The following is a 43,227-nucleotide window of genomic DNA, read 5'->3' on the forward strand; positions in this document are numbered from 1 at the left end:
ACAACTTAAATGACAGAGCATCGTAAATCTTAGTTGGTATGCGAATAGCAACAATCTTTGCGAAAACAGCCTTTTAATAAAGACATTCTAATGGGTCATCTCTAAAAAAATATCACAGAAACCCTGATATACAATAAATCCGCTTACATCCCCTCCAAAAAATGAAAACTCACCCTGTTCCATTGCAATTTCCCCCAATACTTCTTATACTTAATTAGTTAGAAGGAAGAGACGTCCATTCGAGGGACGGACCTATCACTTGATCGGACCCTAAAAAGAAAAGGATGTGAGTGGTTTGACGGCAAAAGCGGATTCTACACCTGTCAAAGTTCACTTGAAAACCAAGATCACAATAGGAGAGGAAAGTGACTCTTTTGAATTGGTATCATTTGGTCGATACTATGAAAAAGGAGATGCCATTTTTCTGAAGTACGATGAGGTGCAAGAGGAAGGGACCACTCATACGATTATCAAAGTCACAGATCGGCAGGCCCTCATCCTCAGGAGCGGGGCAGTGAAAATGAGAATGGCCTTCAACGAGCTCGAGGAACAGAACGGATCCTACGAAAGCCAGCTCGGCACCCTTTTACTTACAACCAAAACGAAGACACTTTCACATACACAGAGTGACTCGAAGCTTGAAGGGAATTTCAACCTTTCATACGAGTTAAAGATGCAGGACAGCCCGGTTGGGGATTATGTTATGTCCATTCACTATAAGGAGGAAGCATAGGGATATGAATATCGTCGAAAAAGTACAAGAAAACCTGAAAGCCGAAATCAAAGCCGCGGTCCTGAAAGCGGGTCTTGCAACAGAGGAGCAGATCCCCGATGTGATCCTTGAAACACCGAAAGAAAAGTCCCACGGTGATTATTCAACGAATATGGCGATGCAGCTTGCCCGTGTCGCGAAAAAAGCACCTCGCATGATCGCCGACGACATCGTCGCCCACTTCGACCAGTCCAAGGCTTCCATTGAAAAAATGGAGATTGCGGGACCTGGATTCATCAACTTCTATATGAACAACGAATACCTCACAGACTTGATCCCGATGATCCTGGATCAAGATCATGAATATGGTCAATCGGACGCTGGAAATGGCGAGAGAGTGAATGTCGAGTTCGTATCTGCCAACCCCACAGGTGACCTTCACCTGGGCCATGCCCGTGGAGCGGCCGTCGGTGATTCCCTATGTAACGTCCTTGAAAAAGCAGGATACAAAGTAACACGTGAATACTACATCAATGATGCCGGAAATCAGATCCATAACCTGGCGATTTCCGTTGAAGCACGTTATTTCCAAGCACTTGGACAAGACAAAGCCATGCCTGAAGACGGCTATCACGGTCAGGACATCATCGAAATCGGGAAGAAGCTGGCGGAAGAATTCGGTTCTGAATATGCGGAAGTAAGCGATGAAGAACGCTACAAGTTTTTCCGTGAGTACGGTCTGAAGATCGAAATGGCGAAGCTTCAAAAAGACCTTGAAATGTTCCGTGTGCCTTTCAACGTGTGGTACTCAGAAACATCCCTTTATGAAAACGGGAAAATCGACGCTGCGTTAAATACATTGAGAGACAACGGGCACGTCTACGAAGAGGATGGTGCGACCTGGTTCCGTTCGACAGAACTTGGAGACGACAAGAACCGTGTTCTCATCAAGAACGACGGCACGTACACTTATCTGACTCCGGATATTTCCTATCACCAGGATAAATTCGAGCGCGGACATGATGTGCTAATCAATATTTGGGGTGCGGACCATCACGGGTACATCCCGCGTATGAAAGCGGCCATCGAAGCTCTCGGCTTTGACCGTGAGAAACTGGAAGTGGAAGTGATTCAACTCGTTCACCTTTATAAAAATGGTGAAAAGATGAAGATGAGTAAGCGTACAGGGAAAGCCGTTACGTTACGTGAGCTGGTGGAAGAGGTTGGCCTCGATGCGGTCCGTTACTTCTTTGCTATGAGAAGTGCTGACACGCATATGGACTTTGACCTGGACTTAGCCGTATCACAGTCCAACGAAAATCCTGTCTACTACGCACAATATGCCCACGCGCGTATTTGCAGCATCCTGCGTCAGGCAGAAGAGCAGGGACTGGCTTCTGAAGACAAGATCGACTTAAAGCTGATCGGTACGGAAAAAGAAGTCGATTTACTGAAGAAACTGGGTGAATTTCCCCAATTGGTCGCCGATGCGGCGGAGAAACGCACCCCTCATCGTGTAGCAAACTACATCAACGATTTGGCATCTGCTTTCCACAGCTTCTACAATGCGAACAAAGTGCTTGATGAAGAAAACCGTGAACTGACAACAGCTCGTCTCGCTTTAGTGAAAGTGGTACGTGTTACATTGCAAAACGCTCTTGCTTTGATCGGTGTAGCAGCTCCGGAAAAAATGTAATTCCATTTTAAAGGTCCGTCCCTCAGAGGGGATGGTCCTTTTTTTCTTATAATCCTCACGGTTTAACGTATAATAGTGGTAGATGAATGTAGGAGGAGAATGGTATGAAAACGGTTGTTTTAGCTGTTGTAACCGGTTTTTTGGTTGGATTTATTTTTGCTCTGTTCAAACTGCCGATCCCGGCACCGCCCGCCCTGGCAGGAATTGCAGGAATCGTAGGCATCTACCTGGGGTTTAAAGCTTTCATGGCGATTCAGCCCTGGATCGAATCTGTATTCAAGTAATGCGTACATACGAGGAGACACAGCCTCCAACAAAAAAGACGGACACCACGTGCCCATCTTCTTTACGTCCACTCAAGCGTCCCCCCGCTGATCCTTTTCACCCCACGAATGGAGGCGAGGTCTTCGGTCAGCTTCAGCATGGCGAGGTCCTTAGCTTTAGCTTCGATCATAAAGTCCACGTCCTTCCCGAGGTCCTTCAGCGTTTTAAAGAATCCTTCCACAAATCCCGGATCGACCAAGTCAGCATGTGAACGGAAAGCCTTTTCCGATTTAGGGGAGGAGATATGTATTTTCGGCACTAAATCTCTTCTGTCCCATGTGGCAAAAATACGTTCCAGTTGATCCTCAAGGGGCTCTTCACCCGGATTCGCCTCATGATGATGAATGTCCAAGACCATGGGGATATCCTCTTTTTCGCATACACTTAACGTTTCGTTGACCGTATACGTTTTGTCGTCGTTTTCCAGGGTCATGATGTCCTTTACCTCAAGGGGGAGACTCTTCAAATTTTCATGGAAACGGACCAGGGTCGCTTCCTTATCCCCGTAGCTTCCACCGATATGGATGTTGATGACGGAATCCTTCTCGATTCCCATATACTCGAGCATCCTGTAATGGTACACCATATCCTTTACGGCATTGTCCGTCACGTGCTGCTTGGGACTTGTGAACAAGGTGAACTGGTTCGGATGGAAGCTTGATCTGATCCCGAATTCCTTGATCAGGTCACCAAGCTCCTTCCATTCCCTTTTAAAAGGGGAGTAGAAATCCCACTCCACTTCCGGATGGGTGGCCAGGGGAACGAGGGAGCTCGATAATCGGTATAGTTTAATTTCATGAGCGGCGCACAGATAGAGGATGCGTTTTGTATGCTCCAGGTTTAACGCCGTCACTTCCTTCAGGCGATCCATGCGTTCACTACTGGGTAACTCTGTATATCGTTTGTAGGTCATGGTTTTGGCCGGGCTTGCATCCCATAGAGAGAGGGAGTTTGCCACGAACCCTAAACGGACTTTCATGAAACATCCCCCTAAAGTAAGATGGAAATGGCTGAACCGATGCGTTCCTTTACGCGGGTGAGCATGGAGACGGAAGAGAGGTCGCTTTCGCTCAACGGATCAGAAGCCTCCATGTCTTTAGCCATTTCCTTTTTCAGCGTTTGAATGAATCCTTTGTCAAAAATCAGATTATTAATTTCAAAATTGATGAAGAAACTCCTTTTATCGAAGTTTGCCGTCCCGATGTCACAGAAATGGTCATCGACGACCAGCACCTTCGCATGATAAAAGCCGTCCATGAATTGATACACATAGGCTCCTTTTGCGAGGAGAGGTCTGAAATAAGGAAAGGCCGCTTCCTTCACCAGCAAATGATCGGCATTATTCGGAATGATGATCTTAACGGTGACACCCCTGTCCAAAGCACCCGATAGAGCATCCATCAATTTAGGGGTGGGGATGAAGTACGGCGTTCCAATGATGATTTCCTCTTGTGCTTCGTTGATGAATTTACCAAAGAAGTCTTCGATATTGACGCCTTCTGTCGGGAAGATCTGGTGCTGGATGCTTCCTTTTTCAGCAGGGGGGAAGTATGTCGCTTCATCCTTCAAATCCTTACGGGTCGCCCGGAACCAGTCAATACAGAATTCTGTCTGAAGATCATGGACACCATCCCCCTCCAGGCGTAGATGATAGTCCCTCCAGGGAGAAAGTTCAGGCTTATCATTTTCATCGATGTATTCCTTCCCGATATTGTAGCCGCCCAAATAACCGATCGTACCATCGATGACGGTGATCTTCCGGTGATTACGCTGTTGGGAGGAAAAGAACAGGTAAGGTAGCTTCACTCTCCGGCAGAAATCCACTTCCACTCCCGCATCCCGAAGTTCCTTCACCTTCGACTTAGGGACATTGTGGCTCCCAATCTGATCCATCAGCAGACGGACTTCGATTCCTTCTTGTGCCTTCCCTTTCAGCAACTCAAGGAACCTCAGGGCAAAATGGTCATCCTGAACAATATAAAATAAAACATGAATAGAAGACCTTGCTTCCCTCATCTCTTTAAACATTTGATCAAAAAGCTCAGGTCCTCTTGAAAATAATCGGATATCACTCATTCGTTTCTCATAATCTCTTCTTGTCCGTGTCCGGATGAAATGACTTCTTCCCAATTTAAAGTCGATCATCAGCCATCCGATCACAGCGGCAAGGATGAACAGCAGAATCAACCACCACATAGAATCACTCTCTCATTTGCATTGTCTTTAGTATGTCCGTAAATTTATGTACGTTGCATTCTTTCTTCTTTTCCCATTCCCTTGCCCTTTTGAAACCTGGGGAGGGCGTTTCTTTTCGTGGAATGAACAGCCACTCATGAAAAGGTTTTCATCTTTCTTGATAAAAACCATTGACTGAATGCTCATTCATAATATAATGGAGATATGAACTATTCAGAATATTAATTTGGTTTGTAAAAGTTTGAACAAAGGGGATGTTCATTTCAGACCAAAGAAGGGGGAGTGTTTGTCTATGAATGGGTTACTCATTCTCAATTGGGTCGCATTTATCCTTGTGACCGTTTATGCACTTAGTCTGTTTGTGTATGTAGTGAAGACGAGAATTGAATATATTAAGCTCGGGAAAAAAGTCGAGTTCGACAAACGGTTCAAAGAACGATTCCAGAAGATCCTGGTCAATGTCTTCGGACAGAAGAAGCTTCTGAAGGATAAAAAAAGTGGAGCCATCCACGTCATGTTCTTCTACGGATTCATCCTTGTCCAATTCGGGGCCATCGACTTCATCTGGAAAGGACTGGCGCCTGGGAGTCATCTGCCTCTAGGACCTTTATATCCCGGGTTCACGTTCTTCCAGGAGATTGTCACACTGACGATCCTTGTCGCGGTTGTCTGGGCTTTCCATCGCCGCTATGTGGAAAAGTTGGTGCGATTAAAAAGAGGTTTCAAGTCAGGACTCGTCCTATTATTCATCGGTGGATTAATGCTTTCCGTCCTGGTCGGGAACGGAATGGGCATCATCTGGCATGGGGAAGAACTGGCCTGGACTGAGCCTATAGCGTCACTGATTGCAGGAGCACTTGGTGCAATCGGAGAAACGGCTTCCATCGCCATTTTCTATGTGGCCTGGTGGATTCACTTATTATTCTTACTGGCATTCCTTGTGTATGTGCCGCAATCCAAGCACGCGCATTTAATCGCGGGACCTGCCAATGTGTATTTCAATCGCTTAGACAACCCTGGTAAGCTTAAGCCCATCGACTTTGAAGATGAGTCAGCCGAAAGCTTCGGGGTAGGAAAAATAGAAGAATTTACACAGCACCAAATGATCGATTTCTACGCATGTGTAGAATGTGGGCGTTGTACGAATATGTGTCCGGCAACGGGAACAGGGAAAATGCTTTCCCCGATGGACCTGATCGTCAAACTTCGTGATAACCTGACCAATCATGGTGCAGTCGTGACACAGAAGAAGCCTTGGGTGCCGACATTCGCATTCAATGGTACAAAAGGGAATCAGCTTGCTATGGCTAGTGCGACTCAAGCGGCTGAAGAAGCGGCAGCAGGAGCTGCGTACAGCCCAAGCCTGATCGGGGATGTCATCACGGAAGAAGAAATCTGGGCATGTACAACGTGCCGTAACTGTGAAGACCAATGTCCGGTCATGAACGAACACGTGGATAAAATCATCGACCTCCGCCGTTACCTCGTTCTGACGGAAGGAAAGATGGATGCAGACGCACAGCGTGCCATGCAAAACATCGAGCGTCAGGGAAACCCTTGGGGTCTGAACCGTAAAGAACGTGAAAACTGGCGCGAAGCAAGAGAAGACGTGACCATTCCTACGGTAAAAGAAATGAAAAAAGCCGGAGAAGACTTCGAATTCCTATTCTGGGTCGGATCCATGGGTTCATTCGACAACCGAAGTCAGAAGATCGCGCTATCCTTTGCCAAGCTCATGAATGAAGCGGGCGTGAAATTCGCGATCCTTGGTAATAAGGAAAAGAACTCCGGTGATACACCGCGCCGCCTTGGAAATGAATTCTTATTCCAGGAGCTTGCCGGTCAGAACATCGCCGAATTTGAAAAGCATGAAATCAAGAAAATTGTCACCATCGATCCGCATGCGTACAACATTTTCAAAAATGAGTATCCGGACTTCGGTCTGGAAGCAGAGGTCTACCACCACACAGAACTTCTGCATCAGCTCGTACAAGAAGGCCGCCTGAAGCCGCAATATGAAGTCAACGAAACAATCACTTTCCATGACTCTTGTTACCTGGGCCGATACAACGAAGTGTACGATCCACCGCGTGAAATCCTGAAATCCATTTCCGGCGTGAAATTGGTTGAGATTGAGCGTAACCGTGAAAAAGGCATGTGCTGTGGAGCAGGTGGGGGACTGATGTGGATGGAGGAAGACGCAGGTCACCGCGTCAACGTCTCCCGTACCGAGCAGGCGCTCGCTGTCAATCCATCGGTCATCAGCTCAGGATGTCCATACTGCTTGACGATGCTGTCAGATGGTACAAAGGCGAAGGAAGTGGAAGAAACCGTTTCTACGCTGGATGTAGCAGAAATCCTTGAAAAAGCCATTTGCGGTAATCAAAACGATCAGCCCGCAGCTTCCTAAAAAGAATATTATCATCACAATAATGAATTAGACACACATTCAGGAGTGAAACAAAATAGTCTCTATTGCGTTTCGCTCCTATTGTTTTTCTACAATAATAAATTTGATGGAAAAATAAAAACTTTCTAAAAAATCAATGCGTTCAGGCTGAATTTGCAGTACAATAAAGGTATATTGGGGACAGAAATTGTCCCTTCTCTTGTGAGGAGTAGTTGAGCGAGCGTTCAGTCGAAAGTCGGTCCTATTTTTTTAAGAAGAATTGAAAGCGTATACAAACAAACGAATACAACCCATATAAAGGAGAGCGATGGAGATGGGAAAAACGGTTATTTTAGATGGAGCAAGAACACCTTTTGGTAAATTCGGGGGAAGTCTCAGCAGTTTCACAGCTTCAGAGCTTGGCGGTTTCGCCGTAAAGGAAGCATTGAAACGATCCGGCATAAGCGGTGAAGAGGTAGAAGAAGTCATCCTGGGATCCGTTTTACAAGGGGGCCAGGGGCAAATCCCTTCCCGTCAAGCCTCACGTCATGCGGGATTACCGTGGAATGTCAAAACAGAAACCATCAATAAGGTATGTGCTTCAGGAATGCGGAGCGTGACTCTTGGTGACCAGATCATACGTGCAGGCGACGGGGAAGTCATTGTGGCAGGCGGGATGGAATCCATGTCGGGTGCCCCTTACATCCTGCCAAAAGGCCGCTGGGGATTCAAGATGGGAGACTCACAGGTGAAAGACCTGATGGTTCACGACGGATTGACGTGCAGCTTCAACAACGTCCACATGGGAACGTACGGAAATGAAACAGCGAAGGAATTCGGACTCTCAAGGGAAGAACAGGATCAGTGGTCACTCAGAAGCCACGAGCGGGCTGTAAAGGCGACGGAAGAAGGCATACTCGGTGAAGAAATCGTTGCCGTTGAAGTACCGCAACGCAAAGGGGATCCGGTTATTGTCGATAAAGATGAAGCACCACGGAAGGAAACGTCCATCGAGGCACTGGCCAAATTAGGCCCGGTCTTCGGTTCTGGGGGGACCATTACGGCAGGAAACGCACCTGGAGTCAACGACGGAGCGGCTGCCATGGTGCTGATGAGCGAAGAAAGGGCGGCGAAAGAGGGCAAGCAGCCGTTAGCGACGATCCTCGGCCACACGGCCATCGCCGTTGAAGCGAAAGACTTCCCGCAAACACCGGGTCTTGTCATCAACGAGCTACTGAAGAAAACAGGAAAATCACTGGAAGAAATCGACCTGTTTGAAATCAACGAAGCATTCGCAGCGGTTGCATTGACAAGCGGGAAAATCGCAGGATTGGACCCTGAAAAAGTCAACGTAAATGGTGGAGCGGTTGCCCTTGGTCATCCGATTGGAGCAAGTGGGGCACGTATCATCCTGACACTGGCATACGAACTGAAACGCCGCGGCGGCGGGGTAGGAATTGCCTCGATTTGCAGCGGAGGCGGTCAAGGGGATGCGATTATGATTGAGGTGGCGAAGCAGTAGGGTGACAGATGGACAGATGTCGGTGATTGTACCTCAGAACACCCGTGAGTATTTTCAGAAGCTGATCAACAAAAGGCCCATCTTTAAAACAAACCAACTAGAATACTAGTTTCATATAACAAAGGGGAGAACAAAATGAACATCAAAAACGTAATGGTCATCGGCGCAGGACAAATGGGCTCAGGAATCGCCCAAGTATGCGCACAGGCCGGATTCCATGTATACCTGAACGATTTAAAAGAAGAATTTGTCCAAAAGGGAATGGGCGTCATCACGAAGAATCTGACCCGCTCCGTTGAAAAAGGGAGAATGTCGGAAGAAGATAAAGCCGCTGCCATCAACCGACTGAAAGTCTCAACGGATATCTACGATGCAAAGGAAGTGGATCTTGTCATCGAAGCGGCAGTTGAAAATATGGACATCAAGACGAAGATCTTCGCTCAGTTGGATGATATCACACCGGAGCATACCATCCTTGCTTCCAACACTTCATCCCTTCCGATCACGGAAATCGCTGCAGCAACAAAGCGTCCGAAACAAGTGATCGGGATGCATTTCATGAATCCCGTCCCAGTGATGAAGCTTGTTGAAATCATTCGTGGACTTGCGACGACGGACGAAGTGTATCAGGCGATTGAAGACATGACGAAATCCCTTAAGAAAGTACCGGTGGAAGTGGAAGATTTCCCCGGATTCGTTTCGAACCGGATTTTAATGCCAATGATCAACGAAGCGATCTACACCCTTTATGAAGGAGTGGCGAGTAAAGAAGCAATCGACGAAGTGATGAAGCTTGGAATGAATCACCCGATGGGACCTCTTACGTTAGCTGACTTCATTGGCCTGGACACATGCCTTTACATCATGGAAACCCTGCACGAAGGATTCGGAGATGATAAATATCGTCCGTGCCCGCTGCTTAGGAAATATGTGAAAGCCGGCTGGCTCGGTAAGAAAACAGGACGCGGCTTCTATTCGTACGAATAACGAACATCAGGGGGAAACAGTCATGGAGTTACGATTCACGGAAGAACAGCAGATGATGAGGAAGATGGTCCGGGATTTTGCCGAAACCGAAATCCAGCCGTTTATCGAGAAAATGGAAGAGGGAGAATTCCCGAGAGAAATCCTGAATAAGATGGCTGAGCTTGGTTTAATGGGAATCACGATTCCCGAGAAATACGGCGGTTCTGAGATGGACTTCACGTCTTATATCATTGCGATCCACGAGCTTTCAAAAGTAAGCGCCACCATCGGGGTCATCTTGTCCGTTCATACGTCTGTAGGGACCAATCCGATCCTTTATTTCGGAAATGAAGAGCAGAAGCAAAAATATCTTCCGAAGCTTGCTTCAGGAGAGTACCTGGGTGCCTTCTGCCTGACGGAACCGAGTGCGGGATCCGATGCGAAGAGCCTCAAATCCCGAGCTGAGAAGCGTGGCGATCACTATGTGGTGAACGGATCGAAAGTCTTCATCACGAATGGTGGAGAAGCGGATACGTATATTGTCTTTGCCACAACAGACTCAACCAAAGGTAGCCGGGGTGTATCGGCGTTCATAGTAGAAAAGGACACACCTGGTCTTGTGATCGGGAAAGATGAACATAAAATGGGTCTTCACGGATCCAGGACCGTCCAGCTGACGTTTGAAGATATGAAAGTACCGGCTGCAAACCTTCTCGGTGAAGAAGGGGAAGGCTTCAAAATCGCCATGGCGAATCTTGATGTCGGCCGGATCGGCATTGCTGCACAGGCCCTTGGCATCGCCGAAGCCGCCTTTGACTATTCAACGGCTTATGCAAAAGAGCGGGTACAATTCGGCAAGCCCATCGCCGCTCAGCAGGGAATCGGCTTTAAGCTTGCCGATATGGCGACGGCCGTTGAAGGCTCGAAGCTACTCGTATACCGGGCTGCTAATCTTCGTACCAACAACATTTCCTGCGGGAAAGAGGCGAGTATGGCTAAGCTGTTTGCTTCAAAGACAGCCGTTGAAGTGTCGACGGAAGCGATTCAAGTGTATGGCGGATACGGCTACACGAAGGAATATCCGGTGGAGCGCCTGTTCCGAGATGCGAAGGTGACGGAGATTTACGAGGGTACGAGTGAGATTCAACGAATGGTGATCGGGAAGAATTTGTTGGTTTAATTGGAGTTGGTTTTTGCTTTTTGAGGGGTGTTACGGGCATAAGTCCTTAGCGTGTAAGGCAACCGATAGATTTTGCAGTATCTCGCGGCGTAAAGAGGTTTGTGGCATCGCTTGTTTCTTGAGGGTGCCAGTCCCGGTATGTAGATGATAAGAGGAGGAACTTGAGATGAATTTTAAATTATCCGAAGAGCATGAAATGATACGTAAGATGGTGCGTGATTTTGCACGTAACGAGGTGGCTCCGACTGCTGCTGAGCGTGATGAGGAAGAGCGTTTTGATATGGACTTATTCAAAAAAATGGCGGAGCTTGGATTGACGGGGATTCCTTGGCCTGAAGAGTATGGCGGGATCGGCAGTGACTATTTGGCGTACTGTATCGCTGTTGAAGAGCTTTCAAGAGTATGTGCGTCTACAGGTGTTACACTTTCTGCCCATACATCCTTGGCTGGATGGCCGGTATACAAATTCGGTACAGAAGAACAGAAGCAGAAGTATCTCCGTCCGATGGCACAGGGTGAGAAGATCGGTGGTTATGGTCTGACTGAGCCGGGTTCAGGATCTGATGCAGGCGGCATGAAGACGACGGCCCGTTTAGAAGGAGATCACTACGTATTGAACGGTTCTAAAATTTTCATCACGAACGGTGGAATCGCCGATACGTATATTGTGTTTGCTTTAACGGATCCTTCACAGCGTCAGCGTGGAACGAGTGCGTTCATCGTGGAGGCAGACTTTGAAGGGTTCTCTGTAGGGAAGAAAGAGAAGAAGCTCGGAATCCGTTCATCGCCAACGACTGAAATCGTATTTGAAGACTGTAAGGTACCAAAAGAGAACATGCTTGGCAGTGAAGGAGACGGATTCAAGATTGCCATGATGACTCTTGATGGCGGCCGTAACGGTATTGCCGCTCAAGCTGTCGGGATTGCACAAGGAGCACTTGATGCGTCTGTCGAGTATGCAAAAGAGCGAGAGCAGTTCGGTAAACCGATTGCTGCGAATCAGGGGATATCATTCAAGATTGCCGATATGGCGACATCCATTGAAGCTTCCCGTCTATTAACCTATCAAGCTGCTTGGCTTGAGTCTGAAGGACTTCCATACGGTAAAGAATCGGCGATGTCGAAGCTGATGGCCGGGGATACAGCGATGAAAGTAACAACAGAAGCGGTACAGATCTTCGGTGGATATGGTTATACGAAAGATTATCCTGTGGAGCGTTATATGCGTGATGCGAAGATCACACAGATTTATGAGGGAACGCAGGAAATTCAGAGATTGGTTATTTCACGGATGGTGACGAAGTAAGAGTTGCCGGGATTTTTCAGCAGGGGATTACCCGGTTCGTCCTGACGCGTGTCAGGCACCAGAGGGGGCCGTCGGATGTTTCGTAGCGTAAAGAGGTTACTGACGTCGATTGCTGCTTTAGGGTGCCAGACCCGGTTGATATAGAGATAGAGTTCTGATTGCTTTGTTGGGGGATGAGGCAATCGGCGGGGGTCAATGGGAGAAATGGATAATAAAGGCGGTCGGTAGTTTTGAATAAGAAGAGGGAAGTTCATGCTTCGGTTAAGGATGAGCGTTTGGTGGAAAAGCGGCGTGATCAGATGATTCGCGGGGCCGTCTCTCTGTTTAAACAAAAGGGGTTTCATCGCACCACGACCAGAGAGATCGCAAAGGCCGCCGGATTCAGTATCGGAACGCTGTATGAATATATACGAACAAAGGAAGATGTATTGTATTTAGTGTGTGACAGCATTTATGAGCAGGTTCGATTGGAGCTTGAGGAGCTGGACGTGGGCAAAGGGACGATTGAGAGCCTGAGGCTCGGCATCGCCCATTATTTCAAGGTGATGGACCGGATGCAGGATGAGGTGCTTGTCATGTATCAGGAAGCGAAGTCCCTGTCAAAGGATGCTTTACCCTATGTCCTTCGCAAGGAACTTGAAATGGTCGGGATGGTGGAAGACCTGATCAAGGGCTGCGTGGATAGCGGAAAGCTTGAGCTTGATGAAAATCAGTGCCATATGCTGGCTCAGAATGTATTCGTCCAGGGACAGATGTGGGGATTCCGTCGCTGGGCCATGCAGAAACGATTCACACTCGAGGAATATATCGATCTTCAAATCGAGCTGCTTTTTGCAGGAATCATCGGATTTGAAAAACAAGGGAGAACAGGGGGAGTAATATGAGCACGGTTGAGATTTATAAACCAAAGCACCATGTACGTTTTGTCACGGCATCGAGCCTGTTTGACGGACATGATGCGTCGATCAACATAATGCGTCGGATTATCCAGGCAAGTGGAGCGGAAGTGATCCACTTGGGACATAACCGTTCTGTAGAAGAAGTCGTCAATGCTGCTATTCAAGAAGATGTTCAGGGGATTGCGATTTCATCCTACCAGGGTGGACACGTGGAATACTTTAAATATATGTACGACCTGTTAAACGAAAGAGGGGCATCCCACATCCGCATTTATGGCGGAGGCGGCGGGGTCATCATCCCTCGTGAAATCAAGGAACTCCATGAATACGGAATTGCCCGCATTTTCTCACCGGAAGACGGGCGTACGCAAGGTCTTCAAGGGATGATCAATAAAATGATCGAGGAGTGTGACTTCCCGACCATCAAAGGAAGCGTCAATCAAGAGGTTGAAAAGCTTTCGAATGGGAATGTGAATACGGTGTCGAAGCTGATCTCACTTGCCGAGTATCAAGTCGGGGCAAATGAAGAAGTGGCGGCGACAGCCCAGACCGTATTCTCTGAAATCAAGAGCTTGGCGAAAAAAGCGCCTGTCCTGGGGATTACCGGAACGGGTGGAGCAGGGAAGAGTTCCCTGACCGATGAGCTGATCCGTCGTTTTATCAATGAACTTCCAGAAAAGAAAATCGCGATTTTATCCATCGATCCTACGAAACAAAAAACGGGAGGAGCGCTTCTTGGGGACCGAATCCGCATGAATGCGATCTTCAATCCCCGTGTGTATATGAGAAGTCTTGCCACACGTGGATCGAAGACGGAACTTTCACTGGCCATCAAGGATGCAATCAACGTGGTAAAAGCGGCTGGATATGATCTGATCGTCGTGGAAACGAGCGGGATCGGGCAGGGGGATGCGGAAATCGCTGAGATCTGTGATATGTCCATGTACGTCATGACCAGTGAGTTCGGCGCACCGTCCCAGCTTGAGAAAATCGATATGATCGATTATGCCGACCTGATCGTCATCAATAAATTCGAGCGCAAAGGCTCGGAGGATGCAAGACGCCAGGTGCAAAAGCAGTACCAGCGCAGTCATATGCTGTTTGATAAAGACCTGGATGAGATGCCTGTGTACGGAACGATCGCCAGTCAGTTCAACGATCCGGGTACGAATGCCCTGTTTGCGGCGATTATCGAAACGGTGAATAAAAAGATGGAGCTCGAGTGGAAAACAAGTTTCTCCAAGGACGTCGATGTTGAAAAGCAGAACGTCATCATTCCTAACAACCGCCGTTACTACCTTCGTGAGATTGCCGATACCGTCCGCAATTATCATAAAAAAGCCGAAGAACAGGTAAGCCTTGCCCGCCGATTATTCCAACTAGAAGGAGCCATCGAAGCGGTCAACGAGAAAGAGACAGATGACAGGGTCATCACCTCCCTTCAAACGCTGAAAGAAGAAGTCGAAAATAAACTGACAGCTGAGTCGAAACAGATTTTACAAAAATGGGATTCTCTAAAAGAAACCTACAGCAAGGATCAATTCGTCACGAAGATCCGTGATAAAGAGATTGTCACGGAATTAAAGACAAAGAGCTTATCCGGACTCGATATCCCGAAAGTGTCCCTTCCGAAATACAAAGACTACGGTCAGATTCTGGATTGGGTATACAAAGAGAATGTGCCGGGCTCATTCCCGTACACAGCAGGGGTGTTTCCGTTTAAACGAAAAGGGGAAGATCCTAAGCGTCAGTTTGCCGGTGAGGGAACGCCTGAACGGACGAACCGCCGTTTCCACTATCTATCCAAAGATGATGATGCGAAACGCCTGAGTACGGCCTTTGACTCAGTAACATTATACGGTGAAGATCCGGATCACCGTCCGGACATTTACGGAAAAGTCGGAGAGAGCGGCGTGAGCATCTGTACGCTTGAGGATATGAAGAAGCTGTATGCCGGCTTCGATCTGTGTGCGCCGTCTACGTCGGTTTCCATGACCATCAACGGTCCGGCACCGATCATCCTTGCCATGTATATGAACACGGCCATCGATCAGCAGATCCGCATGAAGGAAGAAGAGCTTGGCCGCGTCCTTACAGTCGAAGAATATGTGGAAGTGAAGGAACAGACGCTTCAAGTCGTCCGCGGAACGGTTCAGGCAGATATATTAAAAGAAGATCAGGGACAAAACACGTGCATCTTCTCAACGGAATTTGCCCTGCGCATGATGGGAGACATCCAGCAGTACTTCATCGATCACAGAGTACGAAACTATTACTCTGTATCGATTTCAGGCTACCATATCGCCGAAGCGGGAGCGAACCCGATTTCCCAGCTTGCCTTTACGCTGGCGAACGGATTCACATATGTGGAATACTATTTAAGCCGCGGGATGGATATCAACGCCTTTGCACCAAACTTATCATTCTTCTTCTCGAACGGTCTTGATCCCGAATATACGGTGATCGGACGTGTGGCACGACGAATTTGGTCAACGGTTATGAGAGATAAATACGGTGCCAACGAACGCAGTCAGAAGCTGAAGTACCATATTCAAACTTCCGGTCGTTCACTCCATGCACAGGAGATTGATTTCAACGACATCCGTACAACGCTTCAAGCATTGATGGCCCTGCAGGATAACTGTAACTCCCTGCATACAAACGCTTATGATGAAGCCATCACGACACCGACAGAGGAATCCGTCCGCCGTGCCATGGCGATCCAGATGATCATCACAAAAGAACACGGATTATCCAAAAATGAAAATCCGCTTCAAGGTTCATTCATTGCAGAAGAGCTGACAGATCTTGTGGAGGAAATGGTCCTCACAGAATTCGATCGCTTAAACGACCGCGGAGGCGTACTCGGATCCATGGAAACCCAGTATCAACGCGGGAAGATCCAAGAAGAATCCATGTACTACGAAATGAAAAAACATTCCGGCGAACTTCCGATCGTCGGAGTGAACACGTACCTGAATCCAAATCCACCTTCAGAAGAAGACATGGACAGCATGGAACTGGCACGTGCAACCAAAGAAGAAAAAGAAACACAAATTCATAATCTCCGAGACTTCCAATCTCAGCACAAAGATAAAACCGAAGAAGCCTTGACCCGCTTAAAGCAGGCAGCCGTCGGCGGAGGAAACATCTTCGAAGAACTCATGGAAACCGTAAAAGTCGCAAGCCTAGGACAAATTACACGCGCCCTCTACGAAGTAGGCGGACAATATCGACGAAATATGTAACAAAATGATTGAGATTGAGACTACTGTGGGGGTGCAGTGGTCTCTTTTTTCACAGTGAACATTCTATAAAGGGACGATCAGGCATAGTCTAAACGATGGGGCAAATTCTCTTTTACTAGTAGCTAATTGTTGATTAATATACTAAGTTGATTGGAGCGGAAGGTGCTCAACTCACGCCCCGCGGAAAGCGAGCATCCTGGAGCGGAAATCAACAGCGCCTATCTAAAGAATAAATTCACCTGACAAGTTTAAAAACCCGCCAAACCGTCTATCCTTTAAACGGACTCAACCAATTTTTAACATGAACTTAATAGTTATAGGGTAAGATTTCCTATATAATAAAATTGTCAGAATAGTGAACGGGAAAGACGATACATACGTTTGGAAGTGAGACTGTGAAGGCCATTTTACGGTACATATTATTGATCCTCACCCTGTACGCCACCATCTTTTTATACCAGATTCAACTGGGGGCCATCCCTTTTTTCCTGCTGTCTTTCTATTTATTCTACGAAGCGTTCCGGACGATCAGGGGCGGTCGGAGAGAAGAAAAATGGGGGAATGGCAGACCTTCTTGAAACCAGGTGTGAAAAAAATGTGGGAAAAACCAGATATGTATAGCATAAAGTGTTTTATATTGTTTATAATGATGAATATGGTTAAAATTGATAATGGAGAATTTTTGCCCTTTTTTACTCTACTTAGTAGAGTGTGAAATAGAGAAAGGAAGTGCGTAAAGTGAGTCTTAAGCAGTTATCCAAAGAAGAATTGCGTCAAACATCATTCATTGAAATGGCACATGAAATTTTAGTAGAGAAAAAGCAAGCGATGGCATTTGAAGAGATCGTGAAGGAAATCAAAGGTTTGCTTGAAATCTCTGATAAAGAGGTAAAGAGCCGTTTACTTCAATTCTACACCGACTTGAATATTGACGGACGATACCTTGCCATGGGTGATAACCGTTGGGGATTAAGAGAATGGTATCCGGTCGATCAAATCGAAGAAGAAACCGTTCCTACGATGAAATCCAGCAAAAAGAAAAAAGCGAAGAAGAAAGACGAAGATCTGGATCTGGATGATTTCGATGATCTGGACGATGAAGATCTCGATTACGATGATCTTGATGATACAGATGATGACGATGATCTGACAGAGGACGATGACGATATCGATGTAGACGATGCAGACGAAGATCTGGACATCGATGAAGATGAAGAAGAACTTGAAATCGATGAATTCGACGAGGTTGATGACGAAGAAGAAGAAGACGAGGAAGATGAAGTGGAAGAAGAGGAAAAGAAGTAATCCCGCCTAATCCTCAATCCCCAGCCGGGTTCATTGCCTGCTGGGGGCTTTTTTTCGCCGTGGAAATGATTGAAAATTCGGTCCTCATTCTATGCTTGACTTCTCCTCTCCAGGAAGGTAGTATTTTATTTGGGCTCCCTAAAAAGGGACAGATAACGTATATCACGCTCCCCTTACATGATTGTAAGAGGGGCGTTTTTTGTTTTTATAAGAAGAACAAGCTTTTATGTGCGGGCGAATCTATCTTTTAAAGACCCCTTACATTTTTACGCATTTTGATAATAAGAGGCTGTCTTTTAGCTGGTTTATGCAGATGGATTTATTTTAGGAGAATGGGCTTGTCCTTCTTTGAACAAGATAAATTCATGACATAACTACATAAGGGACACCCTCTACTTTTTTTGAAACAAACTTTTATTTTGAAGGGGGACATATACATGACTAAGTATATTTTCGTAACAGGCGGCGTAGTGTCGTCACTAGGGAAAGGGATCACAGCAGCGTCCCTTGGAAGACTATTGAAAAATCGTGGAGTGAGCGTCACGATCCAGAAGTTCGATCCATACATCAACGTGGATCCGGGGACCATGAGCCCTTATCAGCACGGTGAAGTATTCGTAACCGATGACGGTGCGGAAACGGATCTTGACTTAGGTCACTATGAGCGTTTCGTTGACATCAATCTGACGAAATACAGCTCTGTCACAACAGGTAAAATCTACTCAACTGTACTGAAAAAAGAGCGCCGCGGCGATTATCTTGGTGGAACCGTACAGGTCATCCCGCACATCACGAACGAAATCAAAGAACGCGTATACCGTGCAGGCCGCGAAACGAATTCCGATGTCGTCATCACGGAAATCGGTGGAACGGTAGGGGATATCGAATCTCTTCCATTCCTTGAAGCGATCCGCCAAATCAAGAGTGATGTGGGCCGTGACAATGTGATGTATATCCACTGTACCCTCATTCCTTACATCAAGGCAGCGGGTGAAATGAAGACAAAACCAACACAGCACAGCGTAAAAGAGCTTCGCAGCCTTGGGATCCAGCCAAATGTCATCGTCGTCCGTACCGAAATGCCGATGACCCAGGACATGAAAGATAAAATTGCGTTGTTCTGTGATATCGATAAAAATGCGGTCATCGAAGCGATGGATGCAGATACTCTTTACTCTGTACCACTTGCCCTCCAGGACCAAAAGCTGGATGAAATCACATGCCAGCACTTGAAACTGGATTGCCATGAAGCAGACATGACTGAGTGGAACGAACTGGTTGACCGAGTGAAGAATCTTTCCCGCAAAACAACGATTGCCCTTGTAGGAAAATATGTTGAATTGCAGGATGCCTATATTTCTGTCGTGGAAGCCCTTCGTCATGCAGGGTACCAGTTCGACAGCGATATTGAAGTGAGATGGTTGAACTCTGAGCTTGTCGACAACGGAAACGTAGCAGAAAAATTGGCAGACGTAGATGGAATCCTGGTACCGGGTGGATTCGGTGACCGCGGTGTGGAAGGAAAGATTTCCGCCACTCAATATGCCCGTGAAAACAAGATTCCTTTCCTTGGAATCTGCCTTGGAATGCAGCTTGCATCCGTAGAATATGCGCGCAATGTCCTTGGACTTGAAGGAGCACACTCTGCTGAGCTGAATCCTGAAACGCCATATCCTGTCATCGATCTTTTACCGGAACAAAAAGACATCGAAGACCTTGGTGGAACACTTCGTCTGGGACTATATCCTTGTAAGCTGACAAAAGGTTCAAAAGCCTACACGGCCTACGATGGGGAAGTGGTATACGAGCGTCACCGCCACCGCTTCGAATTCAATAATCACTACCGTGAGCAAATGGAAAAAGCCGGCTTCATCTTCTCAGGTACAAGCCCTGATGGCCGCCTCGTGGAAATCATCGAGCTGAGCGACCACCCATGGTTCGTCGCATCTCAATTCCACCCAGAGTTCACATCACGCCCGACACGCCCGCAGCCTCTATTCAGAGACTTCGTGGAAGCGTCACTGGCGTATGGTGGGAAATAAGATATCGTTGGAAGAGCTCTCCCTGTGTGGGAGGGCTTTTTTGTGTGAGGTGGAGAGATCTGGAGGGGGATGGAGAGCGTGGATTGGGTTTGGCGACCCAATTGATCTTTCTGTCTTCTATAAAACATTTGGAGAGTTTCTTATATAAGTACTTTAGATGACCGATCAAAAGAGAATAAGCGGAGATATTCCGGTTACATTCAATATATATCTTGTTCTGGGGGTGAATAAGCGGAGATATTCCGACTACGTACAGAAAAATCCACCATTCTTGTATTTATTGAGAAGATAGGCGGAATCCTTCCGTCTATTTCAGCTTTTTTTACTATTCATTCCGAATTAAGCGGAATTTTTCCGATTAGTTCTCAGCTCCTTTTGCTTAATCTCATCTCCCAACCGATAAATGAGGGCCAATCTTTATAAAAGGGCAATGGCATGTCATAAAAACTTTGAAAAATATATAAGTTGTTTACCCACTCATACGTCACCCGAAAAAAACCCCTCCTCAACCGAGAAAGGGCTCAAATCATCTACTCCTCAAACTCCTCCAGCATTTCACGAATCACAAACCCCACTGCAAAATAGAGGTAAAGAGCCGCCATGCTCGAAGGGAAGCTCACGCGTTCGCCAATTTCATCTCCCGGAAGCATCCCTTTAATCAGCTTGGTATCCAGGTGAATGTCCGCAAGATCCAATACGTTCTCTTCTCCTTCAACGACACCCGACACAGCTACGAATGGAACCCCTTCAGCAGAAAGCTTCTTACCCAGTGCCAAAGCTTCCGCATCTGTTGAATAGCGCGAAACGATCAGTACACGATCAGCTTCAGTCAGATCAACGGAAGCATCATATCGTTTAGCAGAAGGAAGAGGCTCGGCGCCATACAAAGCTTCTGCCGTTACAGCTTCCATTTCCCCGAATGCTTGAATATAAATATTTCCCTGTCCGATGGCAGCTTGTGCCAGCAGGCGTGCCCCGTCTTCAATCTCAAACTCCTGCTTATCGTAAATACGTTTAAACAGCCCCGTTAACTGTGTGGTGAACATTTTAATCATACAATTTGGTCTCCTTCTATATTCATCTTCGACATTTCTCATCATAACGCTTATTATAAAGGGGAAAAAGGTCTCAAGCAAAATCTTGAGATTAAGAAGGGTTTTTACAATAAAAAGAGAATAAGTAATAAATATACAATCATTTACTGAAGGAATACATAACGATCATAATGTGAAGGGGACTGGGACGTATGAATGAGAAGATTCTAATTGTAGACGATCAATTTGGTATACGGATACTATTGAATGAAGTATTGCAAAAGGAAGGGTACCAAACATTTCAGGCAGCGAACGGCATCCAGGCTCTTGAAATCGTAGATAATCACTCCCCTGATTTGGTTTTACTTGATATGAAAATTCCTGGAATGGATGGAATTGAAATCCTGAAGCGAATGAAGCAGAAAGATGCAGATATCCGTGTCATCATCATGACAGCATACGGAGAGCTTGATATGATTCAGGAGGCAAAAGACTTGGGAGCGCTTACCCATTTTGCGAAGCCTTTCGATATTGACGATATTAGAAAAGCCGTCAAGCAATATATTCCAGCGTGATTACGTTGTGTGAATAGTGAAAATAGTAGTACTTTTAACATTTCGCCTCTGCAGTTGGTAAAATCAATTTTGTTTTGGTATGATACAAGTGAAATTGTAAACAATGTCACAAGGTGCTATAAAATAGCACCGCCATTTCTAAAATAATGGTTTACTGACTGAATAAAAGGAGGATATAACCATGCCTTTAGTTTCAATGAAAGACATGCTTATTCAAGCAAAAGAAAAAAGCTATGCAGTAGGTCAATTCAATCTGAATAACCTTGAGTTCACTCAAGCGATCCTGCAAGCGGCAGAAGAAGAAAAATCACCTGTCATCCTTGGTGTATCTGAAGGTGCGGCACGTTACATGAGCGGCTTCAAAACAGTTGTGAAAATGGTTGAAGGTCTTATGGAAGACTTAAACATCACAGTACCTGTTGCGATCCACCTTGACCACGGTTCAAGCTATGACAAATGTAAAGAAGCCATCGATGCAGGTTTCACATCTGTTATGATCGATGCTTCTCACGGTCCTTTCGAAGAGAACATCGAAACTACTTCTAAAGTGGTTGAGTATGCTCACTCTAAAGGTGTTTCTGTTGAAGCTGAACTTGGAACAGTCGGTGGACAGGAAGATGACGTAGTGGCAGACGGCGTTATTTATGCAGATCCTAAAGAGTGTCAGGAAATGGTCGAGCGTACTGGCATCGACACACTTGCACCTGCACTTGGTTCCGTTCACGGTCCTTACAAAGGTGAACCAAACCTTGGATTCAAAGAAATGGAAGAAATCGGAGCAGCTACTGGAGTACCTCTAGTACTTCACGGCGGAACTGGAATCCCTACAAAAGATATCCAAAAAGCGATTTCTTACGGAACAGCTAAAATCAACGTAAACACTGAAAACCAAATTGCTTCTGCTAAAGCGGTACGTGAAGTACTTGCAGCAGACTCAGAAGTATATGATCCACGTAAATACATGGGGCCGGCTCGTGAAGCGATCAAAGCGACAGTTGCTGGTAAAATGCGCGAATTCGGTTCTTCTAACCAAGCGTAACAAAGGTAATGTTTGGAAAAGGGGCCTGATTCAGATTAGACCCTTTCCAATCGTGGTAGAAATAGAATGATGTAGTTGGATGGGACTGGCACCAGGAGAGGGTTGATACCTTTTTGGGTCAGTCCCTTCCGTTCATTAAAGATGATTGAAAATTTTGTCGAAAAGGGGTATTTGGATTATGAAATTTTTCATCGATACAGCAAACATGAGTGAAATCAAAGAAGCATTTGAATGGGGTATTCTATCAGGAGTGACAACGAATCCGTCCCTTGTCGCGAAAGAGAAGGACGTAACATTTGAAGATCGATTAAAAGAAATCACCGAACTTGTCCCTGGTTCTGTAAGCGCTGAAGTCATCGCGACAGATGCTGAAGGCATGATCAAAGAAGGCAGGGAACTCGCGAAAATCGCGCCAAATATCACTGTGAAGCTTCCAATGACACCGGACGGCCTGAAGGCGACATCTACTTTTGCTAAAGAAGGCATCAAGACGAATGTCACGCTGATTTTCAGTGCGAATCAGGCGCTGTTGGCGGCTCGTGCTGGAGCGACGTATGTTTCGCCTTTTTTAGGAAGATTAGATGATATTGGGCATGATGGTCTTGAGCTCGTATCCAAGATTGCTGAAATCTTCGCGATTCACGGCCTGGAAACAGAAATCATCGCGGCTTCGACCCGTCACCCGCAGCATATTACAGAAGCGGCACTAAGAGGGGCCCACATTGCAACCGTTCCTCTTAAAGTACTGAAGCAATTATTCCAGCATCCCCTCACGGATAAAGGAATCGACGCGTTCCTGAGTGATTGGAACAACCGCTGATCTTAGGACAATCGGTCTAAAAGAAAAAAATTCGATTATCCTATACATGTTTTGGCGAATTATGTATACACTAGTAGACAATACTTCTTAGAACGTCTTCAACTGGAAAAATAATCCTTTTTGTTCTTGGCGTTGTCAGGAACAGTGGAAGGGAGTTTAATATGGAAAAGCTAAAAATTGCAGGAGGTTATCCCCTTGAAGGAACCATTAAAGTCAGTGGTGCCAAAAATAGTGCGGTAGCCTTGATCCCGGCAACCATTCTTGCTGATTCTCCAGTCACAATCGAAGGGTTGCCAGACATCTCAGATGTAAGAACGCTGAAAGATCTTTTAGAAGAGATCGGCGGTTCAGTCACATTGGAAGATGGGGATATGAGTGTAGATCCAAGTCAAATGGTGTCCATGCCTTTACCCAGCGGGAAGGTGAAAAAGCTTCGTGCTTCCTATTATTTAATGGGTGCGATGCTCGGACGTTTCAAAAAAGCGGTCATCGGTCTGCCGGGTGGATGTCACCTCGGTCCACGTCCGATCGATCAGCATATCAAAGGCTTCGAGGCCCTGGGAGCAGAAGTCACCAATGAACAAGGTGCCATCTATCTGCGTGCCGACGAACTAAAGGGTGCACGCATCTATCTGGACGTCGTCAGCGTAGGAGCAACGATCAATATCATGCTCGCAGCTGTCCGTGCAAAAGGCAGGACGATCATCGAGAATGCGGCCAAAGAACCTGAAATCATCGATGTCGCCACATTACTGAGTAATATGGGTGCAAAAATCAAAGGGGCAGGTACTGATGTGATCCGGATTGATGGGGTGGACGAGCTACACGGCTGCCGTCATACGATCATTCCTGACCGTATCGAAGCAGGGACCTTCATGATCCTTGCCGCCGCAGTCGGAAAAGGGGTACTCGTCGACAACGTCATCCCATTACATATGGAATCGGTCATTGCCAAACTCCGTGAAATGGGCGTGCCGGTGGAAACGAACGACGACCAGATCTTCATCGGCCGGGCGGACAAGCTTAAATCCGTCGACGTGAAAACACTGGTGTATCCAGGATTCCCGACAGATCTACAACAACCGTTCACGACATTACTTAACCGGGCAGAAGGCTCTGCCGTCGTAACGGACACCATCTACTCAGCCCGCTTCAAGCATATTGACGAGCTGAGAAGAATGAACGCCACGATCAAAGTAGAAGGCCGCTCAGCCATCGTCAACGGCCCTGTCCAACTGCAAGGCGCCAAGGTGAAGGCAAGCGATCTCCGCGCCGGAGCCGCACTCGTCATCGCCGGCCTCATGGCAGAAGGCATCACAGAAGTAACCGGCCTTGAACACATAGACCGAGGCTACAGCGACCTCGTCGCCAAACTCGAAGGCCTGGGCGCCACCATCTGGCGTGAAAAAATGTCTGTCGAGGAAATGGAACAGATGAAGTCGTAGTTTCAGGAAACCTATTAAGAGATTTAAGTACACTTAATTATAATAGACATTAAATACACCAAGTTGATTGAAGCGGAAGGTGCTCGACTCCTGCGGGAAATGTGGGAGAGGTGAGACCCCACAGGGCGCAGCCCGGGGAGGCTCGCCGCCCACCCCGCGGAAAGCGAGCACCTGGAGCGGAAATCAACAGCTGCTCTCTAGTAGAGAACAGCTTTAGGCAACTATAGCCTCTATTACCATAATTTTTAACGCGTTTTCACCATTGTGTCCTACTTTTTTCGAAAAAAAGTCTCTCTAAACCTCTCAATGTGTTACAATAAATCTGTCAATATGTTATACAATTTAGGATTATTGTAAAACAAAAGGGAACACGGGAGGCTATATACATGGAAAGAAGTTTATCAATGGAGCTTGTACGAGTAACAGAGGGGGCTGCCCTGGCATCTGCCCGCTGGATGGGTCGCGGGAAGAAGGATGAGGCGGATGATGCTGCTACTTCTGCCATGCGCGATGTATTCGATACCGTACCGATGAAGGGGACGGTTGTCATCGGCGAAGGGGAAATGGACGAAGCTCCAATGCTTTATATTGGTGAAAAACTAGGGACAGGCTATGGTCCGCGTGTCGATGTAGCCGTCGATCCGCTGGAAGGAACGAACATCGTTGCTTCCGGAGGCTGGAATGCACTGGCGGTCCTCGCCGTGGCGGACCACGGGAACCTACTGAATGCACCGGATATGTATATGGATAAAATCGCAGTTGGACCGGAAGCGGTCGGGGAAATCGATATCAACGCTTCTGTCATCGATAATCTGAAAGCCGTTGCGAAAGCGAAGAACAAGGATATTGAAGATGTTGTAGCGACAGTCTTGAATCGTCCCCGTCATGAGCACATCATCCAACAGCTGAGAGAAGCCGGAGCACGCATCAAGCTGATCAATGATGGTGACGTGGCAGGCGCTATGAACACTGCATTCGATCACACCGGTGTTGATATCCTATTCGGATCAGGCGGTGCTCCTGAGGGAGTCCTTGCTGCCGTTGCCTTGAAATGCCTTGGAGGAGAAATTCAAGGAAAGCTTCTTCCGCAAAACGATGCGGAACTTCAGCGCTGTATCAGCATGGGGCTTGATGTGGACAAGATCCTTCGCATGGAAGACCTTGTCTGTGGAGACGATGCCATCTTTGCAGCAACAGGTGTAACAGACGGGGAACTGTTAAGAGGTGTCCAGCTCAAAGGGACATACGGCCTGACTCATTCAGTCGTTATGCGTGCGAAATCGGGTACCGTCCGATTCATCGACGGACGCCACAGCCTTCAGAAAAAGCCGAACCTGGTCATGAGATAATAGAGAAAAACAAACAGAGAGAGAAACCAACTCTTCTAAATGTAAGAGAAACGGATGGGCCCAAACGACTGCCCATCCCGACTCTTATCACTCACTTTTATTCTTCATAGGTGAAAAAATGCTGCCTATCTACCAAATCTACCTTCCTTTTTCTACCCGGTTATTGATTCTTGCTGAAAAGTATGGTTACAATAGATAAGGTTTTTATCTTCAGTATTTTTTCTTTATCGTTATGCTTCAACATATTTCTTCATTTTTAGAAAAATCTACCCTTTTTGACTCTTTTCTAAAAGAAAGACATTTTTAGTGAAAGAGAATATAATCCAAGTTGATTGGAGCGGAAGGTGCTCGACTCCTGCGGGGAAGGACGAAAAGCGGAGGCGGCTTGGTCAGGCCCGACAAGCATAAGGCGAATCAAACGGAAAGGCGCTCTTTGCCTTTTTGGTTGATTTGACTTATGACCTCGAGGGGCTAGCCGCCGTAGCTGGATCTTGAGACCCCGCAGGGCAACGCCCGAGGAGGCTCAACTCACGCCCCGCGGAAAGCGAGCACCTGGAGCGGAAATCAACAGCTACTCTCTAATGAAAATAACCTAAATTATTTTCTTCAGGTAGGACAAATTAATAAAGCGTGGTGTCATAATGGAAGAACTAACAATCTCCAGCTTAGAAAATATGAAGCTGAAAGAGCTTTACGAGCTGGCCAAACAATACAAAGTTTCTTATTATAGTAAATTAACAAAAAAAGAATTGATTTTCGCAATTCTTAAAGTACGTGCAGAACAAGAAGGCTTCTTCTTCATGGAAGGTGTCCTTGAGATCATCCAATCAGAGGGATTTGGTTTCTTACGTCCAATCAACTATTCTCCAAGTTCTGAGGATATTTATATTTCTGCTTCACAGATCCGCCGCTTTGATCTTCGAAACGGTGACAAAGTGTCCGGTAAAGTACGCCCACCGAAAGAAAACGAACGGTACTTCGGACTGCTTCATGTTGAAATGGTGAACGGGGAAGAACCTGATTCTGCAAAAGAACGTGTGCATTTCCCAGGATTGACTCCTTTATATCCTGACCGTCAAATGATGCTGGAGACAGAACCGAATAAGATTTCCACACGTATAATGGATCTGATCGCACCGGTCGGATTTGGACAGCGTGGTCTGGTCGTAGCACCGCCTAAGGCTGGTAAAACGATGCTGATCAAAGAAATCGCGAACTCGATCACGACGAATCACCCGGAAGCGGAATTGATCATTCTTCTAATCGATGAGCGTCCAGAGGAAGTAACGGACATCGAACGTTCAGTTGAAGCAGAAGTTGTCAGCTCAACCTTTGATGAAGTGCCGGAAAACCATATCAAGGTTGCGGAACTCGTTCTTGAACGTGCTATGCGTTTAGTGGAACACAAGCGTGACGTCATCATCCTGATGGATAGCATCACTCGTCTGGCACGTGCCTACAACCTGGTCATCCCTCCAAGTGGACGGACTCTTTCCGGTGGGATCGACCCTGCAGCATTCCACCGTCCGAAACGATTCTTCGGGGCTGCCCGTAACATTGAAGAGGGCGGAAGCTTGACGGTCCTTGCTACAGCACTCGTTGACACAGGATCCCGTATGGATGATGTCATTTATGAAGAGTTCAAAGGGACGGGTAACCTTGAACTTCATCTTGACCGTTCTCTTGCTGAACGCCGCATCTTCCCGGCCATCGACATTCGTCGTTCCGGAACGCGTCGTGAAGAGCTCCTCATCAAACCGGATCACCTTGAAAAGCTGTGGGCGATCAGAAAAGCCATGTCCGATCAGCCTGATTTCGCCGAGAAGCTCATGCGTAAGCTGAAGCAATCGAAAACGAATGAAGAATTTTTCAATGTGTTGACAGAAGAGTCCAAGAAGCGTTAATCTAGTAATCGAACGATTTTTCAAAAGACAAAGGGTGACTGGAATTTCCAGTTTTGCAGCTTGCAAAAAACTCTTGTCCTTGTTATAATAGTATCAATGTGTTCTTAAAAACTGGATGTGGTAAGGGGCTGGCTATTACTCTCATGCTTATGCTCATATCACATATATCTTCGTAATAAATTACTCTGTCTCAGATGATTCAGGGCGGAAGGAGATGAAAGAAATGAAATCAGGAATTCATCCTAAGTACAACACGATCAAAGTTAGCTGTGCTTGCGGTAACGAATTTGAAACTGGTTCTGTAGCGGAAGAAATGCGCGTTGAGGTATGTTCTGAATGCCATCCATTCTACACAGGCCGTCAGAAATTCGCTGATGCAGGTGGACGTGTTGACCGTTTCAACAAAAAATACGGTCTTAAAAACCAACAACAATAATGAAGAGTCAGAAGGACGCATCGAACGCCTTTGTGCATAGATGCTTCCCTTCTCTTCTATTAGAAAAACAGGCAAGGATCTTCATGCTTGCCTGTTTTTTATTACGTTTAAAGCAAATGGTGAGAGAAATAGAGGCAGTTCCAATTGAGCTGTGCCTCTTTTTTTCTGCCAAATTACTGAATTCAGAGCATGATTCCCGTACATAAAGGAATGCTTTATTATAAGTGATAGTCCATATTTACTAACAGCCAGGCTGTTTTTTTATAGAACAACGTGTAAGGAAGGAGAGGCGCTTTCGTGTATGTCATGAAACAAACGGGTTGGGTAGAAGTCATTTGCGGCAGCATGTTCTCAGGGAAGTCCGAGGAACTGATCCGCCGGGTACGACGCACTCAATTTGCTAAACAAGAAATTGCTGTGTATAAGCCAAAACTAGATAATCGCTATAGCGATGAATCGGTTGTATCTCATAATGGTACCTCTGTTATTGCCAAAGCAGTCGAAGAGTCCAGTGTGATCCTCGATGATCTGAATCCAGAGGTGGACGTCGTTGCCATTGATGAGGTTCAATTTTTTGACGAAGGCATTGTCGACGTCGTCCAAACATTAGCAAACAGCGGATACCGAGTCATCCTCGCAGGTCTTGACCAGGATTTCCGCGGAGAACCATTCGGGCCGATGCCGGATTTGATGTCCATTGCTGAGCAAGTGACGAAGCTTCAAGCCGTTTGTGCCGTCTGCGGCTCTCCGGCAAGCCGGACTCAGCGTCTGATCAACGGTGAACCGGCATGTTACGATGATCCCGTCATCCTAGTCGGGGCATCCGAAGCGTACGAGCCAAGATGCCGCCATCATCATGAAGTGCCGACGGGGATGAGCGTGACTCCGGATATGGTGAAGGAAGGATAGATTTTTTTGAACAAAGTCTCAGGTTTGGGGCTTTGTTTTTTGTATTTTAAGGAAAAATAATTCAAAACGGCTCATAGGCACTGGTTTGAAACATGATTTAGCTCCATTGAGATGGAACATTTAATCTAAAAAGGCGTCCGAGAACCATAATTGCGTCATTTTCGCCGGCGATTGCGTCATTTTACGATTTATTGCGTCGCTTTCACACTTCATTGCGTCATTTTTTCGCTATTTGCGTCTTTTTACAAAAATTCCCTCAATACTCTCCAGCACCCAGACCAGACCAATGCATAACCGCCACCCTGCTGGAAAACCTAACAGCAGGAGGTGTGAAGGCATGAAAAAATTAGTGCTAACTTTATCTTTTACCGTTTTCTTTCATTTGATTACAGCATGCGGTGTGAATCATGAGTCGGAATACGGCGTGCATAATGATAGCGGCGGTACCCGATTCATTGATAATCGCAAGGCAGAGATGGACAAGGGCCAGGATGAAAGCGTGCGGGATATGACGGATCAAAACCCCAACTTCCCTAACCTGACGAATTCACCTGGTACGACTTCCACGACGACAGGGGTCTATGAAGACAAAGCCCGAGAAGTGGTAAGACAGAATACGAAATTCCAGCCGGATGAGGTGTGGATCAATGGGAATCAAATGTGGGTGACCGCTCATACGAAGGAAGAAATGAATATGGCCGAGACGGATAAAGAGGAAGCCATGCTGAAAGATAAGTTGCAAAGAGCGATTCCCCGATACGATATCAATGTTAAAATCACTGAAAGATAATGGAAGGGGCAGCTCGGCGGCTGCCCCTTTTTCACCTGAACTCCCCCTGTCTCCATTCCCGATCTTCCTTGTGTTTACATACACCATATAATATAATTGTACTGTTATGGATTAAAATTGAGGTGAATAGCTGTGTTCGATCGTTTACAAGCAGTGGAAGATCGCTATGATAAGTTAAACGAACTATTGAGTGATCCAGAAATTGTGAATGACCCAAAGAAGCTAAGAGATTATTCAAAAGAACAATCAGACATCCAAGCAACGGTAGAAGCATATCGAGAATATAAAGAACTAACCGGGCAGTTTAAAGACGCAAAGGCGATGCTGGATGATAAGCTTGATGCTGAAATGCGTGAAATGGTAAAAGAAGAAGTGTCCGAGCTTGAAGAGCAAATCGAAGCGTTGGAAGCCCGTCTGAAAATATTATTGATCCCGAAAGACCCGAATGATGATAAGAACGTCATCATGGAGGTTCGCGGTGCTGCAGGTGGAGATGAAGCCGCCCTGTTTGCCGGTGACTTATACCGCATGTACAGTCGTTTCGCTGAATCCCAAGGCTGGAAAATCGAAGTCATGGAAGCGAACTCAACTGGTGTGGGTGGATACAAAGAAATCATTTTCATGATTAACGGAAATGGTGCATTCTCTAAAATGAAATACGAAAACGGGGCGCATCGCGTGCAACGTGTGCCTGAAACAGAATCCGGCGGACGGATCCATACGTCGACGGCAACGGTAGCCTGCCTGCCGGAAGCAGAAGAAGTCGAAGTCGATATCCACGATAAAGATATCCGTGTCGATACCTTCGCATCCAGCGGCCCGGGAGGACAAAGTGTTAACACGACCATGTCTGCCGTGCGTCTGACGCATATCCCGACAGGCGTCGTCGTATCATGTCAGGATGAAAAGTCCCAAATCAAGAACAAAGAAAAAGCCATGAAAGTATTGCGTGCCCGCGTGTACGATAAATTCCAGCGCGAGGTTCAAGCGGAATACGATGCCAATCGTAAATCTGCCGTTGGTACAGGTGATCGGTCCGAGCGTATCCGTACGTACAATTTCCCACAAAACCGTGTCACGGATCACCGTATCGGCCTGACGATCCAGAAGCTTGACCAAATCCTTGAAGGAAAGATGGATGAAGTCATCGATGCATTGATCATCGAAGATCAATCCAAACTTCTTGAGAGATTGGAAGAATAGTCATGGTGACGGTATTTGAAGCCCTGAAATGGGCTTCTTCTTTTTTAATCGAAAATGGCCGCGATGAAAATGTGGGAGAAATCTATCTGCGGCATTTGTTGGGGATGTCACGATCGCAGCTTCTGGCGGAGCAGCGGAGGTCCGTCCCTCAAGAGAAATGGGACGTGTTCCAACGGGGGATTCGGGAGCATGCTGGAGGGGTGCCGATTCAGCGTATTATCGGGACCGAGGAGTTTTATGGCCGTGAGTTTGTGGTGAATGAGCATGTGCTGATTCCAAGGCCTGAGACGGAAGAGCTGATTTATTATGGGCTGGAGAAGATGAAGGTGTTATTTGAGCCGGGTGTCCGATTGCAGGCGGCTGATGTCGGAACGGGCAGCGGTGCGATTGCGATTACGTTGAAGCTCGAGTCGAAGCGGATTCCCCTTGAGATGATGGCCGTCGATATTTCGGGTGAAGCACTGGCGGTTGCGGGTGAGAATAGCTCGAAACTCGGCGCGGATGTCCGCTTTTTTGAGGGAGACTTGGTACAGCCCTTGATCGAAGAAAGTGTGAAGCTGGATATTCTTTTATCCAACCCTCCGTACATTCCTTTGACGGATCGTGAAACTCTATCGGATGTTGTCATTGATTATGAGCCGGAACTCGCATTATTTGGCGGGGAAGATGGATATGATCTTTATAAGCGATTCATGGAGGAACTGCCTCTTGTCATGAAAGAAAAATTCTTGGTTGGCTTTGAAGTCGGAGTCGGTCAGGGAGAGACGGTTGCGGATCTGCTGCGAGCGACCTTCCCGGATGCGGAAACAGAAGTCGTCCATGATATCAATGGGAAAGATCGTATGGTGTTTTGTGTGAGGAAATAAGTGTACGCCCTCGGTTTCAATGATCGGGGGTGTTTTTTGTGGGAAAGATTCTATTTTTGTAGGAGTATAGGATATTTTATGTTGGTTTTAATAGGGTTGTTTAATTGTATATATCTTTAAAAATTGATGCTCTTTAAGTTGATTGGAGCGGAAGGTGCTCAACTCACGCCCCGGGGAAAGCGAGCACCTGAAGCGCAAATCAACTACCACTCGCTTCTTCCCATCGTATTCAGAAACACAATATTTAAAAAAGCATTTAAAAACAAAAATGTTATTTTACTAGTTTAAGATTCCCCCATTTTGACCACACTGTTTACCAAGGGGGAGAGGACATGAAAACAAAACACACAGTACTATTGTATATCTTGATTCTATCATTAGGAACGATTCTAAGTTTATATATACCGAAACAGGAAATGGCGGCTCAGGAAACGATGGTGATCCCGGATGAAGCAATTCGACTGCGGATCCTGGCCAATAGTGATCTGGATGAGGATCAGAATGTGAAGAGACTTGTCCGTGATGAAGTAAACAAAGAGATTACGAAATGGGTATCGACGCTGACATCCAAGGACGACGCGAAAACAGTCATCAAAGAAGGATTACCACAGCTTCAGAAGATTGCGAAAGACGTCGTAGCAGCAGAAGGCATGAACCAATCGGTGAAAGTAGAGTTCGGCAAAGTGGATTTTCCTACCAAGCTTTATGGTCAGTACCTTTATCCGGCCGGTGAATACGAAGCGGTGTTGATCACATTGGGCAAAGGGGAAGGAGCGAACTGGTGGTGCGTATTGTATCCGCCCCTATGCTTCCTGGATTTCTCTACTGGAAATGCTGTAAGAAGCACAGGCTTTGAAACGAAAGCGGAAGCAAGCGGAAATGAAGTGACGGAAGTAGATCCTGAAGACGCAGCGCAGGTGAGTGACGATGAAAATGATGTCATTGCTTATAAACAAATCGAAGTAGAAGCAGTAGAAGCCGGTGTGGTGAATGAAGAGAAGCAGGCAGAAGCCCCGGCTAAAGAAGAACCGGTCTTCGTTGAAGACACGGATGAAGAAAAAGTAGAGGTTCGATTCTTCGTGGTAGATTTATTCAAAGAGTTATTCAATTAAGAAAGCTTCGTCCCTTGTGGATGAAGCTTTTTTCAATGGAAAATCTATCTCTCTATCATTTCTTGTTCTAATCTCCTTTCTCCCTCATACATTGATACTAGAGGATGATAGAAAAGGGAGGATGAAAGGATGTTAAAAGTGATTCGCCAGGCAACGAGTGAGGACATTCATGAAGTCGTGGCCTTCTTGATGAAAGCAGGGTTAAGTACGGAAGGCATTAAACATAGCATTGATTGTTTTTTAGTAGTGGAGGATGGGGATAACCGGTTGATTGGGACCCTGGGGATCGAGGTTCAGGGAAAAATCGGTTTGCTTCGATCTTTAGTTGTCACGTCTTCGTTTGAAAGTGAAGAGCTATTTGCCCTTTTTCAGGAAATTTTAAAACTCGCAAAAGAAAAAGATCTGAACCGCCTTTATTTAATTTCCAATCGAAAGGCGTCCCTTACCTTCTTTGACCTCCTCGGTTTTCAACAGGAAACGGATTCTGTTGTGGATGAACTCCAGAACTTTGTTCACGCCAAAAAGTTATCCACTGTGGATAATTGCATTACGATGAAGCTTGATTTATAGATATTTCCACAACATTTTTGTAAAGGAATTCAGGACTGGACCATTCTCCATAAAATGGTCCGTTTTTTTTGCGTTGAACATTCGACAGAATGCGAGATGAGGATAACTGTCTCTTTTTTCAGAATTATTCACACCATCCACAGGTTTATCCACAATTATCGACGGTTTATTCGCAGTTTGTGGATAATACTTGAGAATTGTGGGGGTTTCTTTTATACTTTCAAAAGTAAAGAAACTTGTGAAAACAGGTTTTTTACACATGAAAATGAACAGATGTACGTAGGATAAATAAAGGTGGATGACATACATGATGAAACATTGGATTGTGGAAAGTGATGTGGATAAAAACAAAAGTTATCCACAAATTGTGGATGCAGCGGAAATTCTTCAACAGAATGAGGTAGTGGCCTTCCCGACAGAGACCGTTTATGGCCTGGGGGCCAATGCCACATCGGACGGGGCAGTGGAGAAAATCTTCAAAGCGAAGGGTCGTCCGTCCGATAATCCACTGATTGTCCACATATCAAATAAAGAACAGTTGGAGGGACTGGTTGCGGAGGTTCCTGCGGATGCGGCGAAGCTCATCGATGCTTACTGGCCAGGCCCTTTGACCATCATTTTTAAAAAGAAGGAAGGGGTTTTTTCCGGGAAGGTGACGGCAGGACTCGACTCCGTGGGGATCCGGATGCCGGACCATCCCGTTGCCCTGTCGATCATTGAGGCAGCCGGGCTCCCGATTGCGGCTCCGAGTGCGAATCGTTCGGGTAAACCAAGTCCGACAACGGCTCAGCATGTGATCGATGATCTTGAAGGCCGGATTGCAGGTGTGGTCGATGGTGGCGAGACGGGTGTCGGAGTGGAGTCGACGGTAGTGGATTGCACAGGAAGCGTGCCTGTCATCCTGCGACCAGGCGGTGTCACGAAAGAACAGCTGGAAGAAGTGGTCGGGAAAGTGGAAGTGGATCCTTCCTTAAAAGAAGGCAAGGGGGCACCAAAATCCCCGGGGATGAAATACACCCATTACGCCCCCGACGCCCCTGTCTACTTAGTGGATGGAACGAGGGAAGACGTACAGCGTTTCGTTGATGAGAAAAAGGAAGAAGGTAAGAAAGTCGGCATCCTGACGACAGAGGAATATGTGGGTGTCTATCAAGCGGATCTCATCCTTTCCGCCGGACGAAGGGATAATCTGAACACCGTGGCACAGCATCTTTACGATACGCTGCGTGCTTTTAATAGAAGTGATGTGGATATTATTTTTGCCGAGATGTTCCCGGAAGAAGGAGTCGGGCTTGCCATCATGAACCGGCTGCAGAAGGCGGCCGGTTACCGGGTTATAAAAAGGTAAATGTTGTTCCCCTATGGTCTCTCATGGGGGCTTTTATTTTCTATTCTAATTCCCTTTGGACGCGCATAAGCATGTTCTGTAGGCATGTCCGGAGGGGGAAGAAAATAAATGACAACGATTATCGGCGAATTGATGACCTTGATGTTAATGGCATTTGCTCTTGGGATGGATGCCTTTTCGATTGGAATAGGGATGGGGATGTTTCAGCTGAGATTGAAGCAGGTCTTTTATATAGGATTGGTGGTCGGGATCTTTCATGTGTGGATGCCGCTACTTGGTATGATGACGGGAAAATTTCTTTCGGCGACGTTCGGATCCTTTGCAGCATATGCAGGTGGTGTGCTGCTCATCGTCCTTGGAATCCAGATGTTCATGTCGAGCTTCAAGGAAGAGGAAACGACCCTTATTTCACCGGTGGGATTCGGGTTGGTGCTATTCGCCTTGAGTGTAAGTCTGGACAGCTTTTCAGTCGGATTGACCCTCGGGATCTTTGGAGCAAGGACTGCCGTTGCCCTCTTTTGTTTCGGAATAGCGGCTACCGTGCTGACGTGGTCAGGATTATTGATCGGCCGGAAGTTCCAGGGCGTGCTCGGAACATACAGCGAGGCGCTTGGTGGGAGTATACTGTTTGCATTCGGGGTGAAGCTGCTCCTGCCGATTTAAGTATAAATAGAATTTGAGGTCCGTCCCTCGGGGGTGGGCCTTTTTTGTCCAGCTCCGGCGGCTTTTAGTCTCGGGGTCATAGGTCAAGTCCCTTAAAAAGCCAAAGAGAGCGCCTTTCCGGTCGACTCGCCTGATGCTTGTAGCCCCAGGGCAAGCCGCCTCCGCTTTTCTTTTTTGTCTAATTGGTGAATGGTCTATGGATGGGATGGAAAATATTTTATAATAGGCTTTAAGGAGGGTGACGTGATGAATATTTTGTTTATTTGTACGGGAAATACATGCCGGAGTCCTATGGCAGAGGCGGTTCTGAAGCATAAGGGAAAAGACAGGTTCGAGGTGAAATCTGCCGGTGTTTTTGCCATGGATGGAAATGATGCATCATTTCAGGCTAAAGAAGTGCTGAAAGAGAACGATATAATACATAGACACCAATCGAGTTCGCTGTCAAAGGAGAACTTGGATTGGGCTTCCTATATTTTTACGATGACATCGAATCATAAGCGGGCGATCCTGGATCAATATCCACATGTGGCGGACAAAATTTTCACGTTGAAGGAGTTCGTCCTTGAAGATCCCGCTGATTTGGATGTGTCAGACCCGTATGGGGGAAGTGTGGACATCTATAGACATACATACAGAGAACTGGATTCATTGATTGACGAGTTAATGAAAAAGCTTGGCTAGAGACAGGGAGAGAGAAAGATGGGGAAAAGCTACAAATCGGGGCTTAGAAAGAAATTGGTCTTCTTTATCACGCTTCTTGCCGTGGTAACGTATACGACAAGTGCATTTTTTATTTATGTGATTAAACCTGCTTTTGCACCAAACATGAACGAGCTGTGGTTTACGATCATGACCCTCGGGATGGGTGTGTTCTGGTCTGCAGTGCTGGCGTTTTTTGCCGCGGGATTCATCGTCAAACCGCTTCAGCGTCTGGAACAGGTGGCGTTGAAAGCGGCTGAAGGGGACATTGCCATTGAAGTGGATGTACCGAAGTCCGATGATGAGATCCGTTCGCTGGCCCTGGCGTTCAACCGTATGCTGCATAATCTGCGGGACATGGTATCAAGCATCGATGACAATTTTAATAAAACGAACTCAAATGTGATCGAGCTGTCGAAAGCATCGGAAATCGCATCCGTACAAGCGGATTCGATTTCACGGACGATCAGCGAAATTTCAGCGGGGGCCGAAAGCTCGGCTGTGGCCATTCAATCCACGGCTGAATCGGTGGAGGATGTCATCCGGATTGCACAGGAAGTACAGAATCATTCCAAATCATCCGAGCATATGTCTAAGAATATGGTGACAGAGCTGCAGGGAAGTAAAGAAGTCATCCATTCCCTCGTGGAAGGCATCAGCCGATTGGCAAAAGGCAATGAAGCTTCCTTAGATGCCGTCCGCAGACTTGAGGATAATGCGAAGAAAGTGGAGCAGATCATCCAGCTGGTAGGGGATATTGCGAACCAGACAAATCTACTCGCATTGAATGCTTCCATTGAAGCGGCACGTGCCGGGGAACATGGGAAAGGCTTCGCAGTCGTGGCGGAGGAAGTCCGGAAACTGGCGGACGAAAGCGGTAAGGCGGTTCAAGGCATTTCGGAACTCATCAAGAATATCCAAACCGAGGTCGGAAATGTCGTCGGACAGATCACGACCCAGGTTGACTCAGCGAACTCCGAAGCTCAAAAAGGGACGCAGACGAATGAAATGATCGAAACCATGACCAAAACGATCCACGAGGTGGCGGATGCGGTACAAAACATTTCCGTCCTGGTCGACCAGCAGATGGATAGCATACAGCTTACGTCCCGGCAGTCACAGGAAGTGGCCGCCATCGCAGAAGAAACATCCGCGGGAGCAGTGGAAGTATCGGCTTCCACCAAAGAACAAGCACACGTCATGAATGACGTGGAGAAGCTGGCCCTGAATCTGAAGGAGCAGGCGGAATCACTCAAAAGCACGATCACACGTTTTCATTTATAAAGGTAAGCGGGTATGAGGGACGGACCTCATACCCGTTTTTTCATGCTGAAAAGCTTTATATAATGAAGAGTATGTGGCAAAATAAAACGTATCAAAGGCTATGGGGAGTGGGAGAATATGAAAATCGCAATTGCATCCGATCACGGTGGCGTGAATATCAGAGAAGAAATCAAATCACTATTAGAAGAGTTAGGTTTGGAGTATGAAGACTTCGGCTGTGAATGCGGGACATCCGTTGACTATCCGGATTATGCCGTCCCTGTGGCGGAGAAAGTGGCAAGCGGTGAATTCGACCGTGGCATCCTCATCTGTGGAACAGGGATCGGCATGAGCATCTCTGCCAACAAAGTAAAGGGAATCCGCTGTGCCCTTGTCCACGACGTATTCAGTGCGAAAGCGACACGGGAACATAATGACAGCAATATGCTGGCCATGGGTGAGCGCGTAATCGGAGCAGGACTGGCACGTGAAATCGCCAAAACGTGGCTTGGCACGGAATTCGAAGGCGGCCGCCACGCGAATCGCGTAGGGAAGATCACGGCATACGAAGACAAATAATAAGGAGTGGGTTCCATGGAAATCGCTCAATTGAAAGAAGAACTGCATAAGATCCTGAAGGACTTCAGCGATCAGGTTCCGATGAAAAAAGGACAAGTATTTGTCGTTGGCTGCTCCACCTCTGAAGTGATGGGGGAGCGGATCGGTACTTCTGGAACGATAGAAGTCGCAGCAATGATCTTTGACGAGTTGAAGGGGTGGGCAGATGCGCTGGGCGTTTCGTTGGCGTTTCAATGCTGCGAGCACTTAAACCGGGCGCTGGTCCTTGAACGGGAAGTCGCGGAAAGGAAGGGGCTCGACGAAGTGACCGTCGTCCCTGTCCGAGAAGCAGGAGGCGCCATGGCCACACAGGCCTATCACTCGTTTACTGATCCCGTCATGGTCGAGCACATCAAAGTCGACGCCGGCATCGACATCGGGGACACCTTCATCGGCATGCACCTGAAACACGTAGCCGTCCCGATCAGAGTCAGCCAAAAAAGCCTTGGCGAAGCACACATCACCCTCGCCAAAACCAGACCAAAACTCATCGGCGGCACCAGAGCCGTCTACGAATAAATCGTTATGAGGTCCGTTTCTCTTTGTTGAGGGACGGACCTTTATTTTGATTTGGGAGGAAAACGGGGTGTCAAAACCGAACGATAAAGTGTGGCAAGGGCTGATTGATTTTGAAACGGGGAATTCAAGGGGTATTAGAAGTCGGGTGTGAATTGAGGTTACATCAATAAAGTTAGTTGGAATGCCTATTAATACAGAGGTAGTGAGGGTCAGAAGAGTATTTGTGCACTCACTCACATAAGGTTCGTCCCTCCAAAAGGGCTCTAAACACGAACGTTACGTTTTGACTATAGGTTTTTATTTCGCCTTTTGGTGAATCGTGTTAGAATGGGATTGAATGAATCAAGGAGGCGCCGCAGTTGGGCCTATGAATTAAAGGGGGATATGTATGAGTAAGATTGCCAAGCAAGATCCGGAAATGTATGCAGCGATTCAAGATGAATTAGAGCGTCAACGAACGAAGATCGAGTTAATTGCGTCTGAAAACTTTGTCAGTGAAGCGGTTATGGAAGCACAAGGTTCCGTGCTGACGAACAAGTATGCAGAGGGGTACCCAGGTCGTCGCTATTATGGTGGCTGTGAGCATGTGGACGTAGCCGAGAATCTGGCCCGCGACCGTGCGAAAGAACTGTTTGGAGCGGAGCATGTCAACGTTCAGCCTCACTCAGGTGCACAGGCGAATATGGCAGTCTACTTCACCATCCTAGAACAGGGCGATACGGTTCTTGGAATGAACTTATCCCACGGAGGACATCTGACTCACGGAAGTGCGGTCAACTTCAGTGGTATTCAATATAACTTCGTAGAGTACGGTGTAGATGAAGAAAAGCACCTGATCAATTACGAAGATGTTAGACAAAAAGCGTTAGAGCACAAGCCGAAGCTGATCGTAGCGGGAGCGAGTGCCTATCCTAGAGCGATCGATTTCGCGAAATTCCGTGAAATTGCAGACGAAGTGGGAGCATACCTAATGGTGGATATGGCTCACATCGCCGGTCTGGTAGCGGCTGGACTTCACCAAAATCCGATTCCGTATGCAGACTTCGTGACGACAACGACCCACAAAACATTGCGTGGACCTCGCGGCGGAATGATTCTATGTAAAGAAGAGTTCGCGAAGAAGATAGACAAGTCTATTTTCCCTGGAATCCAAGGGGGCCCGCTTATGCACGTCATCTCTGCCAAAGCTGTGGCTTTCGGTGAAGCACTGCAGGATTCTTTCAAAGAATATGCACAGAACATCATCGACAATGCGAAGCGCTTGGGAGAAGGTCTTGTGAAGGAAGGAATCGACCTTGTATCAGGCGGTTCTGATAACCACCTATTACTGATCGACACTCGCTCACTGGGATTGACTGGTAAAGTGGCGGAGAAAGTCCTGGATGAAATCGGGATCACCGTTAATAAAAATACGATTCCATTCGATCCGGAAAGTCCATTCGTTACAAGCGGTGTGCGTATTGGTACAGCGGCTGTAACTTCTAGAGGTTTCGGACTTGAAGACATGGACGAAATTGCTTCGATCATGGCATTGACTCTTAAGAACCACGAAGATGAAGCGAAATTGGAAGAAGCACGAAAACGCGTGTTGGATTTAACAAGCAAATTTGAATTGTATCCTGAGAGATAATAGATGTGACCTCTTCATTAGGGACGGATGTTCCTGGTGGAGGGGTTTTTTTGCGGGAGTAGAGGCGGGTGGAGAGGGGTTTTTCTATAATTTGTTAAATGACGCAATTAGATGGTAAAACGAGGAAATTAACAAAAAAACGACGCAAAAAAATTAGAAATGACGCAATCCCAAGCGGAAATGACGCAATAATCTTGAAAATGACGCAATCCCCTTCATCTCATACCCTCCTTACCTTCACTTCCCCAGTCAAACCAAACAAAAACCCCATCACAGGGATCAACTCCAACTCTGAATTTCTCAATTCTAACGATTCCATTACACTTCCCATCTCATGTTGCTCTTGTTTTGTCTTTTATGTACAATAGTCTGAGGTGTAAATGAAGTGAAAGAACCATTTTTACATAAAACTGAATTTAAAGGAGAGAGTCGAATGGGCAAAGTATATGTATTTGATCATCCGTTGATCCAACATAAGTTAACGTTTATACGTGATAAAGAAACAGGAACAAAGGAATTCCGTGAGCTTGTAGATGAGGTTGCAACACTGATGGCCTTTGAAATCACACGTGACCTTCCATTGGAGGATATCGATGTAGAGACGCCGGTAAGCAAAGCGAAAGCCAAAACCCTTGCAGGTAAAAAATTAGGGATTGTTCCTATCCTCCGTGCCGGTCTTGGAATGGTTGATGGCATCCTTAAATTGATCCCGGCTGCGAAAGTGGGACATGTCGGGTTATACCGTGATCCTGAGACTCTTAAACCGATTGAATATTACGTAAAGCTTCCTAGCGATGTGGAAGAGCGTGACTTCATCCTGGTCGATCCGATGCTTGCGACAGGGGGATCTGCTGTGGAAGCTATTAACTCATTAAAGAAACGCGGTGCTGTCAGCATCAAGTTCATGTGCTTAGTGGCATGCCCGGAAGGTGTGGATGCTATCAAGGAAGCGCACCCTGATGTTGATATCTTCATCGCCGCTCTTGATGAAAAGCTGAATGAAAAAGGCTACATCGTCCCTGGTTTAGGGGACGCAGGCGATCGTTTATACGGAACGAAATAAGAAAGGCAGGGCGAAAAAATGACGAATCCAATCAAGGTAATGACGATTTTCGGAACAAGACCGGAAGCCATCAAGATGGCTCCACTTGTCCTGGAATTGAAGAAGTATCCAGAAAGCTTTGAAACGATTGTGACAGTAACTGCTCAGCACCGTGAAATGTTGGATCAGGTATTGAATATCTTTGATATCACACCTGATTATGACCTGAACATCATGAAAGACCGTCAAACGCTCATCGATGTAACGACACGCGGACTGGAAGGTCTCGATAAAATCATGAAAGAAGCAAAGCCGGACATTGTTCTTGTGCATGGTGATACAACGACAACATTCGTCGCAAGTCTTGCTGCTTTCTATAATCAAATCTCTGTGGGCCACGTCGAAGCAGGCCTTAGAACGTGGAATAAATATTCACCGTTCCCTGAGGAAATGAATCGTCAACTGACAGGCGTCATGGCGGATCTTCATTTTGCTCCAACAGAAAAATCATCCCAGAATCTTCTGAATGAAAATAAAAAAGAAGAGGGTATTTTCATCACTGGAAATACCGCGATCGATGCGTTAAAAACAACGGTGAAAGACGAGTATCATCATGACGTATTGGAGAAGGTTGGAGACGATCGTTTAGTTCTCTTGACAGCTCACCGTCGTGAAAACCTTGGTCAACCGATGCGCAATATGTTCCGTGCGATTAAACGATTAGTGGAAGAGCACGATGATATCCAGGTTGTCTATCCGGTTCACTTGAATCCTGCCGTTCGTGAAGTGGCAGACGAAGTACTCGGAGACGACAAGCGGATCCATCTGATTGAACCACTGGATGTGATTGATTTCCACAACTTTGCATCCCGGGCCCACCTGATTCTGACCGATTCAGGCGGTGTACAGGAAGAAGCACCTTCATTAGGTGTACCGGTCCTTGTCCTGCGTGACACAACTGAACGTCCTGAAGGGATTGAAGCAGGGACATTGAAGCTTGCAGGAAACGAAGAAGAAAACATCTACAAGCTTGCGAAAGAACTTCTGACAGATCCGGAAGCACACGGCAAAATGTCCAAAGCAACAAATCCGTATGGAGATGGACAAGCATCCTACCGAATCACCCAAGCAATCCGTTACCACTTCGGTCACCTGGAAAAACGTCCGAAATCCTTCGATCCGAACGAATAAAATGAAGTAAAGGTCCGTCCCTCTTACAATTATTGAGGGACGGACCTTTATTTTTTAAATGAATGCATTTTGAAACTAGTTGGAAGTATTTACATTAAATTCAAGGGTTACTCCATTAGGGAATCTTCTATATAATGGAGGGGCATGTGAAGTAGGGTATCTATGAATTTGTTAATATATTTCCAATTTGTTCGCGTGGGGCGGGCAGTTTGGCTTCGCTTTTCGCGATGTCCAGCTCCGGGGGCTTGGGGCTCGAGGTCATAAGCCAAGCCGACCAAAAAGGCAAAGAGCGCCTTTCCGGTCGACTTGTCTTATGCTTGTCGCCCCAGAGCAAGCCCCCTCCGCTTTTCTGCATGTCCAGCTCCGGGGGCTTGGGGCTCGAGGTCATAAGCCAAGCCGACCAAAAAGGCAAAG

General features: G+C 46.7%; 38 protein-coding genes. 35 read left to right on the forward strand and 3 right to left on the reverse strand.

Annotated elements, in window-relative coordinates; translation table 11 throughout:
* Positions 1-295 precede the first annotated feature (295 nt).
* The 3 genes from JI667_RS20270 (at position 296) to JI667_RS20280 (ending at position 2,692) form a co-directional block, all read left to right on the forward strand.
* Positions 296-733 carry a DUF1934 domain-containing protein gene (locus JI667_RS20270; RefSeq protein ID WP_211201355.1) on the forward strand — a complete coding sequence of 146 codons (438 nt, stop codon included), beginning with the start codon at positions 296-298 and terminating at the stop codon, positions 731-733.
* 4 nt (positions 734-737) lie between these two features.
* Positions 738-2,408 carry an arginine--tRNA ligase gene (gene argS / locus JI667_RS20275; RefSeq protein ID WP_206858170.1) on the forward strand — a complete coding sequence of 557 codons (1,671 nt, stop codon included), beginning with the start codon at positions 738-740 and terminating at the stop codon, positions 2,406-2,408.
* 104 nt (positions 2,409-2,512) lie between these two features.
* Positions 2,513-2,692: a XapX domain-containing protein gene (locus JI667_RS20280; RefSeq protein ID WP_206858172.1), complete on the forward strand. Its 180-nt coding sequence runs from the start codon at positions 2,513-2,515 to the stop codon at positions 2,690-2,692.
* Positions 2,693-2,754: 62 nt separating this feature from the next.
* On the opposite strand, the gene uvsE is transcribed toward JI667_RS20280, so the two are convergent.
* The gene (uvsE, locus tag JI667_RS20285; RefSeq protein ID WP_206858175.1) at positions 2,755-3,711 is read right to left on the reverse strand and encodes a UV DNA damage repair endonuclease UvsE; all 957 of its coding nucleotides are present in this window, start codon (positions 3,709-3,711) and stop codon (positions 2,755-2,757) included.
* A gap of 11 nt (positions 3,712-3,722) precedes the next feature.
* Positions 3,723-4,928, reverse strand: coding sequence for a cardiolipin synthase (gene cls, locus JI667_RS20290; RefSeq protein WP_206858177.1), 1,206 nt, complete (start codon positions 4,926-4,928; stop codon positions 3,723-3,725).
* Positions 4,929-5,220: 292 nt separating this feature from the next.
* On the opposite strand from cls, the gene JI667_RS20295 reads away from it, so the two are divergent.
* The 10 genes from JI667_RS20295 (at position 5,221) to JI667_RS20340 (ending at position 19,785) form a co-directional block, all read left to right on the forward strand.
* Positions 5,221-7,338 carry a 4Fe-4S dicluster domain-containing protein gene (locus JI667_RS20295; protein WP_206858179.1) on the forward strand — a complete coding sequence of 706 codons (2,118 nt, stop codon included), beginning with the start codon at positions 5,221-5,223 and terminating at the stop codon, positions 7,336-7,338.
* A gap of 313 nt (positions 7,339-7,651) precedes the next feature.
* Positions 7,652-8,839, forward strand: coding sequence for an acetyl-CoA C-acetyltransferase (locus JI667_RS20300; RefSeq protein ID WP_206858182.1), 1,188 nt, complete (start codon positions 7,652-7,654; stop codon positions 8,837-8,839).
* A gap of 135 nt (positions 8,840-8,974) precedes the next feature.
* On the forward strand, positions 8,975-9,826 hold the full coding sequence (locus JI667_RS20305; RefSeq protein WP_206858183.1) for a 3-hydroxybutyryl-CoA dehydrogenase: 852 nt from the start codon (positions 8,975-8,977) through the stop codon (positions 9,824-9,826).
* Between the two features lie 22 nt (positions 9,827-9,848).
* Entirely contained in the window at positions 9,849-10,985 is a 1,137-nt protein-coding gene (locus JI667_RS20310; RefSeq protein ID WP_206858184.1) for an acyl-CoA dehydrogenase, read from the forward strand.
* Between the two features lie 166 nt (positions 10,986-11,151).
* Positions 11,152-12,291, forward strand: a complete 1,140-nt coding sequence (locus JI667_RS20315; protein ID WP_206858185.1) for an acyl-CoA dehydrogenase — start codon at positions 11,152-11,154, stop codon at positions 12,289-12,291.
* A 230-nt stretch (positions 12,292-12,521) separates the two neighbouring features.
* Entirely contained in the window at positions 12,522-13,175 is a 654-nt protein-coding gene (locus JI667_RS20320) for a TetR/AcrR family transcriptional regulator (RefSeq protein WP_244668410.1), read from the forward strand.
* Positions 13,172-16,438, forward strand: a complete 3,267-nt coding sequence (gene icmF, locus JI667_RS20325) for a fused isobutyryl-CoA mutase/GTPase IcmF (RefSeq protein WP_206858186.1) — start codon at positions 13,172-13,174, stop codon at positions 16,436-16,438. The genes JI667_RS20320 and icmF overlap by 4 nt, the downstream gene beginning before the upstream one ends.
* Before the next feature lie 395 nt (positions 16,439-16,833).
* On the forward strand, positions 16,834-17,016 hold the full coding sequence (locus JI667_RS20330) for a hypothetical protein (protein WP_206858187.1): 183 nt from the start codon (positions 16,834-16,836) through the stop codon (positions 17,014-17,016).
* Positions 17,017-17,176: 160 nt separating this feature from the next.
* On the forward strand, positions 17,177-17,743 hold the full coding sequence (gene rpoE, locus JI667_RS20335) for a DNA-directed RNA polymerase subunit delta (RefSeq protein WP_206858189.1): 567 nt from the start codon (positions 17,177-17,179) through the stop codon (positions 17,741-17,743).
* Positions 17,744-18,180: 437 nt separating this feature from the next.
* Positions 18,181-19,785: a CTP synthase gene (locus tag JI667_RS20340; RefSeq protein ID WP_206858191.1), complete on the forward strand. Its 1,605-nt coding sequence runs from the start codon at positions 18,181-18,183 to the stop codon at positions 19,783-19,785.
* A gap of 530 nt (positions 19,786-20,315) precedes the next feature.
* Here JI667_RS20340 and JI667_RS20345 read toward each other — a convergent pair.
* Positions 20,316-20,840 (reverse strand): DUF2529 domain-containing protein, encoded by a 525-nt coding sequence (locus JI667_RS20345; protein WP_206858192.1) that lies wholly within the window; start codon positions 20,838-20,840, stop codon positions 20,316-20,318.
* Between the two features lie 191 nt (positions 20,841-21,031).
* Here JI667_RS20345 and JI667_RS20350 point away from each other — a divergent pair, with 191 nt between their 5' ends.
* From JI667_RS20350 to wecB, 22 genes are all read left to right on the forward strand, one after another.
* A complete protein-coding gene (locus JI667_RS20350) occupies positions 21,032-21,394 on the forward strand; it encodes a response regulator (RefSeq protein ID WP_206858194.1) in 363 nt (120 codons plus the stop codon).
* Positions 21,395-21,575: 181 nt separating this feature from the next.
* A complete protein-coding gene (fdaB, locus tag JI667_RS20355) occupies positions 21,576-22,433 on the forward strand; it encodes a class IIb fructose-bisphosphate aldolase FdaB (RefSeq protein ID WP_206858196.1) in 858 nt (285 codons plus the stop codon).
* Positions 22,434-22,611: 178 nt separating this feature from the next.
* A complete protein-coding gene (fsa, locus tag JI667_RS20360; protein ID WP_206858197.1) occupies positions 22,612-23,253 on the forward strand; it encodes a fructose-6-phosphate aldolase in 642 nt (213 codons plus the stop codon).
* A 161-nt stretch (positions 23,254-23,414) separates the two neighbouring features.
* Positions 23,415-24,698 (forward strand): UDP-N-acetylglucosamine 1-carboxyvinyltransferase, encoded by a 1,284-nt coding sequence (locus tag JI667_RS20365; RefSeq protein ID WP_206858198.1) that lies wholly within the window; start codon positions 23,415-23,417, stop codon positions 24,696-24,698.
* Positions 24,699-25,084: 386 nt separating this feature from the next.
* The gene (gene glpX / locus JI667_RS20370) at positions 25,085-26,047 is read left to right on the forward strand and encodes a class II fructose-bisphosphatase (protein WP_034765120.1); all 963 of its coding nucleotides are present in this window, start codon (positions 25,085-25,087) and stop codon (positions 26,045-26,047) included.
* A 641-nt stretch (positions 26,048-26,688) separates the two neighbouring features.
* Positions 26,689-27,951 carry a transcription termination factor Rho gene (gene rho / locus JI667_RS20375; protein ID WP_206858199.1) on the forward strand — a complete coding sequence of 421 codons (1,263 nt, stop codon included), beginning with the start codon at positions 26,689-26,691 and terminating at the stop codon, positions 27,949-27,951.
* Positions 27,952-28,174: 223 nt separating this feature from the next.
* Positions 28,175-28,387: a 50S ribosomal protein L31 gene (gene rpmE / locus JI667_RS20380; RefSeq protein ID WP_034765123.1), complete on the forward strand. Its 213-nt coding sequence runs from the start codon at positions 28,175-28,177 to the stop codon at positions 28,385-28,387.
* Between the two features lie 297 nt (positions 28,388-28,684).
* Positions 28,685-29,296, forward strand: a complete 612-nt coding sequence (locus JI667_RS20385; RefSeq protein ID WP_206858200.1) for a thymidine kinase — start codon at positions 28,685-28,687, stop codon at positions 29,294-29,296.
* Positions 29,297-29,633: 337 nt separating this feature from the next.
* On the forward strand, positions 29,634-30,086 hold the full coding sequence (locus tag JI667_RS20390; RefSeq protein WP_206858201.1) for a hypothetical protein: 453 nt from the start codon (positions 29,634-29,636) through the stop codon (positions 30,084-30,086).
* Between the two features lie 132 nt (positions 30,087-30,218).
* Entirely contained in the window at positions 30,219-31,289 is a 1,071-nt protein-coding gene (prfA, locus tag JI667_RS20395; protein ID WP_206858202.1) for a peptide chain release factor 1, read from the forward strand.
* A 2-nt stretch (positions 31,290-31,291) separates the two neighbouring features.
* Positions 31,292-32,155, forward strand: a complete 864-nt coding sequence (gene prmC, locus JI667_RS20400) for a peptide chain release factor N(5)-glutamine methyltransferase (RefSeq protein ID WP_211201356.1) — start codon at positions 31,292-31,294, stop codon at positions 32,153-32,155.
* 332 nt (positions 32,156-32,487) lie between these two features.
* Positions 32,488-33,267, forward strand: coding sequence for a stage II sporulation protein R (spoIIR, locus tag JI667_RS20405; protein ID WP_206858204.1), 780 nt, complete (start codon positions 32,488-32,490; stop codon positions 33,265-33,267).
* A gap of 129 nt (positions 33,268-33,396) precedes the next feature.
* On the forward strand, positions 33,397-33,837 hold the full coding sequence (locus tag JI667_RS20410; protein WP_206858205.1) for a GNAT family N-acetyltransferase: 441 nt from the start codon (positions 33,397-33,399) through the stop codon (positions 33,835-33,837).
* 307 nt (positions 33,838-34,144) lie between these two features.
* Positions 34,145-35,185 carry an L-threonylcarbamoyladenylate synthase gene (locus JI667_RS20415; protein ID WP_414635253.1) on the forward strand — a complete coding sequence of 347 codons (1,041 nt, stop codon included), beginning with the start codon at positions 34,145-34,147 and terminating at the stop codon, positions 35,183-35,185.
* A gap of 108 nt (positions 35,186-35,293) precedes the next feature.
* Positions 35,294-35,848, forward strand: a complete 555-nt coding sequence (locus tag JI667_RS20420; RefSeq protein ID WP_206858206.1) for a manganese efflux pump MntP family protein — start codon at positions 35,294-35,296, stop codon at positions 35,846-35,848.
* Positions 35,849-36,094: 246 nt separating this feature from the next.
* Positions 36,095-36,532 (forward strand): low molecular weight protein arginine phosphatase, encoded by a 438-nt coding sequence (locus JI667_RS20425; protein WP_206858207.1) that lies wholly within the window; start codon positions 36,095-36,097, stop codon positions 36,530-36,532.
* A gap of 18 nt (positions 36,533-36,550) precedes the next feature.
* Positions 36,551-37,834, forward strand: a complete 1,284-nt coding sequence (locus JI667_RS20430) for a methyl-accepting chemotaxis protein (protein ID WP_206858208.1) — start codon at positions 36,551-36,553, stop codon at positions 37,832-37,834.
* A gap of 117 nt (positions 37,835-37,951) precedes the next feature.
* Complete coding sequence (gene rpiB, locus JI667_RS20435) at positions 37,952-38,392, forward strand: ribose 5-phosphate isomerase B (protein ID WP_206858209.1); 441 nt, start codon at positions 37,952-37,954, stop codon at positions 38,390-38,392.
* Between the two features lie 15 nt (positions 38,393-38,407).
* Positions 38,408-38,950: a TIGR01440 family protein gene (locus tag JI667_RS20440; RefSeq protein WP_206858210.1), complete on the forward strand. Its 543-nt coding sequence runs from the start codon at positions 38,408-38,410 to the stop codon at positions 38,948-38,950.
* A gap of 388 nt (positions 38,951-39,338) precedes the next feature.
* A complete protein-coding gene (gene glyA, locus JI667_RS20445; protein WP_206858212.1) occupies positions 39,339-40,580 on the forward strand; it encodes a serine hydroxymethyltransferase in 1,242 nt (413 codons plus the stop codon).
* A gap of 433 nt (positions 40,581-41,013) precedes the next feature.
* Complete coding sequence (upp, locus tag JI667_RS20450; protein WP_098351501.1) at positions 41,014-41,643, forward strand: uracil phosphoribosyltransferase; 630 nt, start codon at positions 41,014-41,016, stop codon at positions 41,641-41,643.
* A gap of 18 nt (positions 41,644-41,661) precedes the next feature.
* Positions 41,662-42,813 (forward strand): non-hydrolyzing UDP-N-acetylglucosamine 2-epimerase, encoded by a 1,152-nt coding sequence (gene wecB, locus JI667_RS20455; protein WP_206858213.1) that lies wholly within the window; start codon positions 41,662-41,664, stop codon positions 42,811-42,813.
* Positions 42,814-43,227 lie beyond the last annotated feature (414 nt).

The sequence above is a fragment of the Bacillus sp. NTK074B genome, assembly GCF_017303375.1.
In the GTDB taxonomy this organism is placed as follows: domain Bacteria; phylum Bacillota; class Bacilli; order Bacillales; family Bacillaceae_B; genus Rossellomorea.

Excerpts from the sequence above, each read along its gene's own strand:
- argS (WP_206858170.1), top strand. The coding sequence starts at position 738 with ATGAATATCGTCGAAAAAGTACAAGAAAACCTGAAAGCCGAAATCAAA.
- JI667_RS20280 (WP_206858172.1), top strand. The coding sequence starts at position 2,513 with ATGAAAACGGTTGTTTTAGCTGTTGTAACCGGTTTTTTGGTTGGATTT.
- uvsE (WP_206858175.1), bottom strand. The coding sequence starts at position 3,711 with ATGAAAGTCCGTTTAGGGTTCGTGGCAAACTCCCTCTCTCTATGGGAT.
- cls (WP_206858177.1), bottom strand. The coding sequence starts at position 4,928 with ATGTGGTGGTTGATTCTGCTGTTCATCCTTGCCGCTGTGATCGGATGG.
- JI667_RS20295 (WP_206858179.1), top strand. The coding sequence starts at position 5,221 with ATGAATGGGTTACTCATTCTCAATTGGGTCGCATTTATCCTTGTGACC.
- JI667_RS20300 (WP_206858182.1), top strand. The coding sequence starts at position 7,652 with ATGGGAAAAACGGTTATTTTAGATGGAGCAAGAACACCTTTTGGTAAA.
- JI667_RS20305 (WP_206858183.1), top strand. The coding sequence starts at position 8,975 with ATGAACATCAAAAACGTAATGGTCATCGGCGCAGGACAAATGGGCTCA.
- JI667_RS20310 (WP_206858184.1), top strand. The coding sequence starts at position 9,849 with ATGGAGTTACGATTCACGGAAGAACAGCAGATGATGAGGAAGATGGTC.
- JI667_RS20315 (WP_206858185.1), top strand. The coding sequence starts at position 11,152 with ATGAATTTTAAATTATCCGAAGAGCATGAAATGATACGTAAGATGGTG.
- icmF (WP_206858186.1), top strand. The coding sequence starts at position 13,172 with ATGAGCACGGTTGAGATTTATAAACCAAAGCACCATGTACGTTTTGTC.
- JI667_RS20340 (WP_206858191.1), top strand. The coding sequence starts at position 18,181 with ATGACTAAGTATATTTTCGTAACAGGCGGCGTAGTGTCGTCACTAGGG.
- JI667_RS20345 (WP_206858192.1), bottom strand. The coding sequence starts at position 20,840 with ATGATTAAAATGTTCACCACACAGTTAACGGGGCTGTTTAAACGTATT.
- JI667_RS20350 (WP_206858194.1), top strand. The coding sequence starts at position 21,032 with ATGAATGAGAAGATTCTAATTGTAGACGATCAATTTGGTATACGGATA.
- fdaB (WP_206858196.1), top strand. The coding sequence starts at position 21,576 with ATGCCTTTAGTTTCAATGAAAGACATGCTTATTCAAGCAAAAGAAAAA.
- fsa (WP_206858197.1), top strand. The coding sequence starts at position 22,612 with ATGAAATTTTTCATCGATACAGCAAACATGAGTGAAATCAAAGAAGCA.
- JI667_RS20365 (WP_206858198.1), top strand. The coding sequence starts at position 23,415 with ATGGAAAAGCTAAAAATTGCAGGAGGTTATCCCCTTGAAGGAACCATT.
- glpX (WP_034765120.1), top strand. The coding sequence starts at position 25,085 with ATGGAAAGAAGTTTATCAATGGAGCTTGTACGAGTAACAGAGGGGGCT.
- rho (WP_206858199.1), top strand. The coding sequence starts at position 26,689 with ATGGAAGAACTAACAATCTCCAGCTTAGAAAATATGAAGCTGAAAGAG.
- rpmE (WP_034765123.1), top strand. The coding sequence starts at position 28,175 with ATGAAATCAGGAATTCATCCTAAGTACAACACGATCAAAGTTAGCTGT.
- JI667_RS20390 (WP_206858201.1), top strand. The coding sequence starts at position 29,634 with ATGAAAAAATTAGTGCTAACTTTATCTTTTACCGTTTTCTTTCATTTG.
- prmC (WP_211201356.1), top strand. The coding sequence starts at position 31,292 with ATGGTGACGGTATTTGAAGCCCTGAAATGGGCTTCTTCTTTTTTAATC.
- spoIIR (WP_206858204.1), top strand. The coding sequence starts at position 32,488 with ATGAAAACAAAACACACAGTACTATTGTATATCTTGATTCTATCATTA.
- JI667_RS20410 (WP_206858205.1), top strand. The coding sequence starts at position 33,397 with ATGTTAAAAGTGATTCGCCAGGCAACGAGTGAGGACATTCATGAAGTC.
- JI667_RS20415 (WP_414635253.1), top strand. The coding sequence starts at position 34,145 with ATGATGAAACATTGGATTGTGGAAAGTGATGTGGATAAAAACAAAAGT.
- JI667_RS20420 (WP_206858206.1), top strand. The coding sequence starts at position 35,294 with ATGACAACGATTATCGGCGAATTGATGACCTTGATGTTAATGGCATTT.
- JI667_RS20425 (WP_206858207.1), top strand. The coding sequence starts at position 36,095 with ATGAATATTTTGTTTATTTGTACGGGAAATACATGCCGGAGTCCTATG.
- JI667_RS20430 (WP_206858208.1), top strand. The coding sequence starts at position 36,551 with ATGGGGAAAAGCTACAAATCGGGGCTTAGAAAGAAATTGGTCTTCTTT.
- rpiB (WP_206858209.1), top strand. The coding sequence starts at position 37,952 with ATGAAAATCGCAATTGCATCCGATCACGGTGGCGTGAATATCAGAGAA.
- JI667_RS20440 (WP_206858210.1), top strand. The coding sequence starts at position 38,408 with ATGGAAATCGCTCAATTGAAAGAAGAACTGCATAAGATCCTGAAGGAC.
- glyA (WP_206858212.1), top strand. The coding sequence starts at position 39,339 with ATGAGTAAGATTGCCAAGCAAGATCCGGAAATGTATGCAGCGATTCAA.
- upp (WP_098351501.1), top strand. The coding sequence starts at position 41,014 with ATGGGCAAAGTATATGTATTTGATCATCCGTTGATCCAACATAAGTTA.
- wecB (WP_206858213.1), top strand. The coding sequence starts at position 41,662 with ATGACGAATCCAATCAAGGTAATGACGATTTTCGGAACAAGACCGGAA.